Annotated in this window: 36 protein-coding genes; 11 read left to right on the top strand and 25 right to left on the bottom strand. The window is 64.5% G+C overall.

Going from position 1 to position 40,794, the window contains the following annotated elements; translation table 11 throughout:
• Positions 1-263, bottom strand: a 263-nt coding sequence (locus BMX43_RS18015) for a hypothetical protein (RefSeq protein ID WP_139201620.1), incomplete at its 3' end; no start/stop codon positions are given.
• A gap of 109 nt (positions 264-372) precedes the next feature.
• Between BMX43_RS18015 and BMX43_RS18020 the strand changes: the two genes are divergently transcribed.
• Positions 373-1,302: a sulfotransferase gene (locus BMX43_RS18020; protein ID WP_175482179.1), complete on the top strand. Its 930-nt coding sequence runs from the start codon at positions 373-375 to the stop codon at positions 1,300-1,302.
• Between the two features lie 56 nt (positions 1,303-1,358).
• Here the strand turns inward: BMX43_RS18020 and BMX43_RS18025 are convergent, their stop codons facing one another.
• The 3 genes from BMX43_RS18025 to galE form a co-directional block, all read right to left on the bottom strand.
• Positions 1,359-5,039, bottom strand: a complete 3,681-nt coding sequence (locus BMX43_RS18025) for a S8 family serine peptidase (RefSeq protein WP_175482180.1) — start codon at positions 5,037-5,039, stop codon at positions 1,359-1,361.
• 65 nt (positions 5,040-5,104) lie between these two features.
• Positions 5,105-5,335 (bottom strand): hypothetical protein, encoded by a 231-nt coding sequence (locus BMX43_RS18030; RefSeq protein ID WP_091303544.1) that lies wholly within the window; start codon positions 5,333-5,335, stop codon positions 5,105-5,107.
• A 317-nt stretch (positions 5,336-5,652) separates the two neighbouring features.
• Positions 5,653-6,639, bottom strand: a complete 987-nt coding sequence (gene galE / locus BMX43_RS18035) for a UDP-glucose 4-epimerase GalE (protein ID WP_091303545.1) — start codon at positions 6,637-6,639, stop codon at positions 5,653-5,655.
• A gap of 183 nt (positions 6,640-6,822) precedes the next feature.
• On the opposite strand from galE, the gene BMX43_RS18040 reads away from it, so the two are divergent.
• The 3 genes from BMX43_RS18040 (at position 6,823) to BMX43_RS18050 (ending at position 11,118) form a co-directional block, all read left to right on the top strand.
• A complete protein-coding gene (locus BMX43_RS18040; protein ID WP_091303546.1) occupies positions 6,823-7,989 on the top strand; it encodes a nucleotide sugar dehydrogenase in 1,167 nt (388 codons plus the stop codon).
• Positions 7,990-8,116: 127 nt separating this feature from the next.
• Complete coding sequence (locus BMX43_RS18045) at positions 8,117-9,241, top strand: hypothetical protein (protein ID WP_091303547.1); 1,125 nt, start codon at positions 8,117-8,119, stop codon at positions 9,239-9,241.
• Positions 9,242-9,294: 53 nt separating this feature from the next.
• Entirely contained in the window at positions 9,295-11,118 is a 1,824-nt protein-coding gene (locus tag BMX43_RS18050) for a glycosyltransferase family protein (protein ID WP_175482181.1), read from the top strand.
• A 31-nt stretch (positions 11,119-11,149) separates the two neighbouring features.
• On the opposite strand, the gene BMX43_RS18055 is transcribed toward BMX43_RS18050, so the two are convergent.
• The 3 genes from BMX43_RS18055 to BMX43_RS18065 are packed head-to-tail and all read right to left on the bottom strand — an operon-like array spanning position 11,150 to position 14,512.
• A complete protein-coding gene (locus BMX43_RS18055; RefSeq protein WP_091303549.1) occupies positions 11,150-12,487 on the bottom strand; it encodes a hypothetical protein in 1,338 nt (445 codons plus the stop codon).
• A 39-nt stretch (positions 12,488-12,526) separates the two neighbouring features.
• The gene (locus tag BMX43_RS18060; protein WP_091303550.1) at positions 12,527-13,186 is read right to left on the bottom strand and encodes an ABC transporter ATP-binding protein; all 660 of its coding nucleotides are present in this window, start codon (positions 13,184-13,186) and stop codon (positions 12,527-12,529) included.
• A gap of 21 nt (positions 13,187-13,207) precedes the next feature.
• On the bottom strand, positions 13,208-14,512 hold the full coding sequence (locus tag BMX43_RS18065; RefSeq protein WP_139201622.1) for a KpsE/RkpR family capsule polysaccharide export protein: 1,305 nt from the start codon (positions 14,510-14,512) through the stop codon (positions 13,208-13,210).
• A gap of 273 nt (positions 14,513-14,785) precedes the next feature.
• Here BMX43_RS18065 and BMX43_RS18070 point away from each other — a divergent pair, with 273 nt between their 5' ends.
• The 5 genes from BMX43_RS18070 (at position 14,786) to rfbA (ending at position 19,053) form a co-directional block, all read left to right on the top strand.
• Positions 14,786-15,643, top strand: coding sequence for an ABC transporter permease (locus BMX43_RS18070; RefSeq protein ID WP_245749532.1), 858 nt, complete (start codon positions 14,786-14,788; stop codon positions 15,641-15,643).
• Positions 15,644-15,715: 72 nt separating this feature from the next.
• Positions 15,716-16,282 (top strand): dTDP-4-dehydrorhamnose 3,5-epimerase, encoded by a 567-nt coding sequence (gene rfbC, locus BMX43_RS18075; RefSeq protein ID WP_091303552.1) that lies wholly within the window; start codon positions 15,716-15,718, stop codon positions 16,280-16,282.
• The gene (gene rfbB, locus BMX43_RS18080) at positions 16,279-17,325 is read left to right on the top strand and encodes a dTDP-glucose 4,6-dehydratase (protein ID WP_091303553.1); all 1,047 of its coding nucleotides are present in this window, start codon (positions 16,279-16,281) and stop codon (positions 17,323-17,325) included. The genes rfbC and rfbB overlap by 4 nt, the downstream gene beginning before the upstream one ends.
• Positions 17,322-18,170 (top strand): dTDP-4-dehydrorhamnose reductase, encoded by an 849-nt coding sequence (rfbD, locus tag BMX43_RS18085; RefSeq protein ID WP_091303554.1) that lies wholly within the window; start codon positions 17,322-17,324, stop codon positions 18,168-18,170. Before rfbB ends, rfbD begins: the two co-directional genes overlap by 4 nt.
• 1 nt (position 18,171) lies before the next feature.
• Positions 18,172-19,053: a glucose-1-phosphate thymidylyltransferase RfbA gene (gene rfbA / locus BMX43_RS18090; RefSeq protein WP_091303555.1), complete on the top strand. Its 882-nt coding sequence runs from the start codon at positions 18,172-18,174 to the stop codon at positions 19,051-19,053.
• Between the two features lie 2 nt (positions 19,054-19,055).
• On the opposite strand, the gene BMX43_RS18095 is transcribed toward rfbA, so the two are convergent.
• The 4 genes from BMX43_RS18095 to BMX43_RS18110 all read right to left on the bottom strand — a co-directional run bounded on the left by BMX43_RS18095 (position 19,056) and on the right by BMX43_RS18110 (position 22,354).
• On the bottom strand, positions 19,056-19,433 hold the full coding sequence (locus BMX43_RS18095) for a DUF4376 domain-containing protein (RefSeq protein ID WP_091303556.1): 378 nt from the start codon (positions 19,431-19,433) through the stop codon (positions 19,056-19,058).
• Entirely contained in the window at positions 19,430-19,744 is a 315-nt protein-coding gene (locus BMX43_RS18100; protein ID WP_091303557.1) for a hypothetical protein, read from the bottom strand. Before BMX43_RS18100 ends, BMX43_RS18095 begins: the two co-directional genes overlap by 4 nt.
• An 11-nt stretch (positions 19,745-19,755) precedes the next feature.
• On the bottom strand, positions 19,756-21,255 hold the full coding sequence (locus BMX43_RS20300; RefSeq protein ID WP_245749533.1) for a DUF2793 domain-containing protein: 1,500 nt from the start codon (positions 21,253-21,255) through the stop codon (positions 19,756-19,758).
• A gap of 97 nt (positions 21,256-21,352) precedes the next feature.
• The gene (locus tag BMX43_RS18110) at positions 21,353-22,354 is read right to left on the bottom strand and encodes a replication initiator protein A (RefSeq protein WP_091303558.1); all 1,002 of its coding nucleotides are present in this window, start codon (positions 22,352-22,354) and stop codon (positions 21,353-21,355) included.
• A 464-nt stretch (positions 22,355-22,818) separates the two neighbouring features.
• Here BMX43_RS18110 and BMX43_RS18115 point away from each other — a divergent pair, with 464 nt between their 5' ends.
• Positions 22,819-24,213 (top strand): AAA family ATPase, encoded by a 1,395-nt coding sequence (locus BMX43_RS18115; protein WP_091303559.1) that lies wholly within the window; start codon positions 22,819-22,821, stop codon positions 24,211-24,213.
• Between the two features lie 92 nt (positions 24,214-24,305).
• Complete coding sequence (locus tag BMX43_RS18120) at positions 24,306-25,376, top strand: ParB N-terminal domain-containing protein (protein ID WP_091303560.1); 1,071 nt, start codon at positions 24,306-24,308, stop codon at positions 25,374-25,376.
• Here the strand turns inward: BMX43_RS18120 and BMX43_RS18125 are convergent.
• The 14 genes from BMX43_RS18125 to BMX43_RS20055 form a co-directional block, all read right to left on the bottom strand.
• A complete protein-coding gene (locus BMX43_RS18125) occupies positions 25,373-26,395 on the bottom strand; it encodes a glycosyltransferase family 10 domain-containing protein (protein ID WP_091303561.1) in 1,023 nt (340 codons plus the stop codon). The two genes, BMX43_RS18120 and BMX43_RS18125, sit on opposite strands and share 4 nt — an antisense overlap.
• The gene (locus BMX43_RS18130; RefSeq protein WP_091303562.1) at positions 26,392-27,552 is read right to left on the bottom strand and encodes a hypothetical protein; all 1,161 of its coding nucleotides are present in this window, start codon (positions 27,550-27,552) and stop codon (positions 26,392-26,394) included. Before BMX43_RS18130 ends, BMX43_RS18125 begins: the two co-directional genes overlap by 4 nt.
• Complete coding sequence (locus BMX43_RS18135; protein ID WP_091303563.1) at positions 27,549-28,757, bottom strand: glycosyltransferase family 2 protein; 1,209 nt, start codon at positions 28,755-28,757, stop codon at positions 27,549-27,551. The genes BMX43_RS18130 and BMX43_RS18135 overlap by 4 nt, the downstream gene beginning before the upstream one ends.
• Positions 28,754-29,734 (bottom strand): glycosyltransferase family 2 protein, encoded by a 981-nt coding sequence (locus BMX43_RS18140; protein ID WP_091303564.1) that lies wholly within the window; start codon positions 29,732-29,734, stop codon positions 28,754-28,756. Before BMX43_RS18140 ends, BMX43_RS18135 begins: the two co-directional genes overlap by 4 nt.
• Positions 29,731-30,264, bottom strand: a complete 534-nt coding sequence (locus tag BMX43_RS18145; protein WP_091303565.1) for a hypothetical protein — start codon at positions 30,262-30,264, stop codon at positions 29,731-29,733. Before BMX43_RS18145 ends, BMX43_RS18140 begins: the two co-directional genes overlap by 4 nt.
• Before the next feature lie 43 nt (positions 30,265-30,307).
• On the bottom strand, positions 30,308-31,690 hold the full coding sequence (locus BMX43_RS18150; RefSeq protein ID WP_091303566.1) for a coiled-coil domain-containing protein: 1,383 nt from the start codon (positions 31,688-31,690) through the stop codon (positions 30,308-30,310).
• 105 nt (positions 31,691-31,795) lie between these two features.
• Positions 31,796-33,244, bottom strand: a complete 1,449-nt coding sequence (locus BMX43_RS18155; protein ID WP_091303567.1) for a mannose-1-phosphate guanylyltransferase/mannose-6-phosphate isomerase — start codon at positions 33,242-33,244, stop codon at positions 31,796-31,798.
• A 32-nt stretch (positions 33,245-33,276) separates the two neighbouring features.
• Positions 33,277-34,248, bottom strand: a complete 972-nt coding sequence (gene fcl, locus BMX43_RS18160; protein ID WP_091303568.1) for a GDP-L-fucose synthase — start codon at positions 34,246-34,248, stop codon at positions 33,277-33,279.
• Positions 34,241-35,227: an SGNH/GDSL hydrolase family protein gene (locus BMX43_RS18165; RefSeq protein ID WP_091303569.1), complete on the bottom strand. Its 987-nt coding sequence runs from the start codon at positions 35,225-35,227 to the stop codon at positions 34,241-34,243. The genes fcl and BMX43_RS18165 overlap by 8 nt, the downstream gene beginning before the upstream one ends.
• Before the next feature lie 8 nt (positions 35,228-35,235).
• Positions 35,236-36,360, bottom strand: coding sequence for a GDP-mannose 4,6-dehydratase (gmd, locus tag BMX43_RS18170; protein ID WP_091303570.1), 1,125 nt, complete (start codon positions 36,358-36,360; stop codon positions 35,236-35,238).
• An 82-nt stretch (positions 36,361-36,442) separates the two neighbouring features.
• Positions 36,443-37,489: a sulfotransferase family protein gene (locus BMX43_RS18175; RefSeq protein ID WP_091303571.1), complete on the bottom strand. Its 1,047-nt coding sequence runs from the start codon at positions 37,487-37,489 to the stop codon at positions 36,443-36,445.
• A 24-nt stretch (positions 37,490-37,513) separates the two neighbouring features.
• A complete protein-coding gene (locus BMX43_RS18180) occupies positions 37,514-39,619 on the bottom strand; it encodes a glycosyltransferase (RefSeq protein ID WP_091303572.1) in 2,106 nt (701 codons plus the stop codon).
• Positions 39,616-40,317 carry a hypothetical protein gene (locus BMX43_RS18185; protein WP_139201624.1) on the bottom strand — a complete coding sequence of 234 codons (702 nt, stop codon included), beginning with the start codon at positions 40,315-40,317 and terminating at the stop codon, positions 39,616-39,618. Before BMX43_RS18185 ends, BMX43_RS18180 begins: the two co-directional genes overlap by 4 nt.
• Positions 40,318-40,553: 236 nt before the next feature.
• The coding region (locus BMX43_RS20055; RefSeq protein WP_217643990.1) for a hypothetical protein at positions 40,554-40,794 on the bottom strand (241 nt) is incomplete at its 5' end.

A 40,794-nucleotide genomic window follows, 5' to 3' on the forward strand; every position in this document is an offset into this window, starting at 1 on the left:
AGCAGCAGCTCGGGGAACGCGCCGACAGGATCGTCAAACTCGAAGCGGCTCTCGCGGCATCCCAACGCGCCCAGCAGACCAATGCGGAACAGGCCCGAGCGGATGTCGCCCTCGCGATGCGGGCCCAGATGCTGGCGCTTGGCGATCTGCGCAATCTGCAGGAACAGCACGCAGTTCTGCGTGCCCGCTGCACGAAACAGGAAGAGCTTCTGCGCAAGCTGACACCAAAGCTGCAGGAGGCCGCGAGCCAGTTGCAACTTCATATCATGTCGCCCCCCCTTGGGCCTAATGTCGGCGCTCTGCCTGCGGCACAGACATCACAGGGTAGAACCGGGAAAACGAAGAAGACCAAACGCTGACAGGATCGCGGACATGAATGACGATCATCAGACCAGGGTACTACTTGAAACGGTCGAAACGGCCCTCTCTCTTCTGTCAGAATATTCGGACACCACACCGACCCCCTCGATTGCCGATCCGTTACCGAGCCTGCTCGAGCAATGTCTTGCCTTGACGGTACCCACCGAACCGGAACCACTGCGAACGGTGCATCACTTCGCCTGCACCGGTGGTACGGTGATATGCAAGCTTCTGGGCGCGCTGCCCAATGCTGTCCTGCTGAGCGAGATCGACCCGCTAAGCACAATGAATTTCTGGCCGGACAAGCCACTTTTTGCGCCGACAGACCTGGTTCTCAATCTGCGCCAATCCTCGCGTTCGGTCGAAGAGGCGGTGCTCGTGGATGTTTTTCTGGGTGGCCTCGTCAGAATGAAAGAGCGGCTGGCGCATGTCGGTCAGAGGCTCATCTTGCGAGATCACGCGCACTCACAGTTTTGTACGACACAGGATGACCAGAAACGCGCAACACTGCTGGACATGCTTCAACCGCATTTCGCGCTGCGCTCACTGGTCACGGTCCGGGATCCGGTCGATTCATACCTGTCACTTGTCGGCCATGACTGGCACCGACATTTCTGCCCCGCGACACTTGAAGAATACGCACAACGATACATGCGCTTCATGGACCGTCACAGAGATGTCCCTGTAATCCGCTACGAGGACCTTCTCGCCGATCCCGTCGCGGTGCTGGCCGATATGTGCACCATTCTTGCACTGCCCCATGATCCGGCGGCACTGGATCTGTTTCCCAGCATTAGGCTGACAGGCGACAGTGGGCGCAGTGGCAACCAACTGGCCCCCCGCATACGCCGGGCCATCCCCGAAGCTTTGGCCCGGGAAATCGCCGAAAGCCCAAGCTTGCCGCTGCTGTGCGGAAGGCTTGGTTATGATCTTGCAGTTTGATCAAGGCAGCTTGGCAGGGGCGCCGTAGCGCCCCTGCCTGCGACAAGCATCTCTGCTCAGAACACAAAGAAATCGGTATTGCTCAGCCCACCAAGGTTCGGGCTGATCGTAGCGAACAGGACCCCGGCGGCGCCTCCCAGACCGTCGACGTCGAAGAACAGCTTTCCGGTGTCGGTCTCGTAGATGATGTGATGGGAAGCGTCGGTTGCCTGCCCGGTCAGGTTCGCGGCAAAGGCTGCGAAATTCAGCCCCCCCAGCGCCAGCCCGGCGAAGACCGCATTGTCGATGCGGAACGTATCATCCGCAACACTGTAGTTGAGGATCGTATCCGCATTGGCGGAGCCGAGCGCGGCGTTGAATTCGAAGAAATCCGCCCCGGCCCCGCCGTCCAGCGTGTCGTTCTGCAGGCCGCCATTCAGGGTATCGCTGCCGCCGCCGCCATTCACCGTGTCATTGCCGCCCAGCCCCTGCAGCAGGTTGTTGCCGGTATTGCCGGTGATGACATTGCCCAGCCCGTTGCCTGTGCCGTTGATATTGGCGAAGCCGGTCGCGGTCATGTTCTCGACATTGGCCGACAGCGTATGGCTGATCGAGAAGAACACCTGATCGGTGCTGAGGCCGGGCGCGACGAAGGCCTCGGTGATGACATCGCCCACATTGTCGTAATCATAGGTGTCGCTCCCGCCGCCGCCGGTCATACTGTCGGCGCCCTGACCGCCATAGAGCGTATCATTTCCGGCACCGCCGTTGAGGGTATCGGCCCCGACCAGCCCCTGCAGCAGGTTGTTGCCGGTATTGCCGGTGATGACATTGCTCAGCCCATTGCCGGTGCCGTTGATATTGGCCGCCCCGAGCGCGATCATGTTTTCGACATTGGCCGACAGCGTATAGCTGATCGAGAAGAACACCCGGTCGATGCTGAGGCCCGGGGCGACGAAGGCTTCGGTGATGACATCGCCCACATTGTCGTAATCATAGGTGTCGTTCCCGCTGCCGCCCTCCATGCTGTCGGCGCCTTGGCCACCATAGAGCGTATCATTTCCGGCGGCGCCCTTGATGGTATCGGCCCCGATCAGGCCCAGCAGGACGTTGGTGCCGGTGGTGCCGATGATGACATTGTTCAGCCCGTTGCCGGTGCCGTTGATGTTGAGCGCGCCAAGGCCGGTCATGTTCTCGACATTGGCCGTCAGCGTGCAGTTGATGCCGAAATAGACCAGATCAATGTCCGGCCCAACACCCTCGACAATTATATCGCCCGCATCGTCATAGGCGTAGACATCATTCCCGGCGCCGCCCGTCATGGAATCGCCACCCTGCCCGCCATAAAGCGTGTCATTGCCCGCACCGCCGTTGAGGGTATCAGCGCCGATCAGCCCCTGCAGGAAGTTATTCCCGATATTGCCGGTGATGATGTTGTTCAGCCCATTGCCGGTGCCGTTGATATTGGCCGCCCCGAGCGCCGTCATGTTCTCGACATTGGCCGACAGCGTATGGTTGATCGCGAAGACCACCCGGTCGATGCCGCTGGTCGGCAGGGCCCCCTCGACGATCGTATCACCGGAATCGTTGACTTCATAAAGGTCGTCGCCCTCGCCGCCCTCCATATGATCGCCACCCTCACCGCCATAGAGCGTGTCATTGCCGGTGCCGCCATACAGCGTATCGGCCCCGATCCGCCCGGCCAGGCTGTCATGGCCCTCGGCCCCCGACAGCGCGTTGGCATTGCCATCGGCGCGCAGGATATCGTTGAGCTTGGAGCCGATGACATTCTCTACCCCGAACAGGTCATATTGTCCGTTCGCGCCGAAGGGGCTGCCGACGTAGTGATAGTTGTTCAGCAGCATGTCGAGTTCAAAGGCATCGGTGGCGATCGGATCGGTCAGATCCAGCGTGTCATTTCCGATGCCACCATAGACATTGTCGCCGAAACTGTTGCCCGTGACGCGGAACCTGTCATTGCCCGCCCCGCCATAGCTGCTGTCCTTGCTGCCGCCACCATCGAGAATGTCATCGCCGCGCATGCCATGCAGGATATTGACCCCGCTGTTGCCGGTCAGCGTGTCATTGCCGTCGCCCGCGACCGCATTTTCGAACGTCCCGGACAGCGCTGCCCAGTTGACCCCGGCCACGGTGAAGGTCGATCCGGTGGCCATGTTCAGGTTGATGCCGCCGCGCACCGCCGCAAGGTCCAGCCAGTCGGTGCCGCCATTGCTGTCGGAAATCGTGGCCCGCGCGGCATCGAAACCCAGCATGGTCAGGTATTCGTCGGTGAAGTGATAGACATCATCGGCATCTGCGGTTGAGCCGAAGAAATCCAGCCGGGCCGAACGCAGCGTTGTCAGGTCGATGGCGGCGATGTCGGCCACCTGCAGGGTCCAAGTGCCAGCCGACAGTTCGCCGCGCAACTGATCGAGCCCCCAGCTCCAGGTCCCGTTGATGTCGGTGCCGGGGCTGGTGTTGCCCCGTGCCACGGTGATCACTGTGCCCTCGGCCGAGGTCAGGGTGATGCGCAGGTCGCCGATGAAGGTGGTTTGCAGATCCAGCGAAAGCTGCACATGATCCAGTTCGATATTGTCGCCGACGGTGAAGGTGGTGGTAAAGCCCGTGGCATTGTTGTCGGGCAGGGCGACATCGGCGAAATCGTTGAAGCTGGTCGCGGTCGCCTCGTTCACGCTGGTCTGGGCCTCATCGAACAGATGCCAGACTTCGGCCATGCGGGTGGCATTATAGGCATTCAGCATGCCGAAGCCGTAATTGGTGTGGATGTGGTTGCCGCCGCCGTTCCAGGTTCCGCTGTGATTGACCTGCCACAACCCCTCTTCGGTCGCATTCGGCGCAACCGCATTGAAAGACGCACCGGTCAGGCTGGCCGAATTGGCCAGGATGTTCTGCACGTCGCGCCAGCCGAGATTCGGATTGGCCTCCAGCATGAGGGCGATCACCCCCGATACGACCGGGGTCGCCGCCGAGGTGCCGTTGAAGGTGCTGGTGTAGTTGCCCGCGTCATAGCCAGGGGCACCAGTGAGATCGGTGGTGACCGCCGCTGCCGGGGCAGCAATCAGGATCGAGGCGCCGAAATTCGAATAGCTGGCAGCGATCCCGGTCTGTTCCGTTGCCGCCACCGTGATGGTGAAGCGCGAGGCGTTCACCCCGTCGCCGTTGGCATCGCGATTGTCATTGCCCGACGCCTGAGTGATGATCGTGCCTAGGCCGCCCCGTCCGGTGGCAGACAGCGTGCCATAGACGACATCCAGCTGATCGGCGAAACCGCCGCTGTTCAGGTTCTGGGAGCCCGAGAAATTCGGTGTCGCCCCCCAGCTGTTCGAACTGATGTCGAACCGGCTGGCCGCCTGCCCCACCACATCGAGGAAGGGGTTGATGTCGGCTGCGTTAACATAGCCGTAGCGGGCGGAATCGAAGATGTTCACACTGGTGATCGAACTGTCGAAGGCTACGCCCACGCCGCCCACGCCATTGTTGTCGGCGCCAATCAGGCCGGCAACTGAAGTGCCGTGCGGGCCGGTCGCATTGCCGATGATCGGGTTCAGCGACCCGTCCACGACATGGCGGGAGGCATCGTAATTCGCCGCCAGATCTTCGTGGGTCAGATCGACCCCCGAGTCATAGACGCCGACATGTACGCCGTCTCCGGTATATTCGTCCCAGATGGTCTGGATGTCGCCAAGAAGCGCGAAATGCCATTGGCTGGTGAAGAGCGGATCGCTGGGGGTTGTCATGGCTGTTCCCTGTTCTGGTTCTGGCAAATGGCAGACAGCCGGGCCAGACATAGCCCGGCAGAGGATCAGTTTCCGGGCGGGGCTGTTTCGGAAATCCCCGCAACGAGGAAGGCCCGGCCTTGCATGCAGGTGGAGACCATGATGAAGTTGCCCGTCAGCGTCACAAGGTCACCGGGGACGACAGTCGAAAAATCGCCGCCCTCGAGACTAATCTGTTCGCCGTCATGCAGGCGCAACTGGGGACACTCGACACCGCGGCCCAGATAGAAACCGCTGATTTCCTGCAGATCCGTCATTGCGGCATCCCCTGCGGGCATGGTTTCGGCAGAGACGGGAGAACCCACGCCTCCGGACAGAAGGGGAATGCAGACAAGAAGGCCAAAGGCCAGACCACCACCGACGCAGCCCAATGGCCTGAAACTGTCAGGGCGTGAACTCGGACCGGCAAGCATGGCGGACACCCGACTGAATGCAAAAAGACACGGCTAGAAACGGGAGAATGAAAGCAGGCAAGTCTAGTCCGCGCATTCTGGCCGAATTCGGCCTGCGCGTCCAATTCTAAATGCATCCAGGTACCCGGCAAGGGCGCCGACCGCCACCTGACTGGGGCTGTCTACTTGCTGAAGCCGGGTTGCTGCGCCCAGACCCAGGCATCGCCGATCATGTCGCGCAGGTTCGACCGTTTCGGCTGCCAGCCCAGCTCCTCGATCGCCCGGGCCGAGCCTGACACCAGCGCCACGGCATCGCCCGCGCGCCGGTCGCCCAGCGTGATCGGCACCTCGCGGTTGGTGACGGTGCGCGAGGCGTCGATCACCTCATGCACGGTGAAGCCCGTGCCGGTGCCCAGATTGAACACCCGGTTGCCCTTGCCCTCCAGCAGCCATTGCAGCCCCAGCACATGGGCATCGACCAGATCCATCACATGGACATAATCGCGCACGCAGGTGCCATCGCGCGTCGGATAATCGGTGCCGAACACCGTCAGCGCCGGGCGCTTACCCGCCACCGCCTCCAGCATCAGCGGGATCAGATGGGTTTCGGGCACATGCTGTTCGCCGATCTCGCCCTCGGGGTCGCAGCCCGCCACGTTGAAATAGCGGAAGATCACCCGGTTCAGCCCGTGGCTTTCGGCGAAATTGTTCAGCATGTCCTCAATGGCGCGCTTGGAGGCGCCATAGGAGTTGATCGGCATCTGCACCGAAGTCTCGTCCAGCAGCACGCCGTCCTGATCGCCGTAAGTGGCGCAGGTCGAGGAAAAGACGAAGTTCAGGCAGCCCGCGGCAATCGCGCCCTCGATCAGGTTCAGCGCGCCCATCACGTTCACCCGCCAGTATTTTCCGGGGTCTTTCATGCTTTCGCCGACGAGGGAAAGCGCCGCGAAATGCAGCACGGCCACGGGCCTGTATTGCGCGAAAGCCGCATCGACATCGGCGCGGTTCATCAGGTCGCCCTTGAAGAAGGGGCCGTATTTCACCGCCTCTTCCCAGCCGGTGTTGAGATTGTCGAAGGTCACCGGGGTAAAGCCCGCCGCCTTGAGCACCTTGCAGGCATGGGCCCCGATATAACCCGCGCCGCCCGTCACCAGAACTGTCTGCGCCATCCTGAATCCTGCCTTGAAATCCGATGCCTTTCTATGACGCGCCGCCCATGCACAATGCAATGACCGTGCCGAGAGAGCGTTGCAGAAAACCGCCACTCTTGTCAGGACGGCAGCAGACCGCTTTACGCTGCACCGCCGAAACACTAAGCAGATGGGTGTTCTGCATCAGGCATTGGGGCGTCCATGAAGATTGCTGTCGCGGGTATTGGCTATGTCGGCCTTTCGATCTCGGTCCTTCTTGCCCAGCGACACAAGGTCATGGCGATGGATGTGAACGCGGCGCGGGCAGCGATGCTCAATGCCCGCAAATCCCCGATCCAGGATCGCGAGATCGAAGAGTTCCTGACCACCAGGACGCTGGATCTGACCGCAACCACCGATCCGGCCGAAGCCATGGCCGGGGCCGCGTTCGTGGTGATCGCCACGCCAACCTCTTATGATGCGACGACCAATCGTTTCGATACCGCCTCGGTCGAGCTGGTGGCCGAAGCCGCGCTGAAATACGCGCCCCAGGCCACCATCATCATCAAATCTACCGTCCCGGTCGGCTTCACCGCCGCGCTGAACGCCCGGCTGGGCACTGACAGGATCCTGTTCTCGCCGGAATTCCTGCGCGAGGGCCGCGCGCTTTACGACAACCTGCACCCGTCGCGCATCGTGGTCGGCGCCACCACGCCCGAAGCCGAAACCTTCGCCACTCTGCTGCGCGAGGGCGCGCTGGATGCGGATGTGCCGGTGCTGCTGTGCGGCGCGCAGGAGGCCGAGGCAATCAAGCTGTTCGCCAATACCTATCTCGCGCTGCGCGTGGCCTATTTCAATGAGCTGGACAGCTATGCCCTAGCACTTGGCCTCGACAGCCGCCAGATCATCGACGGGGTCAGCCTCGATCCGCGCATCGGGCGGCATTACAACAACCCGTCCTTCGGCTATGGCGGCTATTGCCTGCCCAAGGATACCAAGCAGCTTCTGGCCAATTACGACGCCGTGCCGCAGAACCTGATCCGCGCCGTGGTGGAAGCGAACTCCACCCGCAAGGATTTCATCGCCGACAGCATCCTGCTGCGCAAACCGCGCCGCGTGGGCATCTACCGGCTGGTGATGAAAGCCGGGTCCGACAATTTCCGCGACAGCTCGATCCAGGGGATCATGAAGCGGGTGAAGGCCAAGGGGGTCGAGGTCATCGTGTATGAACCGCAACTGCCCGACAGCCATTTCTTCAACTCGCCGGTCGAACGCGATCTGGCCGCCTTCAAGGCGGGCTGCGACGTGATCGTCGCCAACCGGATGGCGCCGGATCTGGCCGATGTGGCCGAAAAGGTCTTCACCCGCGACCTGTTCGGCGGTGACTGAGCAACGCGCAGGACAGGACGCGACCCCTTTTTCCTTCACCGTGACGGACAGAGCGGTTAGAACAGCGCGTCACCCGCGCCGAGCCGCCGGATGAGACAGAAAAGACCAAGCCAGGACCGCGCTGCACATGAAACTCGTCTGCCATATCGGGCACCATAAAACCGGAACCACCTCGCTTCAGGTCTTCCTGTCCCAGAACTCCCACGCCTTGTTGCAGGCGGGTATCCTCTACCCCTGGGTCGAAAGCCAGGGCGCGACGACTGCGGTGATGAAGGGGCTGACCGGCGACATGGAAGGTGTGCTGCCGATCAACATCCGCGAGGCGCATAATGCGCTGGCCTTCCGCATGTTGGCGGATGCGATCCCGCACTGGAAAGTGCCGCCCTATCACCGCGAACTGCCACATTCCAAACAGATGCTGATCGCCCTGCGCAACCAGATGGAAGCGCTGATGCCCGAGGCCGTGGTGCTGTGTTCCGAGGTCATGTCGCATTTCGGCATCGCCGCCCCGCAGCTCATCACACAGCTGCGCAAGCCGACGGAACAGGCCGACTTCAAGCTCTACTGCACCTTGCGCCGGCCGGACGAACAGCTCGTCTCCTGGCATGGCCAGCAGATCCGCTTCGGGCAAGCGCCCGCGCCACTGTCCGATCCGGCAGAGGGCATCAAATTCGGCAATCTGCATGTCGATTACCGCGGCGTAGTGGAACCCTGGCTGAAGCGCATCCCCGATGCGACCTTCCTGATCAACCCCTACCGCGAAACCATCGCCGATGGCGGCTCGATCCAGCATTTCGTCAAACATTCCGGCATCAGCTTCCCCGAGAATCTGCTGGAAGCGCCGACCATGAATGTCAGCCAGCCCGCCGCGCTGATCCCGCTCTTGCGCGAGGCCAACCGCGTGCTGCCCAAACCCGCCGCCCAAGCGCTGGCACATGAGATGGCCGATCTGACCGAGGGGCTGGATCTGCCCGGCACGCGCGAGGTGGAGTTCTTCGGCCCTGCGGCCCGCGCGCAGCTGCTGGACTATTTCCGCCCGATCCATGCCTGGCTGACGGCGTTGACCGGACGGACCGCCTTCTTCACCGATCTGGAAGAAATGGCCGTCTGCAAGCCGGTTTCGGACTCCGAGGCGCTGCGTCAGGTGCTGGACCAGATCACCCCCGATCACCTTGCCGCCCTGTCCAGCGACGAGGCGCGCCGCTTCGTGACCCTGATGTGCGACACGCATCGCGGGGCGCCGCTGCCCTGAGCGGGCCCGCCCGCCCGATGCCTTGCGCCACGCCCCCCTGCCCCGGAGCCCCCATGTTCGCTGATGTCCCCCCGCCGCGCACGATCACGCTGCAATCCCTGCTCTGGCCGGAGCATGGCATCTCGACCGAGCGCGATGTCTATATGCGCCTGCATGGCGATGCCGTCTGGTCGGATCAGCCCAACGAGATCTGGCTCGAGGAAGGCGGCGTGGCCGAATTCAACACTGCCTTCAACATGTTCAACCTCGGCAAATGGCAGCGCCATTGCGCGCTGGAGGATCTGCGGCTGGTGCTGGAAGGCGCGGGCCGGTTCGAGCTGGTGGTGTTCCAGGCCATTGACGGGCGGTCCTGGGAACGGCTGGTCAACCGCATCGTCACGCTGGAACAGGGCGTGCCGGTCGAGGCTGACCTGTCGCATTTCGCGCGCACCGATCTGAACTGCGTCTGTTTCTTCTCGCTGCGCGCGCTGGAGGATGGCGGGCGGCTGTGGAATGCCTCCTGGATCTCGGCCCAGGCGCCACAGCGCCTGCCCCGGCTCGCCGCCTCGATCACCACCTTCAAGCGCGAGGCGGCGGTGCGCGTCAGCGTGGCGCGGTTTGAAGCCTTCATGGCGCAGACCCCGCTGGCGCCCTGGCTGCATCTGCTGGTGGTCGATAACGGCCAGAGCGCGGGCATCGAACCCTCTGCCCATGTGACACCCGTGCTCAACGAAAACCTCGGCGGCTCGGGGGGCTTTGCCCGCGGCCTGATCGAGGCCGAGCGGCGCGGTGCCACGCATTGCCTGTTCATGGATGACGATGCCTCGATCCACATGCCCGCGATCGAGCGGACCTGGGCCTTCCTCGCCTATGCCACCGATCCGGCCACCGCGGTGGCGGGGGGGCTGCTGTCGTCACGTCACCGCTGGGCGATCTGGGAAAACGGCGCGCTGTTCAACCAGTTCTGCCAGCCGCAATACATGGGCACCGACCTGCGCGACGCCGGCCAGTCCATGCAGATGGAATATCGGTCCACCGCCCGCACCGCGCCGAATTTCTATGGCGGCTGGTGGTTCTTTGCCTTCCCGATCGCCCATGCCGCCCACCGCCCCTTCCCGTTCTTCGTGCGGGGCGATGATGTCAGCTTTTCGCTGGCCAATGATTTCAACATCGTCACCCTGCCCGGCGTCGTCTCCAGCCAGGACGAGGATTTTTCGGCCAAGGAATCGCCGCTGACGGTCTATCTCGACCTGCGCAGCCATATGGTGCACCATCTGGCCCTGCCCGCGATGGATCTGGGCACCAGGGGCACGCTGAAAATTCCGGTGTTCTTCTTCCTGCGTAGCCTGCTGCAATGCCAATACGAGACGATCATGGCGCAGAACCTCGCTTTCGAGGATGTGCTGCGCGGCCCGGCCTTCTTTGCCGAGAACGCCGATATGGCACAGCGTCGGGCCGAGATCGGCAAGCTGCGCAAGGATGAGATGTGGAAGAAACTGACCGGCCCTGCCCCGGTCGCCCGCTACCGCTTCAACCCACACGACCACCGGACCCGCCTGCTGATGAAGATCTCCATAAACGGCCATCTGCTGCCGTTCTTCCGCAGCTATGGCAACCGGCTGGTGCTGCAGGCCGATCAGCGTGGCCATATCCGCGAGACCTGGGGCGCGGCCGAGATCACCTATCTCAACACGTCGGGCCAGTATTTCACCGTGCGCCATTCCAAGCGGGCCGCCCTGCGCGAGGGCTGGCGCTTCCTGCGCAATGCGCTGACCTTCCTGCGGCACTATCCGCAGATCAAGGCGGCATGGCGCAAAGGCTATGAGGATCTGGCGACCACCGGCTTCTGGGAAAAGCGGCTCGATCTGGAACCGCAGGCGCAGCAGGCCGCAGAATAGGCGCTGCCGGTTTTCCCGGCAGCGCGGCGCCTCAGGCTTCGGCGGCCTTCAGGCGGCGCTTGCCGCCAACCGCTTTCTTGCCCTTGCCCGCCTTGCCACCCCCGGCCTTGCGGCCCCCCGGCTTGCCCTCCGCAGTCTGAACAGCGCCCGCCTGAACACTGGCCGCCTGCGCCCCGGCGCGCTTCAGGCCCGCTTTCCTTCCGGCCTTCGGCCCGGCGCCAGCCCGTTTCGCGCCCTTCTTCCCGCCCTTACGGCGCGGTGCGACGGGCATCCCGTCCGCCCCCAGCACGCCCGAGACGCGGCGCTCCAGCATGAAGCTGCGCCAGCCATCGCTGTCCTTGTGCAGCATATCGGCCAGAAGCTCGGCCAGGATCGAGACATGGCGCAGCTCTTCGGGCGAGAAATGGTCGGCAGGCTCCATGGATTGCGGCTCTGACACCGCCAGATCCACCGCGCGGTCCAGCTCGCGCTCCATCACCGGGGTCGAAGCAAAGATCCCGGCATCCAGCGCGCGGGCATCCTCCAGATAGGCCTGTCGCGCCCCTTCGGCCAGACCGCGCGGCAGCGCAAGCTTCGTGCCCGCCCCGCTGCGCCGGCTCTGCGCCAGCGCCATAGCCAGCGTCCAACCCATGGCATGGCGCAGCGGGCGGGCATGGGCCTTCAGATGGGCCTGGATATGCCGCAGCATCACCAGATCCTCCAGGCAGAGCGATTCATTCGCCGACCCGCCGTCGCGCACGGTGATCTGCGCCTGCGGCCCAAAGGCCAGACGGGCGAAATCCTGCACGACCGACCCCGCTTCCATCAGATCGCGCACCATGGGGCGCGCCTGAAACTGCGGGCCGAAAGCGGCGGTCCAGGCCGCCATCTGCGGCGCGTAAAGCAGCCGTCCATTGGCGATCTGCCGGGTCTGGAACGCCGCCAGCCCATCGGAAAACACCCCCAGTTTCACCTGTTCGGCATAGCTGGACAGCAGGCGCGCGGCATGGGGGCGCACATAGCAGATCACCGAAGCCTCATCGACCTGCGGCAACAGCGTCGCGCGCAGCACCGCCGCGAAACTGTCCGGCGCCATCCGCTCGAACTCCTCGCCCGACAGCACGGCGTAATCGAAGCCGCCCGCCTGCAGCCGCGCCGCGATCTCGGCCAGACCCGGCCGACCGGGGGCGCCCTTCAGGGTCTCCCCGCTTTTGGCATAGGCCTCGAAATGGCGGGGCAGGTAATTGTGGCTCATCTGGCCGGGATAGAGGATCTTTGCCCCCGCCACCTGCACCCGCCCGGTGGCAAACGCCTCCTGGATCGAGGTGGAGCCGGTCTTGTGATGGCCGATATGGAAGATCAGCTTTGACGGTCTGGAACTGGCGGACATCTCTCAACCCTGTTTGCAAAATTCATGTGATGCGGCCCCTCATCGCACCATCAGCGCCTGATACACCTCGATCGCCTCGTCGAGATCATCGAAATAGGTCAGATGACCCTTTTCTAGCAGGATGGCGGCATCACAATATTCGCGCAGCTGCGTCAGATCGTGGCTGACGAAGATCGCGCTCGACTGTTTCATGCGTTCCCGGAACACCGCGCTACTCTTGCGGCGAAAGCTCGCATCGCCGACGGCCGTGGTCTCGTCCACCAGATAGGTGTCGAAGCGGATGCCCATTGAGGCGCCAAAGGCCAGACGCGAGCGCATGCCCGAGGAATAGCTGCGCACCGGCATGTGGAAATGTGGCCCCAGCTCGGCGAAATCCTCGACGAAGGCGATCAGGCTTTCGGTATCCACCCCGTAGACCCGGGCGATGAAGCGGATGTTCTGCGCCCCGGTCAGATCCTTGTGCAGCGACCCGCCCAACCCCACCGGCCAGCTGATCGTGCCATCGGTCACGATGCGCCCGCTGTCCGGGCGGATCGTGCCCGCGACCATCTCGAGCAGGGTGGATTTGCCCGCCCCGTTGCGCCCCATCAGCGCCAGCGACTTGCCGGTAGGCAGGGTGAGGCAGAGATCCTCAACGATCACCTTGCGGTGGTAGTGACCCACCCGGAAGCTCTTGCTGAGATGTTCGAACCGGATCACGCAGGCCTTACCCCGACCGACTCAACGCCGGTCACGCACGCTGTAATAGATCAGCGCCATGATCGACCACGCCAGCGCGAGGAACATGCCGATCAGCCCGATCATGACGAAGCGTTGCGGATACTCCGCGACCTGCGGCAAGGTGGGCTTCACATAGGGCGCCAGATACATTGTCTGGCGCGACGCATTGGCGCGCGCCACGTCCAGCGCGGCCAGAGAGGCGCGGTAGGTTTCCTCGGCAAATTGCAGATCAACCGCCAAGCCTTCGAAAGCGGCAAGCAGCTCGGGGTAGTTCTCGCCGACGGTGCCATTGTCGTCCGAGGTGGCGAAGGTCTGGCGTTCGGCGGTGATCCGGTCGCGGATCACCTGAATCCGGCGCGCAGCCTGCTCCCGGCGGGGGTCATCATCCTGAGTGGTGCCCAGCACGATGTCATTTTCGATCAGCGCCTGGGCAAGTTGCTGCTGAAGATTGTTCAGCACGCCCATGCGGCCCTGGATATCGGCTTGGGGATCGACGATCTGGGTGCGGGTGCGAAACCGGCTCAGCGCTTCACGCGCGGCCTTGAGCCGGGCAATGGAGGAGGCCAGATCCTCGTTGGCATAGCGCATCGTGTCGGCACGCGCCTGCACGTTCAGATCATTGATCATGCGCTGGCTTGCGGCGACGATCTCGGTCGCGATGCGCTGCGCATCTTCGGCATTGGGGGCAAGCACATTCAGCTCGATCAGATGGGTTCCCGCGTCATAGGAGATGCGCACGACCCTCCCCCAGTACCACTGCAGATCCTCGATCGTGGCACCAGGCCAGAGCGCGAACAGCGGATCGGCGGGCCAGTGTTCGGCGTAGATGTCACTCAGCCCGATCCGCTCGTCGATCTGGGCAATGATTTCCTGACTCTGGATGAATTCATACAGGATATCCGTCTCGGATGACCCACTGGATGCGCCGATCTGCGCCAGACCGCCCAGAAGTTCGGTCGCCGAGGTGGCACCCTCCTCGCGGCGGACGGTGAACCCCACGGTCGAGGCATATTGATCCTGCGCTACGCCCCAGAGATAGCCCGCCGAGATCAGGAAGGGCAGGATGACCAGCAGCAGAAAGCTGAGCAGCAGCCCGCGATGGCGCAGCCGCATCTGCGCGGGCCCGGCGGGGGGATGCACCTCGACGACCGTGGCGGCCTGTTGCCGCCGGCCACGACGGCCGGGCACCAGCGCCGGAGCGATTTCGGGTTCCGGGTCCGTCGGCAGGGGCTGGGCTTCCTGGACATCGGCGACATCAGCGGCCTGCGGCTCTTTCGCCGACAGCGCATTCTCACCGTCCGGCATGGCCTCCTGCAGCTCGTCCTCCACCTCGTTGTCACGCAATGCCCGTCGGGCACGAGGACCGAAGACATTGTTGCCACCCAGACGCCGCCCGCCGCCCGCCGCCCGCAAGCCAAGTACTCGCCCGCGCCGGGACGCGGGCGTCTCATCACCCGATGACGCCCCGCCTTCGGGTGCCACGGGTAGATTTTCACTTTCGCTCAACGTCATGCCCCAGCAACAACCGATTTGATATCCGTTGCCCCCTTCTACATAATGACACCGCAAAAGACCAGCATGGTGAACCCGCCGATGACTCAGGCCGACAACACTCAGCCTTTCGCTACGCCCGTCCTGCCGGATGCGGCACCGGTATTCCGGGCCGTCCGGCGTTTCGCCACCCTGCGCACGATCATCGCCCTGATGCTGCGCGAGATGTCGTCTTCTTTCGGTCGGACGCCGGGCGGCTATGTCTGGGCCGTGGTCGAGCCGCTGGGCGCGATCATCATCCTTGCCGTGATGTTCTCGGTCATCGCCCGGCATCCGCCGCTCGGCACCAATTTCCTGCTGTTCTACGCCACGGGCTTCCTGCCGTTTTCCCTGTATCAGGATGTCTCCACCAGCGTTACGCGCTGCCTCAGCTACTCCCGGCCACTTCTGGGCTATCCGGCAGTCACCTGGATGGATGCGCTGCTGGCCCGCTTCATCCTGAACACGCTGACCACGCTGATGGTTAGCTATATCCTGCTGACCGGCATCATCATGCTGTTCGAAACCGGCAGCGTGATCAGGATCGGCCCGATTCTGGCCTCCATGACGATGAGCGCGCTGATCGGCCTTGGCGTCGGCGCCATAAACTGCGCCCTCATCGGGCTGTTCCAGACCTGGGGACAGATCTGGTCGATCGCCTCGAAGCCGCTGTTCATCGTCTCCGGGGTTTTCATGTTGATCGACGACATGCCTCCGACAGTGCGGGAACTGATGCTGTACAACCCCCTGATCCATGCGACGGGGGAAATGCGGCATGGCTTCTACCCAATGTACACCGCCGATTACGTCAGCTACACTTATGTCTTCACCGTGGCTCTGGGGATGATCGCCTTCGGCTTCATCCTTCTGGGGCGCTACTATCGAGAAATTCTCTCCGGCGAATGACGCGCAAGCGCCATAGCTTTGCCATGCTGATCGGCGCAAAACTGCCATCAGCCCCAGCTACGGGAGAGCAAGATGCAGATCGAAACAACCGCCCTGCCCGGCGTGGTGATCCTGACCCCGGCGCGCTTTGGCGATGCCCGCGGCTTCTTTGCCGAAAGCTGGAACCGCAAGCGCATGGCCGAGGCCGGGTTGGACATCGACTTCGTGCAGGACAACCACTCGCTTTCCACCCGCATCGGCACGGTGCGGGGCCTGCATTTCCAGCCGCCCCCCCATGCACAGGCGAAACTGGTGCGCTGCGGCCACGGGCGGCTGTGGGATGTGGCGGTGGATATCCGCGCCGGATCGCCGACCTATGGGCGCTGGGTGGGGGTGGAGCTTTCGGCGGAAAACGGGCGGCAATTGCTGATCCCGGCAGGCTTCGCGCATGGCTTCGTGACGCGCGAGGCGGATACCGAGATCGTCTACAAATGCAGCGATTACTACGCACCCGACTGTGATGGCGGCATCCGCTGGGATGACCCGGCGCTCGGCATCGACTGGGGGCTGGGGGGGCTGGCCCCCGTGCTGTCCGACAAGGACGCCAAGGCGCCGCTGCTGGCCGATCTGGCCAATCCGTTTGTCTGGGGGGCGGCATGAAGATTCTGGTCACCGGGGGCGCGGGCTTCATCGGCTCGGCGGTAGTGCGGCTGGCGGTGGGGCGCGGGCATCAGGTGGTGAACCTCGATTGCCTGACCTATGCCGCCTGTCTGGAGAATGTGAAAAGCGTCTCTGACAACGCCCTTTATGCCTTTGAACAGGCCGATATCCGCGACCGTCCGGCATTGGACCGGATCTTGGCGCAGCATCAGCCCGATGCGGTGATGCATCTGGCCGCCGAAAGCCATGTGGATCGCTCGATCGACGGGCCTGCGGATTTCATCGAAACCAACATCACCGGCACCTTCAACCTGCTGGAGGCCGCGCGCAGCTACTGGGCCGCAGCGGGCAAGCCCGAAGGGTTCCGCTTTCACCATATTTCCACCGATGAAGTGTTCGGCTCCCTGCCGAACGATCCTTCGGTCAAGTTCACCGAAGATACGCCCTATGACCCGCGCAGCCCCTATTCCGCCTCGAAGGCCGCAAGCGACCATCTGGTGCGCGCCTGGGGGGAAACCTACGGCCTGCCGGTGGTGCTGACCAATTGTTCCAACAATTACGGCCCCTACCATTTCCCCGAAAAGCTGATCCCGGTGGTGATCCTGAACGCGCTGGCAGGCAGGCCGATCCCGGTTTACGGCGCGGGCGAAAACGTGCGCGACTGGCTTTATGTCGAAGACCACGCCGAAGCGTTGCTGCTGGTGCTGGAGCGCGGGCAACTGGGCCGCAGCTACAATATCGGCGGCGAGAACGAGCGCCGGAACATCAACCTCGTGCGCATGATCTGCGCGATATTAGACTCTAAACGGCCCAAAGCCACACCTTATGCCGATCAGATCACCTTCGTGACCGACCGGCCCGGCCATGATGCCCGCTATGCCATCGACCCCACGCGCATCCGCGCCGAACTGGGCTGGCGGCCCTCGGTCACGGTCGAGGAAGGGCTGGCGCGCACGGTGCAATGGTATCTCGACAACGAGGCGTGGTGGCGCCCCCTGCAGGCGCGGGCGGGCGTGGGCGAACGGCTGGGGGTGAAGGCATGAAGCTGCTGGTTTTCGGGCAAACCGGGCAGGTGGCGCGCGAATTGCAGCGGGCCGCCCCCGAGGCCCGCTATCTGGGCCGCGATCACGCCGATCTGACCAACCCCGCCGCCTGTGCCGCCGCCATACGAGCCAGCGGCGCGCAGGCGGTGATCAATGCCGCCGCCTATACCGCGGTGGACCGGGCCGAAAGCGATACAGCAACCGCGCAGCTGGTGAATGGCGACAGCCCCGGGGGCATGGCGCAGGCCTGTGCGGCGCAGGGCATCCCCTTCCTGCATGTCTCGACCGATTATGTCTTTGATGGCACGGGCACCGCGCCGTGGCGGCCCGAAGACCCGACAGCGCCGATCAATGTCTATGGCCGCACCAAACTGGCGGGCGAGGCGGCGGTGCGGACCTCGGGGGCGCGGCATGTGATCCTGCGCACCTCCTGGGTATTTTCGGCCCATGGCGCGAATTTCGTCAAGACCATGCTGCGTCTGGGCGCCGAGCGGTCCCACCTGCGCGTCGTCGCTGATCAGATCGGCGGGCCGACCCCGGCTAAAGGCATCGCCGCCACGCTGCTGACGCTGGCCGCGGCCCTGCGTGATGGCGCGACGGGCGGCACGCATCACTATGCCGGTGTGCCCGAAACAAGCTGGTCCTGTTTCGCGCGCGAAACATTTGCGCAAGCCGGGATGGATGTCACGGTCGAGGATATCCCGACCGAGGCCTACCCCACCCCGGCGCGGCGGCCGCTGAATTCCCGGCTCGATTGTGCCGCATTGGCGACGGATTTCGGCATTACGCCCCCAGACTGGCGGGCCGGTCTGGCCGAGGTGATTGGCGAGTTGAAAGGGGCCTGACATGGCGCGCAAGGGGATCATTCTGGCAGGCGGCTCGGGCACGCGGCTTTACCCGATCACCATCGGCATCTCGAAACAACTGCTGCCGATCTATGACAAGCCGATGATCTATTACCCGCTGTCGGTGCTGATGCTGACCGGTATCCGCGACATCGCCGTGATCACCACACCGCAGGATCAGGACCAGTTCCGCCGCACGCTGGGCGATGGCAGCCAATGGGGGCTGAACCTCAGCTATATCGAACAGCCTTCGCCCGATGGCCTGGCCCAGGCCTATCTGCTGGCCCGCGATTTTCTGGCGGGGGAACCTTCGGCCATGGTGCTGGGCGACAATATCTTCTTCGGCCATGGCCTGCCCGATCAGCTGGCCCGCGCCGATGCGCGCGCCAGTGGCGGCACGGTGTTCGGCTACCGCGTGGCCGATCCCGAACGCTATGGCGTAGTAGGGTTCGACGACACGGGCCGGGTGAACCGGATCATCGAAAAACCCGCACACCCGCCCTCGCCCTATGCCGTCACCGGGCTGTATTTCCTCGACGGCACCGCGCCGGACCGGGCCCGCGCCGTCACGCCTTCCCCCCGGGGCGAGTTGGAGATCACCTCGCTGCTGGAAATGTATCTGGCCGAAGGGCTGCTGTCGGTGGAACAGATGGGCCGCGGCTTTGCCTGGCTGGATACCGGCACCCATGCCAGCCTGCTGGATGCCGGAAACTTCGTGCGCACGCTGACCGAACGGCAGGGCCAGCAGGTGGGCAGCCCCGAAGAGATCGCCTTTGCCAAGGGCTGGATCAGCGCCGATCACCTGGCGGCGCGGGCCCGGCTGTTCGGCAAGAACGCCTATGGCAGCTATCTGATGGGTCTGCTGGACCCCGCCCACCGCTGAGCTCAGCCGGGCCAGCCGGTTTCCGCATCCACCGCGCCGCCTTCGGCCAGGGCGGCCAGCAACGCCGCTTCGTGATCGAAACAGGCCTGCACATGGGCGCGCACCGCCCGGGCAATCGCCAGAATCTGCCCCGCAGCCAGAAGGATGAAGCGGCCATCGGGCAGTTTCCATTGCACGCAGGTCTCCGGGTCCAGCATAGCGGCCAGCGCGGCGCCGGTCAGCCGCGCCTGCGACACGTCGTCGGTGGCCACAGGCAGCCCGTCCAGCACGATCCCGGCCGCAATCGCCCGGTCGCGCCGCAGCTTGATCGCGGCCCGGCGGGCGGCAAGCGTCTCTGCATTGCGGGTTTCGGCGGGAATGACCCGGGTCCAGTCGATCATTGTGCAGTCTCCTCGGGTCCATCGGCGGGCAGCAAGACCGGGCCATCCCCGGTCAGATCGAGCGGGGCAGGGTGCAGACGGGCCGGGCCGGCCTCGGCCCCATGCGGCAGGATCAGCGTGAGGCGGATCACCCCGCCCTCGCGCGTCACATCCGAGGCCAGCCAAGGGCAGGCCACCGCCGCGCGCGGCAGAACCGCGCCCTCGGCCAGCGGGGTGAAATCATAGTCCGTGCCGTTGATCGTCAGCACATCGCCCGCGCGGTGCAGGCTCAGGGTTGTATCCATGCGGATGGGGGACAGGGTGATGTACATGGTGGCCCTCCTCAGAACCAGCGGCCGATGGCCGTCAGAATATAGTCGAACCCACCCGCCGCGCTGGCGGTGCGCATCAACCCGGCAGAAACAGATGTCGTGCTGTGGGTGTTGGTCACCACCCAGCCGACGCTGTTTTTGCACTCGCCATGCACCACCGGATAGGATCCGGTCACGAAGGCGGCAGGAAAGCTCCAGACCGAAAAATTGCAGGTGTAAAGCGCGCCGCTGGCCACATTGACCGCGCCAGACGTCAGACCGGGCGAAATGCAGATCTGCGTCCCATCGGCAAAACGAGCATATTCGCCATTCGCGTTGCTGGCGCGCTCGATCACCGCCCCGGTCGGAACGCCGCTGGACTGGCTGACCGCGCCGACAACCGGTGTATCCTGCACCCAGGCCGTCCAGCCGCCGCTGTTGTAGCTGCGGGTCCAGCGGCCTTTCGATGTGACCAGCGGTGTCAGCGTTTCCACGAAAGCCACCGTGCTGATGCGCTGCACATCGAGCGTGGCATAGGTGGCAGCCATGCCGGGCGGCCAAGTGCCTGCAGTGGTATTGGTCGGATGCAGCAGGTAGAGACCCGAGGCGAGCGTGCCATCGTCGAGATTGGCGGCCACCGTCGGTGCACCAACCGTACCCGTCCCGAAGTCCCCGGTCCGCATCAACCGCCCGGCGGTCGCATCGGTGGCGCTTTGCGTGATGGCCGTGCCGGTCAGCGGCAGGTCGAGCTGGAAGGCACTGCCCCCCATCAGCGCGCGCGCGATGCCGGCCACGGCGAACCCGATCTGGCCCGTCGCGCTGCGAAACAGGCCGGTCGTCGGCGCGGCCCCAAAACCCAGCGCCGGGGTTGCCGCAGCGCCATCGCCAAGCACCGCCCCGGCGGGCAGGCTCACCCGGCCTGTCGCGTGATCGGCGAGCAGCGCCTCGCTCCAGGTCAGGCCATCGGGACTGACTTTCACGCTGAAATCGTCACCGCCGACCAGCCCCATCTCGGCCCGGCCCGACCAGTTGTCCTGAAACAGCAGGCTCGCCGTATCGCCGGACGCGGCCTTGTTGACCTTCACCTGATGCCCGGCCCCGGCATGGGTCAGCAGCGTCGCCGCCGCCGCCACGGCCAGCCGGTTGGTGGCATCATGCGTGGTATTCACTCCCAACCCCGCCAGATTGTCGAGCGGCAGTCGCTCCCAGGCGGTGCCACGCCAGATGCGCAACTCGCCCTCGGTCCGGCCCCAGGCACGCCAGCCGTCGCGCGGCGGCACAAAGGCCCAGGTGGTGCCGTCCCAGGCGGCCAGCCTGCCGCCCTGCCCCGTCCAGACGCCCTCCGGCGCGGCCCCCAGCGCATGGATCTCGCCCACCCCCGGGCTGGCAGGCGGGATCAGGCCGTCGAACCCCTGCACGACCAGTTGCACGATCTGGTCAAGCCGGGCGAGCGCCTCGTTATGGGTGACGTGCTTTTGCGCCTGCGAGGGCAGCAGATAGGGCAAGGCAAGATTGGGCGAGGTATTGGGCATGGCGGCTCCGGCCTGGGTTCAGCAGCGCTTCGGCCTGCACCATGCCGGGATCGCCTTGCCCGCCGCTGAATCGCCCGGCCACCGCCGTTACCCCGCGTTAACCCCGATCCGCCACGCGCGCATTCACCCAGCCCAGGAAAGCGCGGTCCGGCGCGGTCAGCCGCGGCTGGCCCGACATCACCCAGAAGGCCCGCCATTCGGCCTCCAGCGCATAGACATCCGCCCCCGCCGCCAGCGCCCGCGCCGCATCCAGCACCTCGGGGCCGAAAGGCGCGGGCAGGGCGGCACTCTCGTCCTCGACCAGCCCGTTGCGGCTGAAGCGGATCACATCACACGGCTCCTCGCTCATGGTGTAATCGGGCAGGCCCGCCTCGTCGATCATCTTGCGGATCGCTGCGCGGAACACCCGCAACGGCGCCGCCGACCCCGCCTTCTTGTGCAGCACCGCCACCGAAACCCGCCATTCGGGCTGGCGCCCGCAATGCTTGCGCGCCAGTTCATAGACCCGCCGCTCCAGCGGTTTGCGCAGCCCGAAATACTCGCGGCTCAGCGTCAGCACCGACCGGCCGACCACCGCGCGAAACAGCCAGTCCGACAGCGTGACCATGACCGACACCATCCGCCCGCCGCGCGTCTTGCGCAGGATCTCCCAGCTTTCGATCAGACCGAAGCCGGAGGTCACCTCGATGCCGCCGGTGGTCAGGTTGGTGGTGATGCGCGTGCCCACCAGCCGCTCGAACGCCTCGCGCAGCCGCTGATAGCTGTCGCCCCCGGTATCGCGGCCGGTCGCCATCAGCAGGTCATGCGCCTTGAGCTGCAGCTTGCGGCTGACCTCGCGCCCGGCATTCAGCCCGGCCATCAGCTGGCTGATGCAGAAGATCAGGATGTCCTTGTCAAAGATCGTGGCCCGGCCCTTCACCGAAGGCGTCACCTCGATCAGCGCGCCATTATGCTCGTAGCGCAGCACCCGCAGATCGGGTTTGGTGGACAGCGAAAAGATCGGGTGTTCCATCGTGGCCAGATCATCCTTCGGGCTGGCCCCAAAGATGTCGCAAGTGAACAAATCGCCGATCACCGGCGGCGCGATGTCACGCCGCATTCTTGCGGGAATGCCTCCCGCCCCTGTCAGTCCCGCCATCTGCCGCCTCTTGTGATCCCCGTTTTCACATCGGGGTTTCAGTGACACCCACCCTAGAATTATCCACAGCCCGCGTCCAGCCGCCGGAATGGCGGATCAGAGTCGCCGCTTCGGGGGATCAGAGTCGCTCGACTGTCGGATCAGAGTCGCCCCTTGCCCCAGATAGCGAAAATTCACCATGCAAAACAAAGGGCTGCAAAAAGGGCTGGGAAGCTGTAACATATAAGAATAACATCCAATAACAGAAAAAATCCGCACATGGCCCTGCCCCTGCTTGGCACCAGCCCCGCCAAAGCGCCGGGAGCAACGCCCTCTGCCCCCCGCAAGCCACAGAATCAGCAATGAAAATACAGTGATGTGCGGTCTTTTCTTCCATATGCCGCGTTTTGTGTTATGTTTCAAAAAAAGCATCACATGAGGCACCGATGAAGCCCGAGGCCGCAGCAGCCCTTCCCCCCTATTTCGGCATTGATCCCGATGCGGCGCTGGCCGCCCTGGGCGCCCCCACCGTCACGGAAGAGTTTCAGCGCATCGCCAAGGCCTGCGAGGCGGGACGGATCGATCTGGCCGGGCGCGGGCTGGACGAAACCGGGCGGCGGCAGTTGCGGATGTTCTCGACCTGGGAAATCACCCGCTATCTGATCCCGGTGGCCCAGGCCCATTTCCGCCGCGTGCTGAAACAGAATCCCGATCTGCCGCAGGGCCTGTCGGAAACCGAGGGCGGTGCGAAATGGTTCACGCTGGACGAGGTGCTGCGCCTGCGGGCCTTCTTTGCCGCCGAAGGATCGAAGGCCAAGCCCTACCTGCCCTACCGGCCCAAGGGGCTGCCCGCCAAGATGCTGGCGGTGGCAAATTTCAAGGGCGGCGTCGGCAAGACCTCCACCTGCGCACATCTCGCCATGTCGGCAGCGCTGGATGGCTACCGCGTGCTGGTGATCGACCTCGACAGCCAGGGTTCGATGACCTCGATCTTTGGGGGCCGGGTGGCGGATGAATGGCAGACGGTCTTCCCGCTGCTGGCCCGCCATTACGCCACCCATCTGCGCGCCGACAACCAGCGCCGGCTGGACCGGGGCGATGCGCCGATCCCGATGGATGATACGCTGGGCGAAGCGCTGACCATCAAGGCCGACAGCCTGATCCAGAAAACCCACTGGCCGAATATCGACCTGATCGGGGCGCAGCTGAACCTCTACTGGGCCGAGTTCCAGATCCCGGTCTGGCGGATGCAGTCGCGCGGCTGGAAGCTGTGGGATGCGCTGACCGAAACGCTGGCCGCCGATGGCATCCTCGACCAATACGATGTGATCTTCCTCGATACCCCGCCCGCGCTGGGGTATCTCACGATCAACGGGCTGGCGGCGGCGGATATCCTGCTGGTGCCGATGGGCGCCTCGTTTCTGGAGTTCGACAGCACGGGCCGGTTCTTCGACATGCTGCATTCCACCTTCCGCTCGATCGAAGAGGGCGAGAACATGGCGGCCCGCGCGCTGGGGCGGCGAGAGCTCAACTTCGAATGGGATGCGGTGCGCACCATCATCACCCGTTATGACGGGGCCCAGCAGGCCGAGCTTGCGGCGCTGATGCAGGGCTGGATGGGCAAGACCCTGTCCCCGCACCGGCAGGATTTCACCGCGCTGATCGGGCAGGCGGGCGAACAGGTGCGCGGCATCTACGAGGCCGATTACCGCGACTTCAACCGCGAGACCTATGCCCGCGGCCGCGAAACCTTTGACGAGACCTGGGCCGCGGTGAAGGCGCTGATCCTGGGAAGCTGGCGGCGCGACGAACGGGCGGCCGGGCAAGAGGCGGCAGAGTGATGTTTCGCGCGCGAAACACCAGCGTGCGCCGTGTTAGAGCCGCATTGGCCTCTGGCCCCCTATCCTGCGCCCCCCTGAGACGGAGCTGAGCCATGGCCAAACGCAAGCGCCTTCTGCCCTTCGGAACCGAGTCTGACGCCCCCGAGGCGATGCCGGTGCTGGAGACGAAAGCCTTCCCCACCTATCCGCTCGGCTATGCCGGGGGGCACACCTATACCCGTCAGGCCCCCATCGCCGACATGGCCGGGGCCGCCGCCGCCACCGCCGCGATGGAGGAAATGGCCGATCTGCTGCGCCGTGCCAAGGAAGGCGGGCGCATGGTGCTGACCTTGCCATTGGTCGAGGTGGAGGCAGGCTATCTGGTGCGCGACCGCATCACCACGACCCCCGAGGATATGGCGGAACTGGTTGAATCGCTGCGCGCGCGCGGCCAGCAGACCCCGATCGAGGTGGTGCAGCTTGCGCCGGGCCGCTATGGGCTGATCTCGGGCTGGCGGCGGTTGCAGGCGCTGCACCACCTGTCGGCGCAAACCGGCGACACCGAGAAATTCGGCTCTGTTCTGGCGCTTTTGCGGCGGCCGGAACAGGCCTCCGATGCCTATCTTGCCATGGTGGAAGAGAACGAGATCCGCGTCGGCCTGTCCTTCTACGAACGCGCCCGCATCGTGACCAAGGCTGTGGAGCTGGGCGTCTACCCGACCGAGCGCGAGGCGCTGCGCGGGCTGTTCCCCACCGCGTCGCGCTCCAAGCGGTCAAAGATCGGGTCGTTCATCACGGTGGTGCGGGCGCTGGACGGCGTGCTGCGCTTCCCCGAGGCGCTGGGAGAGCGGATCGGCCTTGCGCTGGCCCAGGCGCTGGAGGCGGATGGCTCTTTCGGCGCGCGGGTTGGGGCGGCGCTGGCGGCTGCCGCGCCAGCCGATGCGCAGGCCGAGCAGGTGCAGCTGTCGCGCCTGCTCGCGGGGCCAAAGGCGCCCAAGGCCAATACAGAAAAACAGGCTCAGACCGCCGTGTCAGAGACGAATTCTGGCGCCGAGCCCCTGCCCGGCCTGCGCGTGCGGGCCGAGGCCGGGCGGCTGGTGATCGAGGGCAAAAAGGCTGATGCTGTCCTTCTGGCGCGGCTGATTGACTGGCTGGGCCGGCAGGACTGGTCTGCTGACGGCTAGGACAGCAGGGCGGCGAATTCGCGGGTAAGGGCGGCGGCCACGCGTTCCAGCTCGGCCTCGGCGGGTCGGGGCGTGGCGAACAGCCCGGCCAGATGCTGCTGGGTTGCGGCATAGGCTTCGGCCTCTGCCAGGCTGACAGGCCGTCTGGCGTCAAAGGCGTCGGGGCGGGGCGGCACGGCGTGGAAGTTCCGCCAGCCTCCCGGCCTGATCAGCCGGTGCACTGCATGGCCGGGCCCCGCGAAATACAGCGGTATCGCTCCGGTTGCGAAGGCATCATAGATCTTTTCCGAAACATATTCCCGCTGATGGGTGTTCTCGAACGCGCCCAGATAACGGCAGCGCAGATCGAAGCGTTCCAGCTTGTCCTGATGCCAGTCAGGCAGGGCTTGCCGGGGCGGGCCGTCGCTCCAGCCCTTGCCAAGACGCAGCACCCGCGTCCCGGTGCACAGCTGGGTGAAGCGGCTGCGGTAGACGCTGAGCCCCCAGAGATCCTCGGCGGGCCAAGCCGGTCGGTGCCGCTCATGCGTGCGCTTTTCGCCCATGAAACCCGCATCCCATTCCGCATCGCGGAACTGCGCCAGCCAGTCGGTGGCGCTGCGCCCGGCATTGCGGTCCAGTCGCGGCTGGTAGTGCGCGATGTAGCGCGGATGCGTCAGCAGGAAGTAGGGCACCTGTGCCGCCTGGAAGATCGCCGAATTCTGGTGGTTCAGCACTGCATAGGGCAGGGGGCCTGAAGCGGTGGCGAAGACCTGATGGCGCGCGAAAGGGTCCGGCGCCCAGCAACTGTCCCAGAACGGCTCTTCCGACAGCAGCACAAGGCGCAGCCCTGGCCGGGCCGCCAGCATCTGCCACAGCCTGTTGCCAAACAGTTCCAGATCCTTGTGATGGCTGATCGTGACGATCTGCGCTTCGGTCGGATCATCGACCAGCCGCAGCCGCCCCGCCAGCCGGTCGCGGATCGGGGCATAGGCCAGCGGCTGACGATTGCGAAAGGCGCCGAAGGTCAGAACCCGGATCATGCCGTCCCGGCAGGGCCGTTTTCCGGCGGCAGGACGCCCAGCCGATCCAGTTCGGCCGCCGCCGCCTTCGCCTGACGCTGGGCCCGCCGCAGCCCCGCCTCGTCGCAGGCCATCGCGGCCAGCTTGCCTTCCGCGATATGGCGGCGCCAGCGTTCCAGCGCCAGTTCCTCTGCATTGCGGCGCAGCATGTGGCCGATCTGCGCCTCGAAGACGCAGGGGGCATCAACCAGATGCAGGTTGCCCTCTTCGGGGTAATCGGCCCAGTCGGGGGTCAGATCCTCCAGCGTGAGGTCGCTGCGGCGGGAGACAAGGGCGGCATTGCTGTCGGCAAAGCGAGCTTGCAATTCCTGCGCCAAGGCCCGGCCCGGCTGGATGCGCTCGATCCCCGGCATGGTGTCGAGGTGATATTCGGTCCGCTGCGGCAGGCCTGCGGCGGCGAGGGCGCGGTTCACCACATTGGCCAGCGCGATGGCCCGCCAGTCGAGCGCGGTGTTTTCGCGCCCGGGCGGGGGCAGCTGGCTGCTGTCGATTCCCAGATTGCGGATCAGGTAATCGGTCATGTCCGGTTCGCGGCGGAAGGGCACCAGCCGGATATTCTCTGCGCCGAAGACACTTTCCCAGCCCTGCAGGAAGCGGTTGTAGCCGTAGAAATAGTTGTTGGGCCCCACGCCGGGCCGGGTGATTTCCGCCCGCGACATCTGGCGGCCGATCCGCGCCAGTTGCGAGGCATTCGACATCATGAGATCAATCTGCGGCCGCAGATGCAGATAGACCGTGATCCCGTCGAACAGCGGGGCCAGCAGGTCGCGCAACCGGGCCGCCATCTGTGCCGTGTTGATCTTGCTGAAGATATGTTCGTTCGACATCAGCATGACGCGCGCGCCACCTTGCGCGGCCACTTCGGCTGCGATCTCCTCGGCCAGGCGGCTGCGGAATGCGGCGTGATCTTCGGCGCTGTGGATGCCGTTCTGGGCAAAGCTTTCATCCGGCTTGTCGGTGTCGCGGGCATAGGTGGCCAGCTTGCGGTGGTTCTCCTGTCCCGGAGCTTGTGCATAGCGCAGGCCCTGTGCCTGCAGCGCCTCGCGGTTCTGGCTGAACCAGCGCTGCAGGCTGGTGGTGCCGGTCTTCGGGGTGCCGATGTGCAGCGCAAGTTTCATCTTCCGTCTTCCTTCTGTTCCAGTGCCTCGTCGGCGGCGGCAAGTGCCCGGAGCGCCCTGAATTCCGCGATGTGATGCAGGCTGTCCAGCCGGGCGGTCTGTATCTGCAGCCGGTCCTGCACCGGCTGCAGATGTGTGGCCATCTCGTTGCAGGTGTCGGCTCGGGCCTGATGCAGCGCGCGCTCCATCTGTTCGATCCGGCGCAGCAGTCGGTCCTGTCCCCAGACGGCGACCACGCCCGCCACGTCACCGCAGTGCAGGGCCTCGGCCATGCCGCCGATCGCCGTGGCCATGAAACGGTTGCGCAGAGGCGCCCAGAGCGTGTCCGGGCATGCTGAAAGAACCTGCGCTGCCCGGTTCGCATAGGGCCAGAAGGCCGGGGCCTGTAACCGCGTCACATGCCAGGACATGTTGTTCAGCAGCCATCCCAAAGCCGCGATCTGCAGCTCTGTCTCATCTGGCGGCAGCCGGTCGCGGATGGTTTCATAATGGGTGAAGAAGGCCATCAGTTCCACCCCGGTCGAGGCCATGGTCTGGCCCGGTCGGTTGATGCGATGCTGGCACAGCACTGCATCGTGGAAGGCGATCTCTGCAGCCCTTTCGCAGACCTGCCAGTGGAAGGGGTTGTCCTCGAAGAAGAAATTCCCTTCGGGAAACCGGATGCGGTGGCGTTCCAGAAAGTCGCGTCGATAGAACTTGCGCCATGGCACGGCGATCAGCGACAGCGCGAAACTCCGCCGGGCCGCCATGTCGCGCGCGGCATCGAGCCCCCGCCAGTGGCGGGCATCGGCCGGTGGGCGCGATTGCCCCGAGGCCTCATCATATTCCAGATAGTTGCCGATCAGGATGTCGGCCCCCGAGGTCTCGAATGCAGCGCGGCAGGCGGCGAAGCCGGCAGGCTCCAGCCAGTCGTCGCCGTCCACAAAGAAGACCGCCTCGCCTGTGGCCTCGCGCAGGCCGATATTGCCGGGAATCCCCACCCCGCCTACCGTATTGCAGCCCAGAAGGATCGGCCGCAGGGCCACGTCTTCGCCGAAGCCGCCCGCAGCCAGCAGCGCCTCGACCCGTTCGGTCGTGCCGTCGTCGGACCCGTCATCCACCACGATGATCTCGTCGCCGGGGCGGGTGCAGCCGCGCAGGCTGTCCAGACAGCGCGCGACATAGCCGTCGATGTTGTAGGTCGTGACAATAAAGGAATGTCTCATTGCGGTCTCCGTCCCGCCGCCTGTCGCAGGACCCGGGCAGAAAGCCCCGGAGCGCGCAGCGCCAGCAGGGCAAACAGCGGCTCCGGCATCTTGTGCAGCAGGAAATCCTGCACCAGATCCGCGAATTCCGGCCGCAATTCGGGGGCCAGCGTTTCGGTGATCCAGCCGAACAGCCGGGTCTGGAATTCCACGAAGGGTTCGGCGAAGGCCAGAAGTTCCGGTGCGCACAGCAGTTCCGCCAGCACCGGCTGCAGGGCGCGGAACACCTCGAACCGTTCGCGACCGCTGCGGTTGGTCAGCCGGTCGCCCCGGTCGATCACGAAATGCTCACAGCAGATCCGTCGGGAAACCAGAATGCGCTGCGCCTTCAGAAAGCTCATCCAGTGCAGTTCGATGTCGTTGTGCACCGGGATCTCGGTGCAGCGGATGCCGGTCTCGCGCAGGAACCCGATGCGGTAGATCTTGTTCCACGGATAGGCGGCGATGCGGCAAAGCTGGCTGGCAGCACCGGGCTGCAACAGGGCAGGGGTCTCCTCGGCGCCTGAAGCGGCCCAGTAGCGTTCATCGCCGGGCAAGGGGCCATAGCCGCCCGTCGCCCGGACCCGGCTGTCCACATGGCAGAACAGGCAGAAGTCGAAATGATCTTTCATGGCTGCCAGATCGGCGATCAGCAGACCCAGATCCGGCAGGAACAGGTCGTCGGAATCGAAGAACAGCACATGGCTACCCGTCGCCTGTTCCAGCGCCATGTTGCGCGCATGACCGGCGCCGCGCTGCCGGTCGCTGCGCAGCCAGACCAGCCGCGGATCGGCGGCGACCTCTGGCGACAGGCCGGGCATTCCGGGGCCGCAGGGCGGCTCCGATGCATCGTCGGAGACGATGATCTCGGCCAGGCATGTCATCTCGCGGGCCTGGGTCAGCAGGCGGGTGAGCCCCTCGGGGTCGTTCCAGACCGGGATGACGAGCGAAAGCCTCATACGATGAAGACCCGCAGATCCTGCAGCAGGATCTGGCTGGTTTCGGGGCGGAAGAACAGGATCAGCTCGCGCCAGGGCGCCACCGCCGGCACGACCGGATCGCCATCCAGCACCAGCGCGTCGAGATGAGTGCCCGATCCCGTCGTGGCGACGACGGTCTTGCGCAGGAAGCTGTCGGTGAAGCCGCCGTCGCGGCCCGAACGCAGGCAGAAGCGGAAGGTCGTGGTCTGCGGGCTGCTGCAGCGGCAGACCACGCCCAGCACCTGCCGCCCGCTCAGATCCGCCGGGCCGAGCGCCAGATGCAGCGCCATCCAGCGGCCGGGGGTGGCGGCGTTGAACTCCATGTCGAGCAACCGGCCGGGTTCAGACCGGAACCGGCCGGTCGTCTCGCTTTCGGGATCGAGCGAGAAGAACAGGCCCGGCAGCAGTTGCTGGTTCGACACGATGTCGCCCGAAAGTTCGCCCTCGCGCAGCAGGGCGAGCGTGGCATTGACCTCGGCATCGGGGGCGAGGGAGAGGTTATGGGGCATGGGCAGTGGCTCCCGCAGGGGACGTGGGTCTGGATCGGCGAGGTCAGGATCTGGGGCGCGACAGCAGCCGACGGGCGGTGCGCAGCGGCTCTGTCATCTTCCAGGAATGCGAGGCGAAGACACGCTCCCGTTCGGCGATTTCTGCGCTCAACGCCTGGGACAGTTCTGTTTCATGTGCGTGCAGCTGCTCCAGACTGGCGACAAGCTCGGCCTCGCGGGCGCGCAGCTTCTCCAGCTCGCGCGCCTGGGCGGCGATCGTGTCCAGCAGGCCGGTGCTGTCGGCTGTCAGGCGGGACATTGCGTCGCGGGCGGCGATCAGGTCGTTGCGTTCCTGCTGCTGGACGACGATTTGCCCCCTCAGCCTGCCAAGCTGGACCTCGGCCGCCACCCGCGCCTCGGCCTCGCGGCGCAGATCGGCCAGAAGCCGCGCCATGTCCTGATCCGAGGCAGCCGCTGCCTGCCGCCCGGCTTCGGCGGCCTGCATGTCGAGCGCGGCCTGCAGCAGATCCAGTTGCGCCTGCAGATGGGCCATCTCGCTCTCGCTGGTGGCCAGCCGTGCCGCTGTCTGGCTGTGCAGATGCTCGGTCTTCGCCAGACGGTCGTCCCGCTCTGCGATCTTCTGGCGCAAATCGGCGGCTTCCGCAGTCAGCGGCCGGAGCTGCTCCAGCTCTGCGCGCAGCCTGTCTGCGGTGTCGGCCAGCGGCTCCAGCTCGGTCACGCGCTGTTGCAGGGCGGCCTTCTGGCGGTCCCAGCCGGCGGCCTGCGCCTCCATGGTTTCCTGCAGCAGAGACAGCTGCTCCTGCAGCAGTCCGGCCTCGTCAAGCGCTGCCTGATGGGCCTCGGCGCTGCGGGCCTGATCTGCCGTCTGCGCGGCCAGACCGGCGGCGATCTGGTCAAGGGCGGCAAGGTCGAAGGCCTGCGGTGCGGGCAGGATGCTGCTGGCCTGCAGTTCGGCCAGCACCGCCGCCAGTTCCGGCAGGCGGGCAATGGCCAGATCGGCCAGCGCCGCCAGATGGGCAGGATATGCGGGGTCACGGGCGCCAGCAGGCGCCACCTGCAGGCCCAGTTCCGTCAGCGCGGCCCCGGGACTGGTGAAGACGCTATCGGCCAGCAGGGTGACGCGGCGGCGGTTGCGGCGGAAGACCGCCAGAACCTGCTGCATCGCCGCGCTCCACTCGGTCAGCGCCGGCCCGGGGGCCGAGCCGGCGGCCAGTGCCCGCGCCAGCGTTTCTGCCGCGCCATGCCAGATGATGAACAGCTTTTCCCCGCTGGCCAGATGACGCAGCGCCGCTTCGGGTGCGAAGGCCGCCAGTGACGCGGGACCCGGTGCCGACATGCGGCAGGCGTCGATGACCGGCTGTCCCACGGCAGAGGTATAGAGGATCACCCGGGGCGTCAGTGCGCCTTCGGTCATGTCATCCTGCATAGATGGGCCTCGTTCTGTTTATCGTTTCCCTGAGGCGTATGCGGGGCGGATCAGCCCTGCAGCCCCCGCCCGCCCTCTCCGCCCGGCCTGCCACCCGGCAGGGTGTCAGCCCTTGGCCCCCTGGCCGCGGGCATAGATGTCTTCGTAGCGGATGATGTCATCCTCGCCAAGATAGCTGCCGGTCTGGACCTCGATCAGCACCATGGGCACCTTGCCGGGGTTTTCCATCCGATGCACCGCACCCAGCGGGATATAGACCGACTGGTTTTCCGTGACGAGCTTCACGTCCTTGTCCACGGTCACCCGGGCGGTGCCCTCCACCACGATCCAGTGTTCGGCACGGTGATGGTGGCTCTGCAGACTCAGCGCGGCGCCGGGATGCACCACGATGCGCTTCACCTGAAAGCGCTTGCCGATCACCAGGCTTTCATACCAGCCCCAGGGTCGGAAATCGCGCGGGAAGCTTTCGGCCTGCGAGGCGCCCTGTTTCTTCAGCGCGGCGACGGCCAATTTCACATCCTGCGCGCGGTCCTTGTCAGCGATCAGCACCGCATCGGGCATGGCCACGGCCACGATGTTCTTCAGTCCGATCCCCACCAGTTGCAATGTTTCCGATTCCGACCGCAGCAGACTGTTTTCGCAATCAATTGCCGTGGTCGGCCCTTCGGACACCACGCCCGCGTCATCGGGCCCGGCCTCGCGCCAGACGGCTTCCCAGCCGCCGAGATCCGACCAGGCCCCGGCATAGGGCAGCACGGTCAGGTTGGTGGCCTTCTCCATCACTGCATAGTCGATGGAAATGTCCTGCAGCCCGCCCCAAGGTGTCGCAGCGAGACGGGTGAAGGCCAGATCGGCCTGTGCCCCGGACAGCGCCTCGCGCACGAGGGCGAGCATATCCGGCGCATGGGTCTCGAACGCCTCGATCAGGGTGCCGGCGGTGAACAGGAAGATGCCTGCGTTCCACAGATGCAGCCCGCCGTTCAGCATGTTCTGCGCCGTGGCCAGATCGGGCTTTTCGACAAACCGCTTCAGCAACTGTGGCACTGGTGCAAAATCCTCGGTCGCGGTCGACAGTTCCAGCCAGCCATAGCCGGTTTCGGCCCGGTCGGGGCGGATACCGAAGGTCACGATCTGCCCGGACTGCGCAGCGGGGACGGCGGCTCGTGCGGCCTGGCGGAACTGTTCGGCTTGTGGCACCACATGATCCGACGGGGCCACGAGGATTAGCGCATCCGTCCCGCTGTGCCCGGCAATCTGCAGCGCTGCTGCCAGAATCGCGGGACCAGTGTTGCGGGCCGAGGGCTCGATCAGCACATTGGCGGGCGCAGTTTCCACGGCCGCCAGCTGTTCCAGCACGATGAAGCGGAAATCCGATCCGGTGACCACCAGCGGAGCGGCAAACTCCGGCCCCGACAGGCGGCGGGCCGAGGCTTGGAACAGGCTTTCGTCGCCGGTCAGCTTGGCGAACTGCTTGGGATAGCTCTTGCGCGATAGCGGCCAGAGGCGGGTGCCAGAGCCACCGCAGAGCAGGACGGGATGAATGGTCGGGGTCATGCCAGGTATCCGAATGTCTATTAGGGGGAAGGTCAGTGGCGAATATCGTTCTGATGGTCGAGGAACCAGCGGTAGGTCCCGGCCAGCCCGTCCTGCAATCCAATGCCGGAGGTCCAGCCCATGGCGGCAAGACGACTGACATCCATCAGCTTGCGCATCGTGCCGTCGGGCTTTGTGCTGTCATAGCTGATGCGGCCGGTGAAGCCCGTCACCTTGGCCACCATGCGGGCCAGTTCGGCAATGGTGACATCGCTGCCCGAGCCTACGTTGATATGGCTCAGCATCGGTTCGGTATTGGCCTCGTACACATCCTTCGGCAGATCCAGCACGAAGAGCGAGGCCGCCGCCATGTCATCGACATGCAGGAATTCGCGCAACGGCGTGCCGGTGCCCCAGATCACCACCTCTTCGGTGCCGTTTTGAACGGCTTCGTGGAAGCGGCGGATCAGCGCGGGCAGCACATGGCTGTTCTGCGGGTGAAAATTGTCGCCCGGCCCGTACAGATTGGTCGGCATGACCGAGCGGTAATCTGTGCCATGCTGGCGGTTGTAGCTTTCGCACAGCTTGATGCCGGCAATCTTGGCCACCGCATAGGGTTCGTTCGTGGGCTCCAGCACGCCGGTCAGCAGTGCATCCTCGCGCATCGGCTGTGGCACCGCCTTGGGATAGATGCAGGACGAGCCGAGCTGCAATAGCCGCGTGACCCCGGCGGCGAAAGCCTGATGGATCACGTTGCATTCGATCATCAGGTTTTCATAGATGAAATCGGCCGGATAGGTGCTGTTAGCCAGAATCCCGCCTACCTTGGCGGCGGCGAGGATCACCATATCGGGCTTTTCGGCCTGCATGAAGTCCCGCACCGCCGCCTGGTTGGTCAGATCCAGCTCGGCATGGGTGCGGGTGATCAGGGTGAGGGCTTCGCCCGCATTCATGCGGGCCTGCAGGCGGCGCAGGATCGCACCGCCCACCATGCCACGATGCCCGGAGATGTAGATCTTACGCATTGGCGTTGATCTTCCTTTCCACAAGAAGGTGCCCGATTCTGCCCGACCGCGGCCCGGTGTCTGCTATGCCCTTGCGCAAGGTGACTTCCGGCTGATCGGGAAGCTGTTCGATGCGCAGCGTCGGGCTGTTGATCCTGTCGAAAAGGAACATGCTGATCCGGCGATAATAGGCGAACTGGTCATAGGCGAGGAAGACGATCTCACGTCCGGGCGCCAGAATCCTGAATTTTCCGGCGCTCGGCCCGATGATATAGGAAACTCCCAGCGCGTCCATGCCGGAAGGCAGGCGCAGTTGCAGCGGACTCTCCGGCTCCACGATGGCCATTTCCGCCTGGATCCCGGCGCGTCCGAAGGCCTCGAGGCGTAGATCCTCGCGTGCCGAGACCATGGGGATAGGCAGCGCGTCGAAGGGGAAGACGAAATCCGCGGCCGCCGGGCGCGCCCGCTGATCCGCGATCGTATCCGATCCGAGTATCTCTTCGACAAAGGCCCGCAACTCTTCCGCATAATAGCGGAAACCGTCCTGTGTGGCATGGACCTGATCACGCAGCAGCTCCGGGCGCAGCGGCACTCGGCGATAGGGCAGGCCCTCCTTCCGGGCGACCTGCGCATGGGTCCGGTACAAGACATCCTCGTCGGTTGAGAAATCCCGGTGCGGCAGATCCAGAAAGGCGAAGGCCTGCCTGCGCTGGCGCAGCAGGCCGACGATCTTGTCCAGCAGCCCTGCATAGGACTGGGGCTGCGCCCCGTTCGCCCAGCGATAGCCGGGTGTACCTATTTCTAGGATCACCAGATCGCAGGGATTCTGGTCCAGGATCGTGCCCAGCAGGAATTTGAGCTGATGCAGATGGACCCCGCCCAGGCCCACCTTCTTCAACTCGAACGGCGCGTCGCGGCTGCTCGCCTGGGCAAGTTCCACCAGACCGGGTGTATCGGCGATGACGCTATACCCCAGAACCAGGATCTTGGTATGTGGCATGCCTGCCCTCAGCCGTTTTCCAGGCTGACCGGCACGTCATGCCCATGCGCCTTTAGCAAGGCGTGGCGCTGTGCGACCTTCAGGTCTTCTGCCACCATCTCGGCGCACATTTCCTGTGCGGTTATTTCCGGTACCCAGCCCAGCTTTTCCTTCGCCTTGGTCGGATCACCCAGCAGGGTCTCCACCTCGGCGGGGCGAAAATAGCGCGGGTCGATGCGCATCAGTACGTCACCCACCTTGACCGCCGGAGCCTTGTTGCCGGTCACGGCGATGACCGTGGCGATCTCGCCCACGCCGGTGCCGGTGAATTCGAGCGCGATGCCCAGCTCCGCCGCTGTCCAGGTGATGAATTCACGCACCGAATACTGCACACCGGTGGCGATGACGAAATCGTCTGCCACGTCCTGCTGCAGCATCATCCACTGCATCCGCACATAGTCTTTCGCGTGGCCCCAGTCGCGCAGGGAGTCGATATTGCCCATGTAGAGGCATTTCTCGTGCCCTTGGGCGATGTTCGACAGGCCGCGGGTGATCTTGCGGGTCACGAAGGTCTCGCCGCGGCGCGGGGACTCGTGGTTGAACAAGATGCCGTTGCAGGCATACATGCCATAGGCCTCGCGGTAGTTCACCGTGATCCAGTACGCATACATCTTTGCCACCGCATAAGGGCTGCGCGGATGGAAAGGCGTGGTTTCCTTCTGCGGAATCTCCTGCACCAAGCCGTAGAGTTCGGAGGTCGAGGCTTGATAGAAGCGAGTCTTCTGTTCCAGCCCGAGGAAACGCGCCGCTTCCAGTAGGCGCAGTGCGCCGATGGCATCGACGTCGGCGGTATATTCCGGTGCCTCGAAGCTGACCGCGACATGGCTTTGTGCGCCGAGGTTGTAGACCTCGTCCGGCTCCACCTCGCGCAGGATGCGCGTCAGGTTCGACGTGTCGGTCAGATCGCCGTAATGCAGCTTGAAGCGGGCGTTGTCGATATGCGGATCCTGATAGATATGGTCCACCCGCTGGGTGTTGAACAGCGAGGCGCGGCGCTTGATGCCATGAACCTCATACCCTTTTTCCAGCAGAAATTCCGCAAGATACGATCCGTCTTGTCCCGTAACGCCCGTGATAAGTGCTTTTTTTGCCATTCGTGCTTCTCCAATAAAGAGCCTGTATCTCGCCTGCCGCAGGTCCGTTCAGCCCGCCGGTCTAGGGATGGGAAGGAAACCGTCATGTTGGTGCATGAGCCCCTCCAGTGGATTTGGCTTGTTGCCACAGTTCGACGATTGCGGCTGCCGTCTGTTGCAGATCCTGATTGTCAAGTTTCTCGCCAGTAGCCGGATCACGGGGCGTCGGGGCGAATAGTTGGTCCCGATCAGGGAAAAAATGCTGCCGAACCCATTCAACGGATTCCGCAAACGCATGCTCATAGGCGGCAACGGTCTCTGCTTCGGCGATGTAACGCCGACCGTCGGAAAAATGGCGCTCGAAAAATGCGCTCATCTGGCTGCGCCCGGTGTTGACGGTGCCATCGGTCAGATAGACTGGGATGTCTCGGTTGATTCTGCGCAGGAGTTCGATCCCCAGAGCGCTAAGCGATTCATTCTCGCGCGCGGGGCGTTGCGTTGCGCTGGCGGGCAGATCGCAGGCGGCCATGAAATCGTCGATCAGATCGCCATTCACAAAATCCTGCCGGTCAAACAGCCGGACGGTGATGTTGTCCTTTCCGAACACCGCCATCCAGCGGCGCAGGGTGGCCGCATGGTCGATGACGCTGCGGAAATAGGGCGTGTTGGGCGGGGGCAGCTTGCCCGTGGTCGAGCCATGTTTCACCGCCGTCGAATAGAGCGAGATTGCGGTTGCCGCCGGTGAGCGGAGATAGATGCAGATTCGGATCTCGTCGAACAGTTCCGACAGATGATCCTGCAGGCGACGGATTTCCGTCTCCTTGAGCAGTCTGCTCTGCAGATGTTCGGACGAGATAACGGTACGTGGCAGGTCAGCCCTGCGTACCTCTTTGACGAAAGCTTCCCACCAGCGCCGCTTCGCCGCCTTGCGGGCCGCGAAGTCCAACAGATTCATCTGGCGGAACAGGTCGTCGACATGATCGTCTTCGTTCATGATCCCTGCCAGCAGACGATGGTTCGTCTGCCCCAGCGAGAAGGGCACCAGAATCCCGGCCTCGCGCAGGGATTTCCGGTTAAGGTCCAGAAACCGCTGCAAGGTTGTGGTGCCGGTCTTTTCAGTGCCGATATGAAGTACCGCCTTCATGCCCATCCGTTTGTCATTGCTCGTCCCGCATCACAGCCCTGCATAGAGCCCGGACGCTGCGATGTCACGGCAGAATCCCGAATAGGTCAGGTCTATGGCCTGGCGCCGCAGAAGCAGATAGGCATGGGCTTCGGCGATCTTTTCCGGCTGGGCCAGCAGGGCATCCGCCTCGGCCACGTCGCAGGCATAAAGCGGATAGTCGAAGCCCAGGTATTCGATCACTGCGGGCAGCGGGTTGACCAGAAGCGGGGTTGCCCGGGCCAGACATTCCACGATTACGTTGTTGGCGGCGGTCGCATACATCAGGCAGATCACGACCGACGAGGACAGCAGCGCGTCATATTCGTCGTTTGGCACCATGTGGCGGACATCCACCGCCGGATCAAGGTAATCACCGAACCGGGCGATCTCGGCATCAAGATAGCCCTGCGTCTGGCCCTTCATCAGCATGATCCGCTCGTGCCCCCAGGCCCGCAACCTGTGGATGCCCTGCAGCCGACGCAGCCAATCGCCGACCTGCACCACGCGCGGCCGCGCCCGGTAAGCAGCATGGTCGAACATCCGCACGTCAAGCTCGGTTGGGTGAAGTACCGACAGGGTGGGAAGATCGGGGTCCACCACCTTCAGGTCGCGTTCCAGATCGGCGCAGAGCGTGATGATTCCGCGGCACTGTGGCCGCGAGGCGCGCCACAGATCGGTGTCGAAGAACCGTTCGGGGCTGACGGCCGGGCCATACCAGTCCGGTGCGTCGAACGGGACGTGCAGGATGCCGATCCAGTCTTCGGTGAGCGGAGCGGGGCTGTCGGACGCGGCTTCGCCCGGGTCGGTGCCCCAGACGAAATAACGTTCGAGGAAGGGCAGGAAGCGCACGCCGGTCCCGTCGGTCCGGTCCAGCGGTTCCAGCGCATGGATCAGCGTGTTGAAGCTGTTGCGATGCACCCCGAACATCTGACTGCGCCCGGTGAGGTTCAGCTTGCGGGGCACCTGCGGCATCGGGCGGGTAGCATGGGGGGGCAGGCCATCGCGGCGGGCGATGAACGGCGCGATGAAATCGCCTTCGACCACCCGGTGCAGCCGCTCCAGATCCGTGCCACGCCGGTTGTGCGAGGTCGGGTTGACGAAATAGAAGCTCAGCGGCGCCGGGTTCATCCAGGCGGCCGCGCCATCCTGCAACGCCTTCAGCCAGAAGGCCCAGTCGGCATAGGTGCCGTAATGCGCCTCGTCGAACCAGCCATAGCGGTCATGCATTGATCGCCGCCACACTGGCATGCAATGCGGCATGTTGTGGGGGGCAAGCTGCGGCGGATCGTCCTTGGTCAGATGGGCCAGATCGAAGAAGCCGTAGCGCCCGGCGCGGTCGGCATACCAGCCAGCGCGTTCGACCGGCAGGCTGCCATCCGGCGGATAGTCGTAGAACGGGTTGATCGCGGTGGCCGCAACGAGCACATCGGGATTGGCCTCCAGATCTTCGACCAGCGTCTTCACCTGCAGCGGGTCGCGCAGGTCGTCGACATTGGCATTGGAGACATATTTGTGCCGCGCCATGCGGATGCCCAGATTCCAGCAGGCATAGAGACCAGGATCCTTGCGGTTGCGCAGCACCACGGCATTCTTCTGCCGATCCAGCAGACCACCAAAGGCCTCGACCTCGATGTCCGACAGGGCTGCGGTCAGGAAGATATGCTCGATGAAACTGTCGTAGCCGACAAGCGCGAGGGAGTTGTTCAGAAACCCCGTGATGAAGCTATCCGAGCGGAAGACCGAGGTCACCAGCGTGCAGCCCAACTCGACATGGCCCGCGGGATAAAGCGCGCCCGGCCCCGCGATCACGCATTGGGTCTCGGCCAGAATCTGCGGCGTGACGCGCGACAGATCCCCCACGAAGGCGATACTGTCGATGCTGTCGGGCAGGCTGCTCAGCAGGCTGCGGCGCAGCTCCGGCAGCGGGGAGGGTGACAGGATTACCGTGAGGTTGGTGGGGAGTGGATGGTCGGGAACGGCCTCGCACAGCAGGCCGATCCGCGTGTTCCATTCGGTTGCCATCTCCTGCAGCCGGGTCAGGCCCGCAGTGCAATCGGCCCCTGCCGGATGGGCCAGCAGCAGCAGTGGGCGGGCGGCGGCTGAAATCGGAATCATGCTTGGGCTGCCTTCGCTACATTCTGCCGCAGTAGATGCTGGGCGATCCGGTATTCGGGCTGGCGCGAGGCGGCAAGCCGCGATAGCAGCTGTAGCCCGCGCGTGGTGTTGCCGCAGTCGAGCCAGGCCAGACCCGCCCCAATCAGTGCCACCGGACGGGCGGGGTCCAGTCGCAGCGCCGTCTCGAACCGTTCGGCATCCAGAAGGGTCAGCCGCGCCTTCAGCCCGGGATTGCGCAGCAGCAGCGCGAACAGGTCGAGATAGCGCTCGTAGGACACGAGGCTGGCGGTGCAGGACGTGTCGACGAGGTTGTCCCGCAGAGCCTGCAACGTCGGCAGGATGTCCTGATGCAGCGCGTCCGGGCCTGCTGTCCGGGTGGCTCGATAAAGGTCAAGAAGCCTGCGATGTGTGGCTGCGAAGGTGCTGTCGTAACCAGCGCTCATGCTGTCTGCCTTGTCGTAACGATTGTTCTGCGATGCGTGGCGCAAAAAATTATTCAACCGGCTTGTGCCACCTTTGCCCTTCTTCCCGCAAGTGGCCTGCGACAGATCAGCGGAGCTTTGCAGGCAGCCGCCCGTCACTTTTCTGCAGGATTCGCCTACATACTTTGCGTTTGGTGATTTTTTGTTCGCGTCCGGCCGTGCGTCGCGCGCGCGCACTAAATAGCTACCCGATAGATGTTCCAAAGCATCACGCACCTTCCCCGCGGGGGGGGGCTGTGGGGGCGATTCCGTCCTTCAGGGGTGATTCCGGCCTCCGGGGCGGGCTGGCCGTCGCCGATCATGGAAAGCGGCCCGTGAAAGCGCGTTTTGGCGCCGCCAGAAAAATATGCGGACTCAATGAAACAAGGCCTTCGTGACGGGATGATGAAGAAAATGCGCCCGATCTGCATTTTTTCTCTTGCGGGTTTTGGTTGGTGGGCCTAGATACCGCCTCACCGAAACGGACGGTTGGAAGACTGGACGGGTCGGGGCGGCGGACCGAGAGGGAAGCTGGTAGGAGTTGCGGCTTGGCGGCGCGCCAAAGGATTGGCGCGGTGCTGTGTTTTTGACTTCATGCTCTTTGACATTGATGGAATATTGAAGAGATATGTGGGCGGTTTGGTCGTTTCGACGATTGGATGCTTGCATATCGGCCTACTAGCTTCGGCGATGATGTAGGTGACAGCTTCACTG

The sequence above is a fragment of the Gemmobacter aquatilis genome, from assembly GCF_900110025.1.
GTDB classification, from domain to species: domain Bacteria; phylum Pseudomonadota; class Alphaproteobacteria; order Rhodobacterales; family Rhodobacteraceae; genus Gemmobacter; species Gemmobacter aquatilis.

Coding starts and splice junctions, on each gene's coding strand:
- BMX43_RS18020 (WP_175482179.1), top strand. CDS start 373: ATGAATGACGATCATCAGACCAGGGTACTACTTGAAACGGTCGAAACG.
- BMX43_RS18025 (WP_175482180.1), bottom strand. CDS start 5,039: ATGACAACCCCCAGCGATCCGCTCTTCACCAGCCAATGGCATTTCGCG.
- BMX43_RS18030 (WP_091303544.1), bottom strand. CDS start 5,335: ATGACGGATCTGCAGGAAATCAGCGGTTTCTATCTGGGCCGCGGTGTC.
- galE (WP_091303545.1), bottom strand. CDS start 6,639: ATGGCGCAGACAGTTCTGGTGACGGGCGGCGCGGGTTATATCGGGGCC.
- BMX43_RS18040 (WP_091303546.1), top strand. CDS start 6,823: ATGAAGATTGCTGTCGCGGGTATTGGCTATGTCGGCCTTTCGATCTCG.
- BMX43_RS18045 (WP_091303547.1), top strand. CDS start 8,117: ATGAAACTCGTCTGCCATATCGGGCACCATAAAACCGGAACCACCTCG.
- BMX43_RS18050 (WP_175482181.1), top strand. CDS start 9,295: ATGTTCGCTGATGTCCCCCCGCCGCGCACGATCACGCTGCAATCCCTG.
- BMX43_RS18055 (WP_091303549.1), bottom strand. CDS start 12,487: ATGTCCGCCAGTTCCAGACCGTCAAAGCTGATCTTCCATATCGGCCAT.
- BMX43_RS18065 (WP_139201622.1), bottom strand. CDS start 14,512: ATGCCGGACGGTGAGAATGCGCTGTCGGCGAAAGAGCCGCAGGCCGCT.
- BMX43_RS18070 (WP_245749532.1), top strand. CDS start 14,786: ATGGTGAACCCGCCGATGACTCAGGCCGACAACACTCAGCCTTTCGCT.
- rfbC (WP_091303552.1), top strand. CDS start 15,716: ATGCAGATCGAAACAACCGCCCTGCCCGGCGTGGTGATCCTGACCCCG.
- rfbB (WP_091303553.1), top strand. CDS start 16,279: ATGAAGATTCTGGTCACCGGGGGCGCGGGCTTCATCGGCTCGGCGGTA.
- rfbD (WP_091303554.1), top strand. CDS start 17,322: ATGAAGCTGCTGGTTTTCGGGCAAACCGGGCAGGTGGCGCGCGAATTG.
- rfbA (WP_091303555.1), top strand. CDS start 18,172: ATGGCGCGCAAGGGGATCATTCTGGCAGGCGGCTCGGGCACGCGGCTT.
- BMX43_RS18095 (WP_091303556.1), bottom strand. CDS start 19,433: ATGATCGACTGGACCCGGGTCATTCCCGCCGAAACCCGCAATGCAGAG.
- BMX43_RS18100 (WP_091303557.1), bottom strand. CDS start 19,744: ATGTACATCACCCTGTCCCCCATCCGCATGGATACAACCCTGAGCCTG.
- BMX43_RS20300 (WP_245749533.1), bottom strand. CDS start 21,255: ATGCCCAATACCTCGCCCAATCTTGCCTTGCCCTATCTGCTGCCCTCG.
- BMX43_RS18110 (WP_091303558.1), bottom strand. CDS start 22,354: ATGCGGCGTGACATCGCGCCGCCGGTGATCGGCGATTTGTTCACTTGC.
- BMX43_RS18115 (WP_091303559.1), top strand. CDS start 22,819: ATGAAGCCCGAGGCCGCAGCAGCCCTTCCCCCCTATTTCGGCATTGAT.
- BMX43_RS18120 (WP_091303560.1), top strand. CDS start 24,306: ATGGCCAAACGCAAGCGCCTTCTGCCCTTCGGAACCGAGTCTGACGCC.
- BMX43_RS18125 (WP_091303561.1), bottom strand. CDS start 26,395: ATGATCCGGGTTCTGACCTTCGGCGCCTTTCGCAATCGTCAGCCGCTG.
- BMX43_RS18130 (WP_091303562.1), bottom strand. CDS start 27,552: ATGAAACTTGCGCTGCACATCGGCACCCCGAAGACCGGCACCACCAGC.
- BMX43_RS18135 (WP_091303563.1), bottom strand. CDS start 28,757: ATGAGACATTCCTTTATTGTCACGACCTACAACATCGACGGCTATGTC.
- BMX43_RS18140 (WP_091303564.1), bottom strand. CDS start 29,734: ATGAGGCTTTCGCTCGTCATCCCGGTCTGGAACGACCCCGAGGGGCTC.
- BMX43_RS18145 (WP_091303565.1), bottom strand. CDS start 30,264: ATGCCCCATAACCTCTCCCTCGCCCCCGATGCCGAGGTCAATGCCACG.
- BMX43_RS18150 (WP_091303566.1), bottom strand. CDS start 31,690: ATGCAGGATGACATGACCGAAGGCGCACTGACGCCCCGGGTGATCCTC.
- BMX43_RS18155 (WP_091303567.1), bottom strand. CDS start 33,244: ATGACCCCGACCATTCATCCCGTCCTGCTCTGCGGTGGCTCTGGCACC.
- fcl (WP_091303568.1), bottom strand. CDS start 34,248: ATGCGTAAGATCTACATCTCCGGGCATCGTGGCATGGTGGGCGGTGCG.
- BMX43_RS18165 (WP_091303569.1), bottom strand. CDS start 35,227: ATGCCACATACCAAGATCCTGGTTCTGGGGTATAGCGTCATCGCCGAT.
- gmd (WP_091303570.1), bottom strand. CDS start 36,360: ATGGCAAAAAAAGCACTTATCACGGGCGTTACGGGACAAGACGGATCG.
- BMX43_RS18175 (WP_091303571.1), bottom strand. CDS start 37,489: ATGGGCATGAAGGCGGTACTTCATATCGGCACTGAAAAGACCGGCACC.
- BMX43_RS18180 (WP_091303572.1), bottom strand. CDS start 39,619: ATGATTCCGATTTCAGCCGCCGCCCGCCCACTGCTGCTGCTGGCCCAT.